The following is a 57671-nucleotide window of genomic DNA, read 5'->3' as shown; positions in this document are numbered from 1 at the left end:
TCGACGTGAACGACCGCAAGACGCTGAACATCATGGTGCAGAAAAATGGTCAACCGGCCGCCAACACCACACTCTGGATTGTGGAATACGGCAACCCTTACAACGTGACCACCAGCGACTACTACCTGACGTTCCTGAATAACCCCGACTTCACGCTGTTTTACGACAACGCAGACCGCAACAAAAACACCGCCAACCTGCCACAGTTCAAGGGCACGGCGCCGGTAGCGAATTACCTGGCCACCGGCAGCGGTCGTCGACTGGTCAATCTGGAAGCCAAAGAAAAACCGGTGGGCGTTGAGGTCAGTTATCAGTCATTCATGAATGGCTCAAGTAAGCCGATCACGGTCCCCCTGACCCCTTGCCTGCAATTCGATGCCGGCGTGTACGTCAGCGGAACGCTGGATAACGATCAGACGGTGGATTACTCCTACGTCGCCACCACCACCGACGCCAACGGCATCGCCCAGGTGAGTTTCAAGGCTGTGGCCCCGGGTTTCCCTACGCTGCGTTTCATCGTCAAGGAAGACACCAGCGACCCGGTCATCCCTTTCAGCTTCGCGCTCACGGACGCCCAGACCGACTTCCTCGCCCCGCTGCGCGTCCTGCCTCTGGACATGCAGCTGCAACAGGACTTCGTCAATTACTGGAACGAGATCTACAAGGACAAGAATGCGCCCGAAGCGATCTGGGATGACTTCATCTACCCAAGGGTCCTGAAGACCTTCTACTACCTGTACCCGATCATGAACAAGTTCATGCCGCTCAATTCCCGGACGCGAGTGGAAGGCGCGGTCGACCAGTTGATCCGGCTGATCAGCAAGGAGTACCAGGAAGAAAGCACCCTCGCGATGCCCATCACCCGCGACCTGTCGCAAAGCCGGCGCGCGGTGCTGGAGTTGTGGGCGCAGAAACTGGTCAAGCGCAACTTCCCGCCCATGAAACTGAATATGAGTGATTACGACAACCTCTGATCCACACGCTGCTCAATCAGGAAAGATGAGCCATTGCGGGCGTTCGCGCCCGCAGTGCGCCTGCCAAGGAGTGACCCATGAAAGTCAGCCTCTTGAACCGTCTGTTGCTGTTGATCCTGCTGTTCAGTCCGCCTGCTTTCGCCCAGGACGACAGCGGCGCCGTCTACTTCACCAATGGCGTACACAACACGCTGGGGTGCAATGAACAGAACGGCAACTGCATCGCCAAACGCCTGCCGGGCGAACCTTCCGACCCGTTCTTCCCGGCGTTCTGGATCAGCAACTGGACCATGTACCGGGTGATGCACAACTACGAAAACAACCCGCCGCCCTACAGCAACCCGCCCTCTACCCTGAAGCCTTCGGACTACACCGTCTCTCGCGGAACCAGCTACTACGACACCACCTACATCCCGCCGGATGGCGACGGTTTCGGCGCGATGATGGAGCACTACGAGAAATACTGTCTGCCGATCTTCCCGATCAAGAACAACAACTACACCTGCTCGTTCGTATCGCTGGGCAACAAGGCGTACTTCCTGACCTACCCGCAGGACCGCCCGAAAGACATGCCGGCCTGCTGCATGTTTTCCCCGATGAATCATCCGCCACGGCAGGATTTCATCGAGCACCTGCCTTACAGCGTCGAGCGCAGCAAAAACCTCGATGGCAGCGTGCAGGCCTACGCCCTGGATCTCGACTCGCCGCAAGGCCCGATCCTGTTCGGCTATGCCTTCTACAAAAAAATGTCGGGAAAACCGCCCTACCGGCCGCCGCAATCGTTCTTCTTTTCCGGCGATACGAGCGTCGCCAACGCGCCGATCGTCAGTCAGAACTACACCAATTTCCGCATCGCCAAGCCGAACCCGAAACAGACCTGGGCGCAGGTCGCCGCCATGTGCCCGTCGAATCCGCCGCCTTGCCAATTGTTCGAGCCACCAGAGTCGCAGAGCAACGGCCACAAGGCGCAGTGGAACAAGCTCATGCAGCGTAAACCGTGATCAACGACGAAGGATCGCCATGAAAACCACACTCCGTTATTCCGTGATGTTGCTGGGTCTGGCCAGCCTGTCGGCGCTGGCCAGGGAACAGGCCCTGCCATCGATGCAGGCCAGCCAGTTGAACTGCCAGCCGCCCAGTACCGCACCGGCCGCCACAGCCGGTCAGGATCAGTTCGATCAATACAGCTGGCAGATGTTCATCGCCCTGAGCTGGCCGGCAAAGAGCGGGCAGCGCGGCAATCCCGACTGCACCAAACAGCCCGGCGCCGCCGGCTACACCGTCTGGCAGACCTACAAGACCGTCGGCGAAATCTTTCTGCCGAACGCCGCCAATCCCGGGCCGTGGAATTCTCCGCAGATCGCAAAAAGCTTCAACATCATCAACATCGCTTCTTTGAAAAACAGCGCTCAGGTGAACGCCGTCGATCAGGCGGTCGGCGGCTGGTTGATCGATCAGGCGAAAAACCCGACCTACTACGACATTTCGGCCAACGAGACTTCATACAACTACATCGTCAACAACAACTTCTATAACGCCGACGTCGTCTCCAAAGCCAACAACATCACGTTTCCGTGGGGCGTCATCGAGATCAAGTCGAGCTGGCGGATCCTCACCGCCCATGACAACGCCAGCCGTTACCTGACCATGCTCGCCCGGGTGGCAACCTTCAATGATCAGGGCCAGAAGAACGGTGTCACCGAGGCGTTTCTGGGATTGGTCGGCCTGCACATCATCACCAAGGCCAACGGCTATCCTCAGTGGATCTGGTCGACGTTCGAACAGGTCGACAACGTTCCGCCCAAAGCGATGGTGAACGGCCAGTGGGTCGATCAGCCGGTGGCGGGCACGGCCTATTCCTACTTCAACGCCGCCGCACCCGCCGCGTCCCTCAACCAGTCGCCGTGCGACTGGCAGACTCAGGGCCCGCATCAGGTCTGCGTGCCCAAACCCGGCACCACGTTCCAGACCCCGAACCCGCTGAACCGGGTCACCCCGATCGCCGATATCACTAACCAGATCAACGCCAGTTACCAGGCCGACCCGGGGCTGCAAAACAGCGTGTTGAAGTACTACCAGCTCATCACCACCCAGCGCCCGCTGATGCCGGATAACCCCGGCAACCCGCTGGGCCAGCCGACACCCGCACTCTCGGCCAACGTGACCATGGAGAGCTACATCCAGCCCAACAGCAGCTGCATGAACTGCCATTCCATGGCGACGCCGGTCAAGAGCCCGTACAAGTCCGATTACTCCTACCTGTTCAAATTCGCCAATTCGCCGCTCGGCAAAACCATCAAGGACGGGAAATAAATCATGAGCATCCTCAACGGCCCGCGACTGAATTTCTGGGGAGGCATCCGCACGGACGTCAGCCTGCCGAACAATTCACCCACCATTCCTTATGACGGCGATGACAACTGGCCGATCTTTGACCTGACCACTTCGACCCTGGCATCGGGGGCCCAGTCTTATACCGACGATCAGTTGAACAGCATGATCAATGCGCCTACGGGCGACTACTACACCGCCGGCGGCTGGAATCATTACGGGCAACATGTCGTCGACATGCAGAATGCGCTGATCAGTTCTCAGGGTAGCCCGGGCAGCATCAGTACCACCGGGGATATGGTGGGCCAGCCGGTCTATCTGCTGGGTTCCGTGGACCCGGTGACCGGACAAGGGCCGGTATCGGGCCCGATGATGGTGGACCTCGACCCCACCTCGACCACCACCACCCAGATATTTGTCGGTGGCCTGCAAATTGGTGGCAGTAACAACATCCAATTGCTGATTCACGACAATGCAGTTTGCAGCAGCCAGGATCTCGGCAAGCGGGTGCTGCAGCCAACGCCGAAGGAGCTGGATGCACCCGGTTCCTGCCGTATAAGCGGCACCTTCCAGCTGACCTTCCCGCTGAGCAGCATTGTCAGCTGGAACCAGAACAGCAGCGGTTTGCGATCGATCATCCAGGCACCGGGTGCCACCGGTATCGTCCTGCGCTTCGTGATGTTCGAAATGTGCCCGACAATGACCACGCCCCAGTTGCAAGCCGATTATGCCGCGGGCAGAGACACCCCGAACCCGAGCATTGGCCGGGTCATCGGTACATTGGCGCCGGCGTTCGCCAATGAGCCGCTGGACTGTCAGGCGGGCCGTCAGATCGTCAATCAGGGCACGGGCGGCACCGGCTATGCCGACCTGAGCAGCGCGGCAATGCTGAGCGTCGACATGGTGAACATCATTCCGAAAGAGACGTTCAGGGTCGTCCGGGATGACATCACCAGCCCTATCGGACCTAACGGCAATTACGGCACTGTCACCGTGGCAGCCGGCGAGACCACCCTGGGCACACTCGATCCGACCAGCAGTCCCCTGCTCGACTATTACGTGTATGGCGGCATTGTCGATCTGCCTCTCAATACAGCCCAACAGTCGGCGGTCAGATCCTCGGCACTGGCCATCAGCGCCCCCGGCAAGGTCGCCGGGACTACCTTGCAGGCAACAGAGTCGGTCTATCGGGTCTACGCCGATCAACGCAGTGTCTATACCGAGGACTACCCGCAGGGCCTGTCGATTACGCTACAGGTCCGGTATCTGGGTGCTGCGGTGACCAGCACAACCGAAATCGATCTCACCGCCGCGCCTTCGGGACCGTATTACACGCAACAGCGCTACTGCGACTTCCTTTATTTCCCCCCGGCCCTGACGGTGAGCCCCGGTCAGTTGTCCGTCACGTTCTCCGTCAACGTAAAACCCGCAGCGGCGCCTCTCGCAGGGTTCGTCGCCCTGACCTACACCGTCAACGGTCAGGATAGCGGCACGTATTTCACCAACTTCCGTAAATACGCCCAGACCGACTTCGGTATCCCCAGAGGCACCACCATCACCTGGGAACAGATGTATCCGAACGTCCTGCGTTTTCACTATCTGGCCTTCCCCGCCATGTCTCGCTACATCCCGCTGAACCAGCCCGACGCGATCATGGGCGCGAAGAACCCGATCCTCGCCCGAACCTCGGACGCCTACAAAGGCACCACGCTGTTCATGCCCGTGGTGAGGTCGATGTCGCCCTGTCAGCGGGCGTTGCTGCGGGCCTATCTCACGGGCGAACCGTGGCAACCACCGCAGTAATCGCACCCCTCAGCCCATGGAGAGAAACCTATGACTGTTCATATTCCTGCGCGCCCCCGCGAGACCCTGCGCCCCAGCACCATCATCGCCGAAGGCCTGCTGAACCCACGCGGCGTCTGTGTGCAGGCCGATGGCAGCCTGTTGCTGGCCGAAGCCGGCTCAGGCCTGCCAGACCAGACATTCAGCGGCCGCATCAGCCAACTTCGACCGGACCCGCTCAAGCCCGGCGCGTATCTTGCCCCTGAAATACTGGCGCAAGGGTTCCGCGCGATGAACATGCAGGCCCGCATGCTGCGCGATGAAATCATGGGCCTGTCGGACATCGCCTGCGGTGACGGGCACTGCCTGGTCAGCCAGACCGATTATGTCGCGGGCTCGAAACTGCTGGACCTGCAATACACCCCGCCCGAGCCGGTTTTCCACAGTCGGGGCAATCTGAATGCGCTGTGTTATCACCCGACCCGCCGTAGTTGGCTGGCCGTTAAACCCGATACCAATCAACTGGTGGAGTTCAGCACCGGCGAGGAAGAACAGGTACTGGTTCAGTTGCCGGATCTGGATATGGGACAGGAAGCGGTGCCCGTCACGCTGGTGCACGAACCGGCGACGGACGCTGTGCTGATCAGCCTGTTCTCCGGGGAGCTGCAAAGCGACCCGAGTCGCAAAGGCATCGACTTTGATGATCAGGCCGGTCAGGTGATTCGGGTCTGGCCTGACACCGGCCGGATCGAAGTGCTGATTCGCGGCCTGCAACTGCCCACCGGACTGGAGTTGTGTCCGCAGGGAGACGTGCTGGTGCTGGAGCTCTGCAGCCGTCTGCAACAACCATTGCCGCCTGACTGGAAAGGCGAAACCCTGCATGGCGGTTTCACCCGGTTCAGCGGGCGACTGTTGAGCTGCAATCTGCAAACCAGCGAAGTGACCGTGCTCGCCCGCGACCTGGATACCCCGTCCAATCTGTGTCTGGTGCAGGATGCGGTACTGGTAAGCGAAGGCATGGGTTTGACGGGGCGACCGTTGCCCACGCCGGATAACAAAGTGGCTGCGTTGAGTGGAAGGCTGCGCCGGGTACTGCTCTGAGAACAGATGGAAAAAAGGCGCGGCCCTGTGAGAGCCGCGCCTTCTGTTTATTGAGTCACCACAATCTTGCCGATCATCTGCGGATGCAGCACGCAGAAATACTCGAACTCGCCCGGCGTATTGAACACCCAGGAAAAACTGTCATTGGTGTCCAGCGCCCCGGAGCGAAACACCTTGTGGGTTTCGGCCACCGTGTGCGGGATCTGGTCGTCATTGACCCACGTCACCTTGGTGCCCACGGCCACGGTCAGGTCCTTGGGGCCGAACATGAACTCCTTGATGTCGACCTTTACTTCCTGTGCCCAGACCGGCATCGACAAAAAAAGGCACAGAACTGCCAACAGTCGCGCTTTCATTGATTCGCCCTCCCCTAGACCAGTGTCGAATCGATCAACGCCAGCGGATGATCGCCCTGTGTCGCCCGCACTTCGGTGATCCCCAGATAGTTGCGCAACTGATCGGCCGCCACGGTCATCGGCCCCGGAGACGGCGCCGCGCCCGGTGCGGGTTGCGGATACGCCGTGCCACGGGCGGTATGGAAGGTGATGTTGCCTTCGACCTTCTGGATGACCTGATGAATATGCCCGTTCAACACCGTGACCGAGCCGTATTTGCGCAGCATCGCAATCGCCTGATCGCCGTCCTCGGTGCCCCAGCCCCAGGGCTGATAGACCGTCCACAACGGAATGTGGGTGAACACCACGATGGGCGTGCTGGTCGACACCGCGCGCAGATCATCGGCCAGCCAGGCCAGTTGATCGGCACCGAGGTTGGCTTCATGGCCGGCCTGGAAGTTGAAGACATTGACCAGCGCGATGAAATGCACGCCGTGATCATCGAAGCTGTACCAGCCGTTGCCTTTGGTGCCTTTGCCGTAACGTTCCAGATAGAGCTTGCCGCCGCCCTCGTCGAGGGTGTCGTGTTCACCGGGGATGTAATGCACGGTGGACGGCAGGCCTTTGAGCAGCTGCGCCGCGGTGTCGAATTCTTCGGCCTTGGACAGGTGGGTGATGTCGCCGGTGTGCAGGATCAGCGACGGCCGTTTCGGCAGTGCGATGACCTTGTCGATCGCCACTTGCAGGGTTTTCACCGGTTCCGGATTGGCCTCCTTGTTGAAGCCGATGTGCGAGTCGCTGATCTGCACGAAATGAAAGGTGCTGGCCAACGCCTTGGGATCAGTGACGTTACCCGCCTCATCCATCGCAAACGCTCTGGGAATGCCGCCGCTCAGGGCCCAGAGAACCCCGGCCCCGGCCCACGCCGAGCATTTGAGCAGCGTTCGCCGGTCAGGGTTGTGCAGCAAGCCGTCGGTGCGCAGTGGATGTTTTGCTTGATTGTCCATGGGGATGTCCTCGCTGGCGGACTACAGTGATGTAGCTGACACCAGGTAGAACCTTGCGAGGCGAACCTTTATTCCATGCCGAAAAACAAATTCTTTTCAGGGAATAAAACACGGCGCATCACGGTTATAGGGGTGTGACGGTGCGGAAACCACTATGAATCGATTTGAGGAACTGATTGCGCCGCACCTGGACGCGGCTTACAACCTCGCGCGCTGGATCACCGGCAACGACAGTGCCGCACGGGATGTCGTGCAGGAAAGCGCCTTGCGCGCCTTCAGGTTTTTGCAGCGCTTTGCCGATGGCAACGCCAAGGCCTGGTTCCTGACCATCGTGCGCAACGAAAGCTACACCTGGCTCAAGGCATCGGCCGGGCGGCATTGGGTGCCCATGGGTGACGACATCGGCGATAACGAAGAAGCCCTGAGCCATGGCCAGAGCCCGGAACTGCTGGCCATTCACACGGAAAACGCGGCGTTGCTCCAGCAGGCGCTGAGTGTCTTGCCGCCAGCGTTTCGCGAGGTCATTGTGCTCAAGGAGCTCGAAGACATGCCCTACAAGGACATCGCCCTGGTGGTCGACATCCCCATCGGCACCGTCATGTCCAGGCTCGCCCGGGCGCGTGCCATGCTCAAGCTCGAATTACTGAAGTTGCACGATCATGAATGAACTTCACTGCACGGTTTGCCAGACACAACTGCATGGCTATCTGGACCAGGAACTTGATCCGGCGATGGCTGCGGATGTCGCTGCGCACCTGGCCACATGCGCTGACTGTGCGCGGCTGCATGATGAGGCGAAGCTGCTGAAGGTCAGCGTGAAACGCCATGCACCCTATTACTCGGCGCCGGTGTCGTTGACTGCCAGCGTGCTTGCCGCCGTTGCTCCCGCATCGCCGAGCCCTTTTGAGCGCTGGCGAAAATGGTTCGCCCCGGCATTCTCCGCAGCCGCTCTGGCCCTGGCGATGGTGCTTTACGTGGCAACACCGGGCAGCGAACAACCGTTGATGGACGAAGCTGTCTCCAGCCACGTGCGCTCGCTGATGGGCCAGCACTTGAACGATGTGGTGTCCTCTGACCGGCACACCGTGAAACCCTGGTTCACCGGCAAACTCGACTTCTCGCCACCAGTAGTCGACTACGCGGCGCAGGGTTTTCCATTGCTCGGCGGGCGACTCGATTACCTGCAACACCAGACCACGGCAGCCCTGAGCTACGGCCGGGCCAAACACATCATCAATGTGTTTATTCTGCCGACACCAGACGCCGACAAGCCGTCGCAGAGCCAGACGATTCGCGGCTTCAACGTGGTTTCCTGGCAGGCAAACCATATGCGCTTCGTGCTGGTTTCCGATGTGGAGAAAGGTGAGCTGGAGGCGCTCGGCCAGTTGCTCAGGAACGGCGCTTGAGAGGACCTATCCCCGCCATTAGCGGCACGATCGCTTCAACGTCTCGCTCGGCAACTCATCGAACAGCGCCCGATAGCTATTGGAAAACCGCCCCAGGTGCCAGAACGACCAGTTCATCGCCACCTCGGCCACCGTGGTGCCTGAAGCGGCGCCTCTGAGCAACTCCCGACGAGCCCCATTGAGCCGGCGCAGACGAAGCCATTGGGTCGGTGACATCCCCGTGTAGGCCTTGAAGGTCTGCTGCAATTGCCGCAGGGAAACCCCGGCGACCTGGGACAATTCCAGCAGGTTGAGAGTTTCTTCCGGCGAGTCTGCCGCCCATTCCCCCACCCGTTTCATGGTCGTGCGCTCTTCGGCGCGGCGCTGCAAACCTCCGCTGTCCAGGCACACGCAAGCGTTGTCGAGGATGAACAGGCAGTCCTCCAGCAACTGTTGGGTCAACGCTTCTTTGCTTGGCTGATCAAGGGTTTGCGACAACTTGGTGAGAGTCGAGCTTAACCAGCGACTGAACAGCGCGTTCTGCGCGCCGTTGAGCGGCGCCATGAACAGACCTTCCAGACGGGCCACGTCCAGGCCGTTGCGGCGCACGAACTCGGGGCCGAACACCACGGCGATTTCCTGGTAGTTCTCCGGGGTGATCCAGATATTGCGGCTCTCTTCGTTCAGCAGATACAGCGCGTTGTCACTGCGATCGAAACAGAACGCCAGAGCACCCGCCGGCGCACTGAAATTCTGCTCGACCCGGGTGTTCATCTGTTCTTCGTAGACCTCCACCCCCTGCAAGTCCAGATAGCGGATTCGCCCGGCGAAATGCCCCGGCGACATCTGTTGGTAATGCTGGACCCAGCCCGGTGTTGCGCGAACCTGTTCGGCGACATCGGCGGTGTTGAAAGCTTGAACCTGTAGCGGATTACACGTTGTCATGGGAGACCTTGCGCACTCTTTTGGTGCGCTTTGGTGCTGCTGAAAGTGGATAGATGGAACGGCAAGGCCCGCCCAAGATAGTCGTCAACGCGCTACAGGGGAAGCCTGCGAAAGATGAAATCGTACTTCCCCCGCGTCAATAAAACCAACGACGAGGTCTTTATGAATGCCCCTTTCGATCAGCTGTTCACATGGCTGAAAGATCACAAGATTACCGAAGTGGAATGCGTGGTCAGCGACCTGACCGGCATCGCCCGCGGCAAAATTGCACCGACCAACAAGTTCCTGCATGAGCGAGGCATGCGCCTGCCGGAAAGTGTGCTGCTGCAAACGGTAACCGGGGATTTTGTCGACGACGACATCTACTACGACCTGCTCGACCCGGCCGATATCGACATGGTCTGCAAACCGGTGAGCGATGCGGTGTACGTGGTGCCATGGGCGATCGAGCCGACCGCCATCGTGATCCACGACACCTTCGACAAGTTCGGCAACCCGATCGAACTGTCGCCGCGCAACGTACTGAAGAAAGTCTTGCAGCTATACACCGACAAGGGCTGGAAGCCGATCGTCGCGCCGGAAATGGAGTTCTACCTGACCCAACGCTGCGAAGACCCGGACTTACCGTTGAAGGCACCGCTGGGCCGTTCCGGTCGTGCCGAAAGCGGTCGTCAGTCGTTCTCCATCGATGCGGCCAACGAATTCGACCCGCTGTTCGAAGACGTCTACGACTGGTGCGAACTGCAAGGCCTGGATCTGGACACGCTGATCCACGAAGACGGCCCGGCGCAGATGGAAATCAACTTTCGTCACGGCGACGCCCTGGATCTGGCCGACCAGATCACCGTGTTCAAGCGCACCCTGCGCGAAGCCGCGCTCAAGCACAACGTCACCGCAACGTTTATGGCCAAGCCGATTGGCGATGAGCCTGGCAGCGCCATGCACTTGCACCAGAGCGTGGTGGAAATCGCCACCGGCAAACCAATCTTCGCCAACGCCGACGGCAGCATGAGCGATCTGTTCCGCCATCACATCGGCGGCCTGCAGAAGTTCATCCCGAAAGTGCTGCCGATGTTCGCGCCCAACGTGAACTCGTTCCGTCGCTTCCTGCCGGACACTTCGGCGCCGGTCAACGTTGAATGGGGCGAGGAAAACCGCACCGTCGGCCTGCGAGTTCCGACGTCCGGGCCTGAGGCGATGCGCGTGGAAAACCGTTTGCCGGGTGCCGACGCCAACCCGTATCTGGCGATTGCCGCGAGCCTGCTGTGCGGCTACATCGGCATGGTCGAGGGCATCGAGCCAAGTGCCGCGGTCGAAGGCCGTGCCTATGAACGCCGCAACCTGCGCCTGCCGATCACCATCGAAGAGGCGCTGACCCAGATGGAAGAGTGCGACACCGTCGCCGAATACCTGGGCAGCAAGTTCGTGCGTGGCTACGTGGCGGTGAAGCGTGCCGAGCATGAAAACTTCAAGCGCGTGATCAGCTCCTGGGAGCGTGAGTTCCTGTTGTTGAGCGTTTAACCAACACACACGAACCCTGTGGGAGCTGGCTTGCCAGCGATGACGTGGGTACGGTCAGCCTATCTGTCGACTGACCCACCGCTATCGCTGGCAAGCCAGCTCCCACAAAGGCCGTGCCACCTGAAAAATCCAATAATTCGAAGAGGTGTCGATATGCGTCTGTTGAAATCCCTGATCCCCGCCGCTCTGGCATTGGCGTGCAGTGCAGGTGCCCAGGCCCAACCCCAGGTCAGCGTCTACAACTGGACCGATTACATCGGTCCGACCACCCTCGCCGACTTTCAGGCCGGCAGCGGAATCAAGGTGATCTACGACGTCTTCGACTCCAATGAAACCCTCGAAGGCAAGCTGCTCGCCGGTCGCACCGGCTACGACGTGGTGGTGCCGTCCAACCACTTCCTGGCCCGTCAGGTGAAGGCCGGGGCGTTCCTCAAGCTGGATCGTTCGCAATTGCCGAACTGGAAAAACCTCGATCCGAAACTGCTGGCCCTGCTCGAGAAAAACGATCCGGGCAACGAGCATTCGGTGCCGTACCTGTGGGGCACCAACGGCATCGGCTACAACGTCGACAAGGTCAAACAGGTGCTGGGCATCGACCACATCGATTCCTGGGCCGTGCTGTTCGAGCCGGAGAACCTGAAAAAACTCACCCAGTGCGGCGTGTCGATGATGGACTCGGCCGACGAAGTATTCCCGGCAGTTCTCAACTACATGGGCATGGACCCGCGCAGCGAAAACCCGGAGGACTTCAAGAAAGCTGAAGCCAAGCTGCTGAGCATCCGCCCGTACATCACCTATTTCCACTCTTCGAAATACGTGTCGGACCTGGCCAACGGCGACATCTGCGTGGCCTTCGGTTACTCCGGCGACGTGTTCCAGGCCGCCAACCGCGCCAAGGAAGCAAACAACGGCGTGAACATCGCCTATGCGATTCCCAAGGAAGGCGCGAACCTGTGGTTCGACCTGCTGGCGATTCCCGCCGATGCCGGCAACACCAAAGAAGCTCACGCCTTCATCAATTACCTGCTCGATCCGCAAGTGATCGCCAAGGTCAGCGCCTCGGTCGGCTACGCCAACCCGAACCCGCCCGCCAAGCAATACATGGATGTCGCACTGGTCAGCAATCCTGAGGTTTATCCGCCTCAGGAGGTGCTCGACAAACTCTACATTTCCACCACCCCGCCCCAGTCGATCATGCGTCTGATGACCCGTTCCTGGAGCAAAGTGAAGTCGAACAAATGAATCAGTACACCCAGGAACACGCCCGCTCCTACTACGCCGCTTCGGCCCGGTCGAGCACGCCCTACCCTGAACTTGAAGCCGACCTGATCGCCGATGTCTGCGTGATCGGCGGCGGCTTCACCGGCGTCAACACCGCCATCGAGCTGGCCCAGCGTGGCCTCTCGGTGGTGCTGCTTGAAGGCCGGCGCATCGGTTGGGGCGCCAGCGGGCGCAACGGCGGCCAGTTGATCCGTGGCATCGGCCATGAAGTCGAGGGCTTCGCCCGCCATGTCGGCGCCGAAGGCGTGCGCTATCTGCAGCAGGCCGGTGTCGATTCGGTGGAGCTGGTGCGCCGGCGCATCGAAGACAACGCCATCGAGTGCGATCTGCGCTGGGGCTTCTGCGAACTGGCCAACACCCCGGCACAGTTCGAAGCGTTCAAGGCTGAACAGGAGAGTCTTGCGGCCTCGGGTTATGCCCACGAAACGCGCCTGGTCGGCCCCGAAGACATGCGTCGGCAAGTGGTCAATTCGGGTGTCTATAAAGGCGGTCTGATCGACATGGGTTCGGGTCATCTGCACCCGCTCGATCTGGTTCAGGGCGAAGCACGGCTGGCAGCATCGCTCGGGGTGCGGATCTTCGAGCAAAGCCCGGTGCTGGAAATCGTCCACGGTGCGACGGTACAAGTGCGCTGCGCCTCGGGCACGGTGCGCGCCGGCAGTCTGGTGCTCGGTTGCAACGCGCACCTGGAGGAGCTTGAGCAACAGCTCAGCGGTAAAGTCCTGCCCGCCGGCAGCTACATCATCGCCACCGAGCCCTTGTCCAAAGAGCGCGCTGCCGAGTTGATTCCGCAGAACCTGGCGCTTTGCGACCAGAAGGTCGGCCTCGATTACTACCGGCTCTCGGCGGATCGGCGTCTGCTGTTCGGCGGTGCCTGCCACTACTCCGGGAAGGATCCGGCCGACATCGCCGCGTACATGCGACCGAAGATGCTCAAGGTCTTCCCGCAACTGGCGGATGTGCGCATCGACTATCAATGGGGCGGCAAGATCGGCATCACCGCCAACCGCTTCCCGCAAGTCGGTCGCCTCAAGCAGCACCCGAACGTGTTCTACGCCCAGGGCTATTCCGGCCATGGCCTGAACGTCACCCACTGGTGCGCAAAACTGTTGGGCGAAGCGATTCACGCAGGCCACAGCCAGGGTATGGATGTGTTCAGCGGTGTGCCGCACATGACCTTCCCCGGCGGCCCGGCGCTGCGCTCGCCGTTGTTGGCACTGGGCATGTTCTGGTATCGCCTGCGGGAAATGCTGGGCTGAGGCTCGCCGATTTGCTCTATCGCAAAGCACTTCTATATTGATGAAGTGCTTTTGCGTTCCTGACGCTCAGTGCCCAACACACTCTGGAGGTCATGGATGGAGTCGTCAGCCGCCGATCAACCGCGAGCACCCGGCCAGGCACCGATCAAGACCCGCCGCTTCAGCATTTCGCTGGTGTGGATCGTGCCGATTGTCGCCGTGCTGGTGGGCATTTCGCTGGTGGTGCACAACCTGATGCAGGAAGGCCCGACGATCGTCGTCACCTTCAAGACCGGCAGCGGTCTGACCGCCAACAAGACCGAAGTCAAATACCGCAACGTGGTGGTCGGCCAGGTCTCGGACGTCGAGCTGGCCGACGACCAGAAGAGCGTCAACGCCACGATCAAACTGGCCAAGCAGGCCGAAACCTTTACCCGCGAGGACTCGAAGTTCTGGGTGGTGCGGCCACGTATCGGCGCTGGCGGCGTATCGGGCATCGATACGCTGCTTTCCGGCGACTACATCGGTGCCGATATCGGCCAGTCCGACAGTCGCGCCAAACACTTCAAAGGGCTGGAAAACCCGCCACCGATCACCTATGGCGAACCGGGCAGACGCTTCAATCTGCATTCCTCGGATCTTGGCTCGCTGGACATCGGCTCCCCGGTCTATTACCGCAAGATTCCGGTCGGCCAGGTCGTGGCCTACGCGCTTGATCCCGATGGCAAAGGGGTAAATATCGAAGTGTTCATTCACGCGCCGAACGATGCCTTCGTCACCGAGAACACCCGGTTCTGGAACGCTAGCGGTATAGACGTAAACGTCGGCGCCAATGGTTTTGCGGTGAAGACCGAATCGCTGTCGACGTTGCTGGTCGGTGGTATCGCCTTCCGCGCGCCGGATTACAGCCCCAACGATGTTGCGGCAGCGGATGAGAAGTCCTTCGACCTGTTCGAAGACCAGCAGACAGCCCTCGCGCCGCCCGCCGGCAAACCGCAGTATCTGAGCCTGCGTTTCGATCAGGCCATGCGCGGCCTCAAGGTCGATGCGCCGGTCGAATTCCTCGGCATGGAAATCGGCCGGGTGGTGAGCGTCAACCTGGACTTCGACGAGAAAAAGCGCAGCTTCCCGGTCAACGTCGGCATCGTGATCTACCCGCAGCGACTCGGCCGGGCCCATGAAAAAATGCTCAAGGTGCTCAACCACAATCCGGACGACGAAGGCGCCGCAGTGCGCCTGATCGGCACCTTCATCGACAACGGACTGCGCGCCCAGGCCCGCAGCGGCAACCTTCTGACCGGACAGCTGTACATCGCTCTGGACTTCTTCCCCAAGGCCGAGAAAGTCGCGTTTGACCCGACGGCGCGTCCGATCGTCATTCCGACCATTCCCGGCAGCCTCGAACAGTTGCAGGAAAAACTCGAAGCCATGGTCGACAAGCTCAATAAACTGCCGGTGGAACGCATCGCCGGCAATCTCGACAGCAATCTGGTGGAACTGCGCAAAGGCCTGACCCAGTTCAACGCCAAGACCTTGCCCGGAGTTCAGAGCACGCTGGCGGACGTGAGCAAGACCCTGCAATCGGCCAGTTCGACCCTGGCCGAAGACTCGCCGCAACGCGAACAACTGACCCAGACCCTCGACGAACTCGGGCGCATGTCGCGTTCGTTGCGTGAACTGTCGGATTACCTCGGTCGTCATCCGGAATCGCTGATTCGCGGTCGCCCCGACAACGCTGCGCCGCTGGATCTCAAAGGACCGCCGCGCAATTGAGCACAGGAGCTGTCCCATGGCTTTACCGCTGAAGTACACCGTGCTCGCTGCGTGCCTGTTGCTGGCGGCCTGTCGCAGCGACCCGATCAGCTTTCATACCCTGACCCCGGCACAAGCGGCGGCCGGCAGATCGGGCTCGGACATCGCGATCGAAGGCATCAGCGTGCCGCCGCAAGTTGACCGGCCGCAGATCGTCATCCGCCAGGGCAACAGTGGCCTGGCGATTCTCGAAACCGAATGGTGGGGCGCCAGCCTGGCCGATGAATTGCACAGTGCGCTGGTGGATCAACTGAGCAATGCTGGCGGGTCGCGCAAAGTCTCGGTGCGCATCGTTGTGCAGCGATTTGATTCGATTCCCGGGCAATACGGATTGATCGACGCCAAATGGCGGCTGCGCTCGGGTGGTGAGTCCGACAATGGGCTGCTTACCTGCCGTTCAGTCCTGCAAACCCCATCCGGACCGGGCATCGACGAACTGGTGATTGCACAGCAGAACAACGTCAAGCGCCTGGCTGCTCAGATCAGTCAAGCGGCGGGCAATGGGCGGGGCTGCCCGCCGGCGTCCTGAGTGGCAGGATTCAACACCACGCTGAAGCGGCAACCGTTGGCTTCGCCCGTCGTCAGGTTCACCTGCCATCGCTGTCGCTTGCAAATGCGCTGTACCAGCGACAGCCCCAGCCCAAGGCCCTCTCCCCGGCCTTCGTCACCACGCACAAAGGGCTGAAACACCGCCTTGCGCTGTTCTTCCGGAATGCCGATGCCACTGTCTTCCACGACAAAACCGTTTGCCGTCACGGTCAATCGGACAAAGCCCCGATCGGTGTAATGCCAAGCGTTGCGCAACAGGTTGCCCATCACCGATTGCAGAAACGTCAGGTTGAAACGCTCCATGCAGGGCTGGTCCACGTCGTAGAAAAACTCCAGTCCCTTTTCGCGAATCAGTCGACCCCAGATCTCGCACTGAGCGTCCGCGACTTCCTTGAGGGTGACGCAAATATCATTGCCGGCATCATCCTCTGCGCGAGCCAGCATCAGGAAGGTATCGACCAGTTGGCGCATCTCATGGCTGGCCCGGGCGATGCGATTGACCTGTGCGCTCGAACGAGGATCCAGCGACGGATTGGCGAGCAACAACTCACAAGAGCCGCCCAGCACCATCAACGGCGTGCGCAATTCATGGCTGACATCGCTGGTGAACAGTTTTTCGCGGCTCAGGGTTTCGCGCAAACGTCCCAGCGTCTGATCGAACGACAGCGCCAGCTCCCCCACTTCATCCGCCGCATAGTCCGGATGCAGCGGTGGCGCCAGCACCAGCAGCTGATCGCGGTGGCGAACCTGGCGTGCCAGACGAATGACCGGCGCCATGACCCGCCGCGCCAGCAACCGGCCGAGCACGATCGCCAGCAGGATGCTCAGGAGAAAACCGACCATGACCACGATGAACAGCAACCGCTCGCGTTGTTCGAGGCTTTCCTGATCACGCAGCAGCACGTATTTACGTCCGCCGACCACCTCGACCATCGCGAAGAAATCGTCACCGTTGAACATGATTTCCTGGAATCCGGGTGACAGCGCGGCCAGTGACGGAATCAGTGCCATGGGCCCGGGCCCGCCTTCAAAGAAAAACAATTCACTCTTTTCCGGCTGATGGCTCCAGCGATTGATGTCATCCATCGCCAGCAATCGATGCAGACCGCCACTCAGCGTGCTGGTGGCCAGCTTGTGTTCGACCACATGCACGGCGGCAACGATACCCAGTGCAAACACCCCGGCGACCAGGGCGCTCATCAAAGCGAACACGATGACGATCCGTTTCGTCAGGCTTTGCTTGAGATCCATTCGGGTCGATGACTCCACTGCTGATTTCAGACTTCACGGTCAAAAACAGGCGAGCACCGCGACATTGACCGAACCTGCGCAGCTTCACCGCAAACATAAACATTTGTTAAGCCAGGCCGGTAAAAAAAGGGTATTTGAGTCTGGTTATCAATCACCCGATTAATTGCGCATTTCCAACTCTCGCAAATTTTTCACATGTTCTTCACTGCCCCCCAACGAGCAGAAACGTAATGTTCAGCCATTATTCAAGTTCATAACTATAAAAGTTGGTTAAATCGCCGGCCAATCTCGCCTGCGACGTCAAGGGGCATGCCGTGGAGCGACAGATGCAATTAACAGCGACATATAAACAACGCCGGACGCTGCGACTTGGAAGACTGCTGACCATCATCGGTTCGTTGCTGGTCATTGCGCTGGTCAGCGGCTTCGTCTGGATGACCCGTTCGCCCATCGATCTGGGTCAGGCCGGTCATGCGGCCAAGGCCGATTTGACCCACGCCTGGCAGGCTGGCGAGGTCGTTGCACTGGTGCGTCATGCCGAACGTTGCGACCGCTCCGACAATCTTTGCCTGGGCCCCGCCGATGGCATCACCCAGGCTGGCAACGACTCTGCAACGCTGGTGGGCAAAGGCTTCGTGGCGCTGGGCATGCAGCAGGCTCAGGTATTCACCAGCCCGCTGACCCGTACCGTGCAGACGGCGCGCGCCATGTTCGGGCAGGACGCCACCGCCCAGATCTGGCTTGAGTCCTGTGGTTCTTCACTGCGCAACGACGTGGTGGCGCACAAAGTGGCGCAACACAATCTGGTACTGGTCACCCACAGCGGCTGCATCAGCGACTTTGAAAAACAGACCGGTTTCCCCCACGCAATCGCCGCCGAGTACGGCAGCACCCTGTTCGTACGCATCGATGACAAGGGGCAACTTAAAGTGCTGGGCATCCTGAATGCCGACGCCTGGTCCCAACTCAATAGTCATTAATGCTTTAGTTGGATCGGGCCGGCGCGGCTGAACTTTTTTCAACTAGCCAAGAGCGGATTTCATTAATTTGTAATGAGAGATGTATCTGCCCCCGATTTACTGGACAACTGTTTTTTTTAAGCTTGGCTTTATCGCGAGAACTTCAGCCTGGAGGTATGGCAGTTCTCTGGATACAGGAAACGCCCGACACCTGCATTCATTCAACACGATGACCTGCCCGCCCAGGAACGCGCCGGGCAGGTCGTCGACACTAGAACTTCGTTCGGTACCAAGGCTTTGTCATGACGTCTGAAAACAATCCGCTGCGACACGCTACCCGTCATTTCCCCCCCTCCACGACTTTCGAACGTCTGGCCATCCCCGGCCTGATTCTGGCTTTCGTGGTGTTTTACCTGCTGCCGCTGATGACCCATGGCCTGTGGATCCCCGATGAAACCCGCTACGGCCAGATCAGCCAGGAAATGCTGCTCAGCGGCAACTGGGTCGCCCCGCATTTCATGGGCATCCGTTATTTCGAGAAGCCGATCGCCGGTTACTGGATGATTGCGATCGGTCAGGCGATCTTCGGTGACAACCTGTTCGGCGTGCGTATCGCTTCGGCACTGAGTACCGGCGCCAGCGTCTGGCTGACCTACCTGATGGCCCGCCGGCTCTGGAACAACCCGCGCATCAGCGCCGCCAGCGCCCTGCTTTATATGAGTTTCGGGCTGATTGCCGGTCAGGCCGGCTATGCCAACCTCGATCCGCAGTTCACCTTGTGGGTCAACCTGAGCATGGTCGCCGTTTGGTTTGCCATCGACAGTCGTACGCCCCGCGCCCGCCTGGGTGGCTGGGCACTCTTGGGTGTGGCGTGTGGCATGGGGCTGATGACCAAGGGTTTCCTGGCCTTGCTGCTGCCGGTACTGATCGCCCTGCCCTACATGATCTGGCAGCGCCGCTTCGGCGAGCTGGTGCGCTACGGGCTGGTCGCGGTGGTGGTTTGCTTACTGATCAGCCTGCCGTGGGTGTTGGCTGTTCATTACCGGGAGCCTGACTTCTGGCGGTTCTTCTTCTGGCACGAACACATCCGTCGTTTTGCCGCCGGCGATGCCGCGCAACATGCCCGTCCGTGGTGGTTCTACCTGCCGTTGCTGTTTGCTTCCACCCTGCCGTGGGCCGTGCTGCTGCCTTCGACGCTCCTGCGCACCTGGCGTGAGAAGCGTGAGGCAAAAACCGCTTACCTTGCGCTGTGGTTCCTGCTGCCGCTGGCCTTTTTCAGCCTGAGCAGCGGCAAACTGCCGACCTACATCATGCCGTGCCTGCTTCCAGTCGCGCTGCTGATGGGACAGACCGTGGTCAACTGGCTGGATCAGCACAGTGGTCGCGTCCTGCGCCTGAACGGCGTGATCAACACCGTCATCGCCAGCGCTGCGCTGGTGGCGCTGCTTTATCTGCAAGCGACCAAGGAAATCTACGAAAACACCGAGATGTTCAGCCTGTCGCTGGTCTACATCGTGCTGTTGGGCTGGATCATCGCCAACGCCTTGCAGGTGTTGCGCCCCCTGACGTTGTGGGCGATGCCGGCACTGGGGATCGGTCTGCTGGTGGCGCTACTGCCTGCGGCCATGCCGGCGCAGATCGTCAACAGCAAGATGCCCGACCAGTTCATTGCCGAGCATCAACAGGAACTGAGTGAAACCGCGTCCCTGCTGAGTAACGACCTGGGCGCGGCCTCGGCGCTGGCGTGGCGCTTGAAACGCCCGCAAGTGGATCTGTTCAACACCATCGGTGAACTGAAGTACGGCCTCGAAGACCCGGCCATGGCGGCGCGTAAAGTCACCATGGAAGGCGTCGGCCAATGGATGACAGAGGCGCGGAAGAAAGGCGCGGTCGGTGTGGTCTTGCGCGTCAACAGTACGCAGGAAGAGCAGGAAGTCGAATTGCTGCCGGTGGATGGCAAGCATTACCGACGCGGCAATCTGCAGATCTTCATCTTCCCGCAGCGCCTGCCATGACTTTGCGCAATAACGACCGGGGCGCCCTGCTGCTCCTGTTGGCGGCCAGCGCCCTGATGTTGCTGCTGGGACTCGGCAGTCGCGAACTCTGGGGCGCGGAAACCCGCTGGGCCAACATCGCGTTGCAGATGCTGCAAAGCGGCGATTACTTCGACCCGTACCTCAAGGGCGATCCCTACTACGACAAGCCACTGTTGTCGTATTGGCTGATCACCGCGACCGCCTGGCTGACCGGCAGTCTCGATCACTGGTCGCTGCGCCTGTCCTCGGTGGTGTCGGCATGGCTCAGCGTCTGGCTGGTGTATCTGCTGGGCGAACGCCTGTTTCGCAAAGGCACGGGGCTGATCGCCGGCTGGATGCTGGCGACCACCTTCTATTTCGTGTTCTGGGCGCGGGTCGCCACCGCCGACATCCTGACAGTTTGCGGTGTATTGGCAGCGGTCTGGTGGTATTGGCGCGGGCCGGATGACACCCGGTTTTCGCGCTACGTCGTGTTCTGTTGCTTGTTGGCCCTGACCTCGCTGTTCAAAGGCCTGATCGGCTTTATCCTGCCCGGACTGGTGTTGTTGCCGCACTTGCTGAATGAAGGTCGCTGGAAGCGTCATCTCAACCTGCGGCTGCTCGCGGCGCTGGCAGTTGCCGGGGCGTTCTATATGACGCCGTTCCTGCTGTCCCATCTCTACGGCGCGCCGAACTACGGGGAAAGCGGCCTGGGGCTGGTCCTGCGGGAAAACGTCGTGCGGTTTTTCCAGCCGTTCGACAACATCGGCCCGATCTACACCTATTTGTTGTACCTGCCGGTCTACACCCTGCCCTGGGCGCCGTGCTGGATCATCGCCCTGTGGGTTGCGGCGCGGAACTGGAAACACATCGAGCCGGACACCCGCTGGCTGATTCAGGGCCTGGGGTTGTTGATGCTGTTCTTCACCGCCAGCGGCAGTCGACGCAGTTACTACGTGCTGCCGCTGGTGCCGTTCGCGCAGTTGCTGGGCGCCTGGTGGATCACCCGGCGCATGGCCGCGCGCAATGCTGAGAGCCCGTTCGGCGGGCGCGGCCTGAAAATCGGTTTCGGCGTGGCCACCGTCCTGCTGGCCGGGATCCTCGGCGTGCTTTACCCGTGGACCAACAGCGGTGGCGGCGCGATCCGTTTCGGCGAGACCGTGCGCCTGCAAGCCAGCCAGCGTGCGCCGTTGAGCCAATGGCACTTCGTCATGGTCGAGGTGGACAACAAGGTTCCGATGTACCTGCAGACCGGCGGCGAGCCGTTCTACTACGTGCCGGAAACCCGTGATTTCCCTCGCGATGGCGATGCTGCAGCGATGTTCGAATGGCTGGAACGCACTAGCGGCAAGCACTGGGATCCGAAGCGTACGATCTTCGTCGCCCAGTACCGCACCGGCGAACCCGTGCCGCTCTCCAGGCTCGGTCAAGACCATCAAGTCATCACCACCACCCCGACCCGCGGCGAACAAGTGTTCCATGGCCGTGAGGATCAAAGCGTCGCCTATCTCCCCCAAGGCTCCTGAAAGACAACGCCGGGTTCGCCCGGCGTCCCCGCCAAGTGACTGCTAACCTGAATGACAATGACATGTATTAACGGTTTGTTTGACGTTTTTTTCTCATTTGCCTCTCTACATTGCCAGCCAGCCAACATATGCAAATCATTCGCATTGAAATTCCCCCGCGAACGATTGCCCATAACGTCAAAAAAACAGGAGCTGCCCCGTCATGAGTCCATCCATTCCGTCCTTTCTCAAGCACGCTGCTCTGGCGACGGCGTTGCTCGCTGCCGGCCAGGTGTATGCCGCCGACTCGGTTGGCATCGTGGTCTACAACGCCCAGCACGAAACCCTGACCAAGGCGTGGGTCGCGGGCTTCACCGAGGAAACCGGAATCCCGGTCACGATCCGCAACGGCGACGACACGGAAATGGGCAACCAGCTCGTGCAGGAAGGCGCGTCCTCTCCGGCAGACGTGTTCCTGACGGAAAACTCCCCGGCCATGGTGCTGGTGGACAACGCCAAGCTGTTCGCTCCGGTCGCCCCGGCCACTCTTGAACAAGTGGGCGCGGCCTATCGTCCGGCGCACGGCCAGTGGGTCGGTATCGCTGCTCGCTCGACAGTCTTTGTCTACAACCCGGCCAAACTGGCGGAAAAAGACCTGCCAAAATCCCTGATGGATCTGGCGACCCCGGCATGGAAAGGTCGCTGGGCTGCATCCCCTGCCGGTGCCGACTTCCAGGCCATCGTCGCCGCCGTACTGGAACAGAAAGGCGAAGCCGCCACCCTGGAATGGCTCAAGGGCATGAAAGCCAACTTCACCGCTTACCGTGGCAACAGCTCCGTACTCAAAGCGGTGAACGCCGGCCAGGTGGACAGCGGCGTGATCTATCACTATTACGCTTTTGTCGATCAGTCCAAGACCGGTGAAAACAGCAAAAACACAGCTCTGCACTACTTCAAACATCAGGACCCGGGCGCGTTCGTGAGCATTTCCGGCGGTGGCGTGCTGGCGTCCAGCAAACACAAGGACGAGGCTCAGAAATTCCTCCAGTACATCACTGGCAAGCAAGGTCAGGAAGTCCTGCGCACCGGCAACTCCTTTGAATACGCCGTGGGCAAGGACGCAGCATCCAACGCCAAACTGGTGCCATTGAAGGATTTGGACGCGCCAAAAGTCGACGCATCGAAGCTCGACAGCAAGAAAGCCGTCGAGCTGATGACCCAGGCAGGACTCCTGTAATTGATGCCTGAAACTCTACCGGCGGGGATCGCTGCGGCGCCCCCCGCCAACCTTTCACGCAGGACCCGCGCCCTCAACGGACGCGGTAGTCCCTGGGTGGTCGCGCTGGCGATTGGCGTATCACTGCTGTCATTACTGCCGATCGGTTTTGTGATCGGCGTATCGTGGTACACCGGTTGGGCGACCATCGAAGCCTTGATCTTCCGCCCTCGGGTTGCCGAATTGCTGATCAACACCGTATTGCTGGTGTTGATCACCCTGCCGATCTGCATTGTGCTGGGCACGACTCTGGCCTGGCTGACCGAACGCACCGATCTGCCGGGTCGGCGATTGTGGTCGCTGCTGGCGGTCGCGCCATTGGCGGTGCCGGCGTTCGTGCACAGTTACGCGTGGGTCAGCCTGATTCCGTCTATCAATGGACTGCCGGCCGGTGTGCTGGTGTCGGTGATCGCCTATTTTCCGTTCCTGTATTTGCCGATTGCGGCGACGTTGCGTCGCCTCGACCCGGCAATTGAAGACGTTGCCGAATCCCTCGGTCTCAAGCCGTGGGCGGTGTTCTTCCGGGTGGTCTTGCCGCAATTGCGCCTGGCGATCTGTGGCGGTGCGCTGTTAGTGGGTCTGCACTTGCTGGCCGAGTACGGCCTGTACGCGATGATCCGCTTCGATACGTTCACCACGGCCATTTTCGATCAATTCAAATCCACCTTTAACGGTCCGGCCGCCAACATGCTCGCCAGTGTGTTGGCGCTGTGCTGTCTGGCGATGCTGACCGTTGAGTCCAGCGCCCGAGGCCAGGCGCGTTATGCCCGGGTCGGGGCCGGCAGCGCCCGCGAACAGCGGACCGTGCGCCTCAAACGTGGCACCGCTGCGCTGGGCCTGTGCCTGCAAGCCCTGACCTGCCTGCTGGCCCTCGGCGTCCCGATGCTGACACTGGGTAAATGGCTGATCGCCGGCGGCGCCGAGGTCTGGCAAGGTGAAGAGTTGTTGCCGGCGCTGCTTCAGACCCTGTCGTTCGGCGTGGCCGGTGCGTTGTTGACCAGCCTTGCAGCGATTCCGATTGCCTGGCTGTCGATCCGTGCGCCCGGCAAGCTGCAGCGTCTGCTTGAAGGCTGCAACTACATCACCAGCTCTCTGCCGGGGATTGTCGTGGCACTGGCGCTGGTCACCGTGACGATCCACTTCGCCCGGCCGATCTACCAGACCACCATCACCGTGCTGTTGGCGTACCTGCTGATGTTCCTGCCGCGAGCGCTGGTCAGCCTGCGGGCCGGTTTCGCCCAGGCGCCGGTGGAGCTGGAAAACATCGCGCAAAGCCTCGGCCGCTCGCCCCTGAGCGCCTTGTGGCTGATCACCCTGCGCCTGGCCGCGCCCGGTGCGGCAGCAGGTGCTGCGCTGGTGTTCCTGGCGATCACCAATGAACTGACCGCAACCCTGTTGCTCGCGCCCAACGGCACGCGCACCCTGGCCACCGGTTTCTGGGCCATGACCAGCGAAATCGACTACGCCGCCGCAGCGCCTTACGCCCTGCTGATGGTGGTGCTTTCGCTGCCGCTCACAGCCATCCTCTATCACCAATCCAGGCGCAGTGCCGGCCGATGAACGCCCTCGAAATCATCAATCTCAGTAAATCCTTTGGCGCACAAACGGCGCTGGACACCATCAACCTGTCCGTCCCGACGGGCAGCCGCACCGTGATCGTCGGCCCGTCAGGCTCCGGCAAGACCACGCTGTTGCGGATGATCGCCGGGTTCGAGTTTCCCGACGCAGGCAGCCTGAAGCTCAACGGTCAGACGCTGGTCGACAGCACCCACGCCGTGCCCGCCTACCAGCGGCAGATCGGCTATGTGCCGCAGGATGGCGCGCTGTTTCCGCACATGACCGTGGCGGACAACATCGGTTTCGGGCTCACCGAGACCGGCAGCGTCAGAACCGATCGTATTCAGGCGCTGATGGACAGCGTGGCCCTGAACGCCAACATGGCCACGCGCTGGCCCCACGAGCTGTCCGGCGGCCAACAGCAGCGGGTGTCACTGGCTCGGGCACTGGCCCAGCAGCCGCGCCTGATGCTGCTGGATGAGCCCTTTTCCGCTCTCGACACGGGCCTGCGTGGCGCCATGCGCAAAATGGTCGCGCGCCTGCTCGAAGAGGCCGGGGTAACGACGATTCTGGTCACCCACGACCAAAGCGAAGCGTTGTCGTTCGCCGATCAGTTGGCCGTCATGCGTGACGGGCGACTGGTGCAATCGGGGCATCCGATGGACCTCTACCGCTATCCGGACGACGAGCAGACCGCACGTTTTCTCGGCGAAGCGGTGGTCATGCCGGCGCAGATCGAGGCCGGCTGGGCTCATTGCGATCTTGGGCGAGTGGCGGTGAACAGCAATGGTTTTGCCGGTCCGGCGCAGATCATGTTGCGCCCGGAACAGTTGCTACTGTCAGACCACCCCGCCGATCCGGAGGGCTGTAACGCCGTCGTGACCGAGCGCGACTTCGGCGGTAACACCTGCACTTTGACGGTCGAGTTGCGTGCCACGGCCAGCGAAGCGTCCGGCCGCTCGCTGCTGGTGCGCAGCACCGGGATGCACGCGCCACCGGCCGGCAGCGCCGTGCAACTGTCGATACTCGGGGCCGCCCACGTCTTCGGAACGTCCTGACGTTCAGCTACAGATCGAAACGATCCACGGCGCGGCGCCGCTCGTTGTCGTCGCGCACGTCGTAGTTGGCGGTCGTCTGGATATTGCTGTGGTGCGCCAGTTTCTGGGCAATCGACAGATCATGCTCCTCGATCACCCGTGTGATGAACGATCGCCGGAAATCGTGGGGCATGATTTTCACCCCGACCTGAGTGCCGCGCTGGCGAGCGATGTAATAGATCGCGTGCTTGGTGATGCGCTCGCGGGTAATGTGGCTGCCGCGGCGGATGCGGTTGAACAGAAACGCATCGTCGCTTTCACCTTCCTTCAGCTCTGAGCGGCGAAACTCCAGCCAGGCATTGAGTTTGGCGAACGCCCAGGCCGGCGCGTACTTGATCAGTTGCTTGTTGCCCTTGGCATTGACGCACAGGCTGCGTTCAGTGAAGTCCACCTGGCTCAAATCCAGATCCACCGATTCCGACTTGCGCATCCCCGTGCCGTACAACAGTGCAATCACGGCGGCGTCTCGTAGGCCCTGCGGGCGCGGATCCGCGGCGCAGACTTCCATCAGCTCGTGAATCAGCGTGCGCTTCAGGTTGCGCCCCTGAGACAGTCGCGTGCCGGCGATACCCTTGACCGAACGCATCTTCAGAAGGTGATCCTGGGAGATCAGGCTCATGCGCCAGGCTTCGTTCATCACGCCGCGAATGGCATTTACATAAAGTGAAGAGGTGTTGGGGGCATAGTTGTCTGCACGCAATGCCGCGACTAACGCCACAACATCTTCCGGTTGTAAGGCGTGCCACGGAATGTCCTCGACATTCATGTCTTCAAAACCGAGACGGTCGGCGGCATCCTGCAAAACGTAACGCATGGTGAGTTGGCTGGAAGGTGCCAAACGCGCCAGATACAAGGACAAAGGATTACTTGGGGTGGATTCTGAAGGGGTAACGGATAAGCTGCTCAAACGAAAGGCCTTGAGTAAAAACAGTCCAGCACAACAACTAACAACTGCAATGAACTTGATGTAAAGAAGAGTCTTGTAGTAGGACTTTTCCGATAAAGCCGCAGAAGTCTGAACAGCGGCTGTATGAATTTCAGATAAACGATTCACCGACCGGTTTTTCATATTCCTTTCACAAAATCGGGAATAACCTTAGCTAGATAGGTCCTCAGTCGGTACCGCCCAACCTGCCGGGCAACGCCTGAAAAGTCAACCAAACCCCGACGTCATGCTGGTCAAGCAACTCGTTGATGCAAAACCCGTTTTTTGCGTCTACGCTGGGATTGGATCCGATGAACAGATGGATCTGTCCATTTTTTTCGCAATGAGGTGTCCATGAGTCAGGCGTTTCTCCCCTTCTCCCGCCCGAGTATCGGCGATGAGGAAATTGCGGCCGTCGAACAGGTACTGCGTTCAGGCTGGATCACCACCGGGCCGAAAAACCAGGCACTTGAAGAACAGTTCGCGCAGTACGTAGGTTGCAAGCACGCCGTTGCACTGTCGTCTGCCACTGGCGGGATGCACATCACCCTGCTGGCCCTGGGCATCGGCCCCGGCGATGAAGTCATCACGCCGTCGCAGACCTGGGTCTCCACCGCCAACATGATTTCGCTGCTCGGCGCCACGCCGGTGTTCGTCGACGTCGACCGCGACACCCTGATGACCGACGCGGCCCGCATCGAAGCCGCCATCACGCCTCGCACCAAAGCCATCATTCCCGTGCATTACGCCGGCGCCGCGTTCGATCTCGATCCGCTGTATGCCCTCGCCGACAAGCACGGCATCGCGGTCATCGAAGACGCCGCCCACGCCGCTGGCACCTACTACAAGGGCCGCCACGTCGGTTCCCACGGCACGGCGATCTTCTCGTTCCACGCGATCAAGAACATGACCTGCGCCGAAGGCGCGATGTTCGTCACCGACGACGAAGCCCTGGCCAGCCGCGTACGCATGCTCAAGTTCCACGGTCTGGGCGTCGATGCCTACGACCGCCTGACCGGTGGCCGCAAGCCGCAGGCCCAGGTCATGGAGCCTGGCTTCAAGTACAACCTGTCTGACATCAACGCCGCGATTGCCCTGGTGCAACTGCAACGTCTGGACGCCATCAACGCCCGCCGTACTGAACTTGCCACTCAATACCTGCAACAACTCGAAGGTCTGCCCGTGCAACCGCTGGCGGTGCCGCAGTACGCCCAACAGCACGCCTGGCACCTGTTCATCCTGCGCATCGACAGCGAGCGCTGCGGGATGGATCGCGAAGCCTTCATGAAGGGCCTGCAGGAGCAAGGCATCGGCACCGGTATCCACTTCATTGCCACCCACCTGCACACCTGGTATCGCCAGCGTGACCCTGATTTGTATCTGCCCAACACCGAATGGAACTCGGCGCGGCTGTGCTCGATTCCGCTGTTCCCCGACATGACCGATCAGGATCTGGATCGTGTTGTCGGTGCCATCGCCACCCTTATGGACAAACGCTCGTGAGACCTTACCCGATTAATTGCGTGTCGATCGTCATCCCGGTCTACAACGAACAGGACAGTCTGCCTGAGCTGCTTCGCCGCACAGAGGCAGCCTGTGCCCAACTCAAACATCCCTACGAAATCGTGCTGGTGGACGACGGCAGCCGCGATGAATCCGCCAACATGCTGGAAGAAGCCGCCGGGCGTGAAAACAGCCCGTTCGTAGCGGTCATCCTCAACCGCAACTACGGTCAGCACGCGGCGATCATGGCCGGGTTCGAACAGTGCAAGGGCGACGTGGTGATCACCCTCGACGCCGACCTGCAAAACCCGCCGGAAGAAATCCCGCGCCTGGTGGCCGAGGCCGAGAAGGGTTACGACGTGGTCGGCACCGTACGCGGCCACCGCCAGGATTCGGCGCTGCGCCGTTATCCGTCGAAGCTGATCAACCTCGCCGTGCAACGCTCCACCGGTGTTGCCATGAGCGACTACGGCTGCATGCTGCGCGCCTATCGCCGCACCATCATCGACGCGATGCTCGCCTGCCGCGAACGCAGCACGTTCATTCCGATCCTGGCCAACAGCTTCGCCCGTCACACCACCGAAATCGTCGTGGCCCACGCCGAGCGTGAACACGGTGATTCGAAATACAGCCCGATGCGCCTGATCAACCTGATGTTCGATCTGGTCACCTGCATGACCACCACGCCTTTGCGCTTGTTGAGCATCGTTGGCTTCGCCATGGCGGGTCTGGGTGCACTGTTCGCCGTTGCGCTGATCGTCCTGCGTCTGGCGTTCGGCGCGGGTTGGGCCGGTGACGGCACCTTCGTACTGTTTGCGGTGCTGTTCGTGTTTACCGGTGGCCAGTTCATCGGCATGGGCCTGCTGGGTGAATACCTGGGGCGCATGTACAGCGACGTGCGAGCCCGCCCGCGTTTCTTCATTGAAAAGGTGTTGCGCAGTCAGCCGGCCTCCCCGGCACCTGCGGTCACCGTTGATGGTCTCTCTTCTACTTCCACTTCTTCCGATCAGGTTCTCTCATGAGTGCAAAAACCGTTGTCTTCGCTTACCACGATATTGGCTGCGCCGGCATTGAAGCCCTGCTGAACAGCGGCTACGACATTGCAGCCGTGTTCACTCACGCCGATGATCCGAAGGAAAACGCCTTCTACGCCTCGGTTGCGCAACTGTGCGCCAACAAAGGTATTCCGGTGCACGCGCCGGAAGACGCCAACCACCCACTGTGGATCGAGCGCATCGCCAAGCTCGACCCTGAGTACATCTTCTCGTTCTACTACCGCAACCTGCTGAGCGAGCCGCTGCTGGCCCTGGCCAAAAAAGGCGCGTTCAACCTGCACGGCTCGTTGCTGCCTCGCTACCGTGGCCGCGCACCGGCAAACTGGGTGCTGGTCAACGGCGAAACCGAAACCGGCGTCACCCTGCACCGTATGGTCAAGCGCGCGGATGCCGGCGCCATCGTCGCCCAGCAACGCGTTGCCATCGAGCGCAGCGACACCGGTCTGACCCTGCACGCCAAACTGCGCACTGCCGCCAGCGACCTGCTGCGCGACACTCTGCCGAACATGCTGCAAGGCAAGATCACCGAAACCCCGCAAGACGAATCCAAGGCCACCGTGTTTGGTCGTCGTACCCCGGCTGACGGCAAACTGGTCTGGGCAAAACCGGCCGAGGAGCTGTTCAACCTGGTTCGCGCCGTGACCCGTCCTTATCCAGGCGCCTTCTGCGCTGTGGGCGAGCACAAGCTGATCGTGTGGAGCGCCGAAGTCGTCAAGGGCAACGAAGGCCAGGCCCCCGGCCGCGTGATCAGCGTCGATCCGCTGCGTATCGCCTGCGGTGAAGACTCGCTGGTAATCAACGCCGGTCAGCGCAACGACAACGGCCTGTACCTGAGCGGCCCGCAACTGGCCAACGAACTGGGTCTGGTAGACGGTTCGCTGCTGCGCGGCGCCGAATCCGGCCGGGCACCACGTCGCACTCGCGTGCTGATCCTGGGCGTCAACGGCTTCATCGGTAACCACTTGTCCGAGCGCCTGCTGCGTGACGACCGCTACGAAGTCTACGGCCTGGACATCGGCTCCGATGCCATCGAGCGTCTGCGTAGCCACCCGAACTTCCACTTCGTCGAAGGCGATATCAGCATTCACTCCGAGTGGATCGAGTACCACATCAAGAAGTGCGACGTGGTCCTGCCGCTGGTAGCCATCGCCACCCCGATCGAGTACACCCGCAACCCGCTGCGCGTATTCGAACTGGACTTCGAAGAGAACCTGAAACTGGTTCGCTACTGCGTCAAGTACAACAAGCGCGTGATCTTCCCGTCGACCTCGGAAGTCTATGGCATGTGCCAGGACAAGAACTTCGATGAAGACAGCTCCAACCTGATCGTCGGCCCGATCAACAAGCAGCGCTGGATCTACTCGGTTTCCAAGCAACTGCTGGACCGCGTGATCTGGGCTTACGGCGCCAAAGGCCTGAACTTCACCCTGTTCCGTCCGTTCAACTGGATGGGCCCGCGCCTTGACCGTCTGGACTCGGCCCGTATCGGCAGCTCCCGCGCCATCACCCAGCTGATCCTCAACCTGGTGGAAGGCACCCCGATCCGTCTGTTCGACGGCGGCGAGCAGAAACGCTGCTTCACCGACATCGCTGACGGCGTCGAAGCGCTGGCACGCATCATCGATAACGACAACGATGTCTGCAACGGCCAGATCATCAACATCGGCAACCCGGAAAACGAAGCGAGCATCCGTCAACTGGGCGAAGAACTGCTGCGTCAGTTCGAAGCTCACCCGCTGCGCTCCAACTTCCCTCCGTTCGCCGGTTTCCGCGACGTGGAAAGCAAGGCGTTCTACGGTGCCGGTTACCAGGACGTGGAACACCGCAAGCCAAGCATCGCCAACGCCAAGCGCCTGTTGAACTGGGAGCCGACCGTGGAAATGCGCGAGACCATCGGCAACACCCTGGACTTCTTCCTGCGTGAAGCCATGCTCGAAATCGCGGACAAGCGTTGATGCAGGCAGGTCTTCGTATCGATGTCGACACCTACCGAGGCACCCGTGAAGGGGTGCCCCGGTTGCTGGAAATCCTCGACGAAGCGCAGGTCAAGGCAACGTTTTTCTTCAGTGTCGGCCCGGACAACATGGGCCGACATCTGTGGCGCCTGATCCGTCCGCAATTCCTCTGGAAAATGCTCCGTTCCAATGCCGCCGGCCTGTATGGCTGGGACATTCTGCTGGCCGGCACCGCCTGGCCGGGCAAGCCGATCGGTCGCGATCTCGGGCACCTGATGCGTCAGGCCCGGGACGCCGGTCATGAAGTCGGCCTGCACGCCTGGGATCACCATGGCTGGCAGGCCAATGCCGGCACCTGGAGCGACGCGCAACTGATCGAACAGATCCGTCGCGGCGTCGACACCCTGAGCGACATCATCGGCGAGAAGATCCAGTGCTCGGCCGCCGCCGGTTGGCGTGCGGACGAACGCGTGATCGAAGCCAAGGAAACCTTCGGCTTTCGCTACAACAGCGATTGCCGCGGGCAACAACTGTTTCGACCGCTGCTGGCCGACGGTTCGGTGGGTGCGCCGCAGATTCCGGTGGACATGCCGACCTTCGACGAGGTGGTCGGCCCGACCGTGGCGGCCAAGGACTTCAACGCCTTCATCCTTGACCGGTTCCGTCCGGACAACCTCAACAACTACACCATTCATGCCGAAGTAGAAGGGATTCTGATGGCCGAAGAGTTTCGTCGATTGCTGGCCGATGCACGCCAGCGACATATCGAGTTCAAGCCTTTGGGCGATCTGTTGCCCGAGTTTCTCAACACATTGCCTGTCGGCCGTGTGCAACGTGGCGCCCTCGAAGGCCGTGAAGGCTGGCTGGGAGTGCAAGGCGCATGAGCAAACGCTGGGCATTGCCGCTGCTGATCGGACTTATCCTGCTGGCTTACCTGCTGCCGCTCGGCACGCATGGCTTGTGGATTCCCGATGAAACCCGTTACGCACAGATCAGCCAGGACATGCTGCTGAGCGGCAACTGGGTGTCCCCGCATTTCATGGGCCTGCGCTATTTCGAGAAACCGATTGCCGGTTACTGGATGATCGCGCTGGGCCAGGAACTGTTCGGGCAGAACCTGTTCGGCGTGCGTTTCGCCTCGGCCCTCAGCACCGGATTGAGTGTGCTGTTGTGCTTCCTGGTTGCCCGTCGCCTGTGGAACGAGCCGAGCAAAAGCTTCATCTGCGCCCTCCTCTACATGAGCTTCACGGTGGTTGCCGGTCAGGCTGGTTATGCCAACCTCGATCCGCAATTCACCTTCTGGGTCAACCTGAGCCTCGTAGCCCTGTGGTTTGCCGTCGACAGCCGCAGCACCGGGCAGCGTCTGGCAAGTTGGGCGGTGTTGGGGCTGGCCTGTGGCATGGGGTTCATGACCAAGGGTTTTCTCGCCTGGCTGCTGCCGGTGCTGATCGCCCTGCCGTGGATGCTCTGGCAGAAGCGCTGGCGTGAACTGCTGATCTACGGTCCGGTGGCGATTGCCGTGGCAATCATCGTCAGCTTGCCGTGGGTGCTGGCCGTGCACAGTCAGGAACCGGATTACTGGCGGTTCTTCTTCTGGCACGAACACATCCGCCGCTTTGCCGGTGACGACGCTCAGCATGATGCGCCGTGGTGGTTCTACCTGCCGTTGCTGGTCGCGTTCAGCCTGCCATGGGTCGGCATGCTGCCGCCGGCCTTCAAGCAGGCCTGGCAGACCCGTGCTCAACCGGGCATTGCCTTCCTGCTGCTGTGGCTGGTAATGCCGCTGGCGTTTTTCAGCCTGGCCAACGGCAAGCTGCCGACCTACATCCTGCCGTGCCTGCTGCCGCTGGCACTGTTGCTGGGTCATGCGCTAGCCGACCGCTTGCGTCTGGAACAGGGCCGGGCCTTGACTATCAATGGCGTGCTGAACCTGGTGCTGGGCGTCGTCACGCTGATCGCACTGGTTTACCTGCAATTGAAAAAACCGGTGTACGACCATGAGCTGCACAGCATGGTGCTGGTGTTCATTGCCCTGATCGGCTGGATCATCGCCAACCTGGCACAGGCGTTTCTGCCGCTGCAATGCTGGGCCGCTCCGGCGCTCGGCAGCCTGCTGCTGATCGGTGTACTGCCGGCCGCGTTGCCGAAGTCCGTGGTGGCCAACAAGACCCCGGATCAGTTCATCCTCCATCACCTGGACGAGCTGTCCGGCACCACTCACCTGCTGAGTAACGATCTGGGTGCCGCTTCGGCACTGGCCTGGCGCCTGAAGCAACCCAAGGTGGCGTTGTACAACACCGTGGGCGAGCTGAAGTACGGCCTGAGCTATCCAGAAGGCGCTGAACAGCGGATCACCACCGACGAAGTCCAGCAGTGGGTACGCGATGCCCGCCGCACCGGCTCGGTCGGCGTGGTCATGCGAGTCAAGGGCGACGACGAACTGCACGAAGTGGACCTGCTGCCCAAGGACGGCACCCGTTATGAGCAAGGCAACCTGGTGATCATCGTCCTGCCCAAGGATCCGTCATGAGTTGGTTGCTGTTGCTGACGGCGTGTCTGCTGACGTGCCTGGGCCAGGTCGCGCAAAAGTATGCGGTGGAAAGCTGGCGCGGGGTCGACTCGTCCTGGGCCGACAAACTGCGCTCGCCGTGGCTGTGGCTGGCCCTGTTCGCACTGGGCTCGGGGCTGCTGGTCTGGTTGCTGGTGCTGCAACGCCTTGAAGTGGGTATCGCTTACCCGATGCTCAGCCTCAACTTTGTGCTGATCACGCTGATCGCGCGTTTCGTGTTTCGCGAACCGATCGATCGCCAACACTGGATCGGTGTGGCGCTGGTGATCGGCGGCGTGGCACTGCTGGGGCAACAGTCATGAGCCAGGGACGCGGAATCGGCTTCGCCCTTGGCAGCGTGTTTCTGGTCAGCGGCGCCCAACTGGGCATGCGCTGGAGCATGACGCGCCTGCCGCAGCCGGAACAATGGTTGTCCGCGCTGACCACCGGCAACGTCGATCTGACGGCGCTGGCGGTGGTGTTCACAGCCATTCTCGCTTATGCGCTGTCGATGCTCTGCTGGCTCGCCGCCCTGCGCGACCTGCCGCTGGGCCGGGCCTATTCACTGCTGAGCATCAGCTATGCGCTGGTGTACCTGTTGGCGGCCAGCCTGCCGCTGTTCAACGAATCCTTCAGTTTCACCAAATCACTGGGCGTGGCACTGGTCATGCTCGGGGTCATCACTATCAACACTCGTCCGGCAAAAGTGCCCGATTTGAGGAGTGCTCCATGAAAATCACAGTATTTGGAAGCGGTTACGTCGGCCTGGTGCAAGCCGCGGTTCTGGCCGAGGTCGGCCACGATGTCGTGTGCATGGATATCGATCAGAAGAAGGTCGAACTGCTCAGCCAGGGTCACGTCAGCATCTTCGAACCGGGCCTGTCGAGTCTGGTTCGTGAAGGCCTGGATTCCGGTCGTCTGCACTTCACTTCCGATGAGAAAACCGCCGTGCTTCACGGTCGCGTAGCCTTCATTGCGGTGGGCACACCGTCCAGCGAGGATGGCTCGGCCGACCTGAAATACGTACTGTCGGTGGGCGATGCCGTTGCCCGTCATCGTGAACAGCCGCTGATCCTGGTGGAAAAGTCCACCGTACCGGTCGGCACCGGCGACACCTTGCGTGCGCACATCCAGGCCGCACTGGACAAGGCCGGGCGCGCCTTGCAGTTCGATATCGTCTCCAACCCGGAATTTCTCAAGGAAGGTTCGGCGGTCTCCGACTGCCGTCGTCCGGACCGCATCGTCATCGGCTGCGAAGGCGATGAAGTGCGCGACGTGATGCGCGACCTGTACTCGCCGTTCAACCGCAACCATGACCGCATCATGTTCATGGACCTGCGCAGCGCCGAACTGACCAAATACGCCGCCAACTGCATGCTGGCGACCAAGATCAGCTTCATCAACCAGATCGCCGAACTGGCCGAACACCTGGGGGCGGACATCGAATCGGTTCGCCAGGGCATCGGCGCCGACACGCGCATCGGTTACCACTTCATCTACCCGGGTTGCGGTTACGGTGGCTCGTGCTTCCCCAAAGACATGCGCGCGCTGATCCACAGTGCCGAACAGGCGCATTGCTCCAGCGACCTGCTACAAGCGGTCGAAGCGATCAACGAACGTCAGAAGCACAAGCTGTTCGACCGCATCAATGCGTTCTACAAAGGTGATCTGCGCGGCAAGACCTTCGCCCTGTGGGGCCTGGCGTTCAAACCGAACACCGACGACATGCGCGACGCGCCTAGCCGCGTCCTGCTCGACTCGCTGTTTGCCGCCGGCGCCAGCGTTCGCGCCTTCGACCCGGAAGCGATGCAGGAAACCCAGCATCTGTACCCGAACGAAGAAAAACTGATGCTGATGGGCACCCCGGAATCGGTACTGTCCGGTTCCGACGCGCTGATCATCTGCACCGAATGGCAGCAGTTCAAGGCCCCGGACTTCGACCTGATCCAGCAACGCCTCAAGGACCCGGTGATTTTCGACGGCCGTAACCTGTACGACGCCGATCGCCTGGCACGCAATGGCTTCAAATACTTCCCGATCGGCCGTGGGGATTCGCGCAAATTGCCGATCCCGCTGCAACAATGGCCTAACACCGCGGACGTCGCTTGATCTCGTTGTCGCCTGCCATCCGCCGGCAGTCCCTGATCGCAGGGCTGCTGGCACTGTTGTTGTTTATCGCCGGGGTTTACGGACAGGCACCCATTGGCTTCGATTCACGTTTTGTACTGTTTGCCCAGGAGATGCTGAGACACGGGCCGACGGTATTCCCCACCACTTATGGCCAGCCGTACGCCGATTATTCGGCCGTATCGACGCTGTTCATCTGGCTGTTGTCCCTGCCCTTCGGTGCGATCAATACGCTGACGGCGTGGCTTCCCAGCGCCATCGCCGGCGGGGTGATCGTGACGTTGATGTACCGCTTGCTGGCGGTACATTCGCAACGCTGGGCATTGATCAGCATTGCGCTGCTGATGCTCACCAGCACCTTCATCACGGAAGTCCGGGCGGTGTCGCAAGACCTGATGCTGGCTGCCGTGGCGCTGTCGGTGTTCTACCTGGGCTACGCACACGACCATTTCGGCTCCGGCCGGCGCTGGCCGCTGATCTTCGTCCTGTTGTTGCTGGGTTTCGGTATCCGCGGGCCGATCGGCCTTGTGGTGCCAACCGGCATGCTCTGCAGCTATTACCTGCTCAACCGCCAATGGGCACGGCTGTTCGTGTTCGGTGTGCTGGCGTCGATCCTGCTCGCGGTGTGTGTCGGCCTGTTGTTGTGGCTGGCCAAGCTCAGCGGTGGCGAGGCCTTTCTGCAAGACGTGATCCGCATGCAGTTCATGGGGCGCATGGATGGCAGTGAAGGTGTCAGCGGCTCGCTGTACTACTTCACCAGTTCGCTGGGCAACTACGCGCTGGCTTATCCGCTGGCCATTGTGGTGCTGGCGGCGGCATGGCTGAGCAAACCGCATCAGCGTGGGCCGGCGTTGCGGCTGGTGCAATATTGCGCGGCGGCCGGGTTGATCGTCATGGTCGGCCTGTCGATTCCACAGGCGAAGAAGGCGCGTTACCTGCTGCCGATGTTGCCGATGGCAGCGATCATCGCGGCGTACCCGTTCCAGGTGGCTCACGGTCGGGTGTTCGCGTGGTTGCGCGGTGTCATTCAGGCCTTGTGGCTGCTGACACCATTGTTGCTGATCGTTGCCCTGCTGGTTGCGCGACGCAAGTTCCCGGAGCTGTTGACCGGTGTCATGCCGGTGCTGATCGTGCTGGGTGTGCTGCAACTGCTGGCGTTGTCCCGACTGTGGAAGCCGCGCTGGCGTGCCGAAGTGCTGGCCCTGAGCGCGGTGCTGGCGTTGTGGACGGTCTATGCGGCGGTGTTCGAACCGGTAGAACGGGATCTCTACGACACCCGTTCCTTCAGTCGTGCGGCGTTCGCCCAGGTTCAACAGAACCCGGCCCCACTGGTGCTGCATGGCATGGGCAAGGACGCCAAGGCGATCAAGTTCATGGTCAACGTCGAACAGGACCTGCAACCGCAGTTCACCGAAACCGTTCAGCAACTCGAAGCCCTCAAGGCCCCGGCCTGGCTGATCATGGACAGCAAGGACCTGCAATCGCTGCAAGGCACGCCGCTGGCCAGCCTGCAACCGGTACTGAGCGGTCGCTTCGACAAGAACGATTACGTGCTGTTGTATCTGAAACCCTTGTAGTGCCCGGCGAAGGCTGCGATCTTGCGCAAGATCACAGCCTTCGGCCGCTACAGCATGACCTTCACTATTCGCCTCGCCCGGCCCGCCGACGCGGCCACCCTCCCCGCCATCGAACGCTCGGCCGCCGAGCTGTTCCGCCTCGACCCGACACTGGCCTGGCTGGCCGACGCCGACGTAGCGGATGCAGCGCTGCATTTGCAGGCCATCGAGCACGCAAATGTATGGGTTGCAGAAAACTCCGACGGACAACTTGCAGGTTTTTTAAGAGCCGTTGAAATCGACAACCAGTTGCACGTTGAGGAACTGTCCGTCAGCCAACACTTTCAGGGCCGGGGCATCGGTCGCAAGTTACTGTTGGGCGTGATTGAACACGCGCGACAGCGGCAACTTGAGGCGATCACACTGACCACTTTTCGCGACCTGCCGTGGAATGCGCCGTTTTATCAACGAATGGGTTTTACCCTGTTGAGCGCTCACGAAACCGCTGCCTATCTGGTCGAGTTCCTGAACAGTGAAATTGCCCACGGATTACCCGGTGAACGCCGTTGCGCAATGCGGCTGACGCTGCGCTGAGTTATAGCGGTGCCTTCAGATCAACGCCCAACGCCTGAGCGAACGCCTTCACCAACGGACTGCGCACGGTGTTGTGACGCAGGATCAGATTGAACGGCGTGGCGATGTTGATTCGCTCCGGCAACACCGCACGAAACTGCCCCGCCGCCACCAGCGTGGCCGCGTAATGCCGGGGCAGGAAGCCTACGAAGCGCCCGGTCTTGATCAGCAGCGCCACGGCTTCGACCTGGGTCGCCGAGGCGGAAAAGCTGTCGTAGCGGGCAAAATTCAGTTTGTCGCGATGGATCGCGTAGCGGTGGTTGATGCACTCGTAATCCTGCAGCACGTTGCTGCTCATCTGTGACTCGGGCATGTCGAACAACGGATGGCCGACAGCGCAGTAAACTTCCGAACGTTCTTCATATAACGGGTAATAATCGAACTCTTCGCGCTTTTGATAGACCGGCACAATTCCCGCCACCAGGCGCCCCTCTACTACGCCTCTTTCTACCTCATCCAGCTGAGTGGCCTGAAGTTGAAACCTTACTTTCGGCGACTCTTCATTTATTCTTTTAAGCGCCGCAACTAACGGTGAATTAAGGTCGCTGATCGTATTGTCGATAACGCCCACACCAAGATCACCGATAAGTTCGTTCTGCGCTGAACTAAGCCGATCCCGAAAGTTGTCGACCGACGCGAAAAGATCAATCGACGCCTGATACACCAGACGTCCTTCTTCGGTCAGGTGAAACCCCTCGCGCCCCCGGGTACACAGGCGCATGCCGATGCGGATTTCCAGGTCGGAGATCTGCTTGCTGATGGCCGCAAGGCCCACGTTCAGCTCGTTTTGCGCGGCGCTGAAGCCTCCCGCCTCGACCACGGCCTTGAACACCTTGAGCAGTTTGAAATCCAGTCCGCTGAGGGCCAGTGGCGCTCGGTGAGCCGTTTTCAGCGGCGGGTTTCCGGAATTGGAAAGTGGGGTTTCCATAATGCTGATTTACCTCTGGCGCAATGTTCAACAATCTGTGTCCAACAACAAAAACATCGCCGGCTAATAATAATGATCACAGAAAACAAGCCTTGGCAACCGCCAAAAAATTCCGAACATCAGTGCCAATTCACTGATCGCCAAACATTAAAAGCTGACACTTCGATCAGCTCTTGTCTCTTTGCAACTGCCCTCTTGAAAACTGCTTTGGCCTGATTCCGTCTGCTGATTGTTCGGCGCGTTTTTTCAAGGCCATGCACACCGATTTCAGTTCGCGTTACCGACGAGGAAAACAACAAATGTCTCAAACCACCGACCGTCTCTGGGGTGCCCGTTTCAAAAGCGGCCCTTCCGCAGCCCTGGCGGCCCTGTCCCGTTGCCCCGAGCGCTATTTCCGCCTGACGCCGTACGATCTGGCCGGCTCCAAGGCCCATGCCGGGGAACTGCAACGTGCCGGCCTGCTGGACGAGCAGGAAACCCGCACGATGATCGAAGCCCTGGACGGCATCGGTGCCGATTTCGCTGCCGGGCGCATCGCCCCGACGCTGGACGACGAAGACGTTCACACCTTCATCGAGCGCCTGCTGACCGAGCGCCTCGGCGCACTGGGCGGCAAGCTGCGTGCCGGCCGTTCGCGCAACGACCAGACCGCCAACGATCTGCGCCTGTTCCTGCGTGATCACGTCCGCACCCTGGCGGTGGAAGTGCTGGCCCTGCAAACGGCACTGGTGGATCAGGCCGAGCAGCACGTCGAAAGCATCTGCCCGGGCTTCACCCACTTGCAGCAGGCACAGCCGATCGTGTTTGCCCATCACTTGCTGGCCCACGCGCAATCGATGCTGCGTGACGTGCAACGGCTGGTGGACTGGGACGCGCGCACTTCGCTGTCGCCCCTCGGTGCCGCGGCCATGGCCGGCTCCGCGATTGCTCGCCAGCCGCAGCAGTCAGCCAAGGAAATGGGCTACGCCGGGGTCTGCGAAAACTCCATCGACGCTGTGGCCAGCCGCGATCACGTTGCCGAATTCCTGTTCATCGCCAGCATGCTCGGGATCAACATCTCGCGGCTGGCCGAGGAGTTCTGCCTGTGGTCGTCGCGCCAGTTCCGCTGGGTCGATCTGGACGACGCCTACGCCACCGGCAGTTCGATCATGCCGCAGAAGAAAAACCCCGACATCGCCGAACTGGCCCGGGGCAAGGCTGGCCGCCTGATCGGCAACCTGACCGGCCTGCTCTCGACGCTCAAATCCCTGCCACTGTCGTACAACCGCGACTTGAGCGAAGACAAGAACGGCGTGCTCGACAGCGTCGACACCCTGTTGCTGGTGCTGCCGGCGATGGCCGGAATGGTCGCGACCATGACCGTCAACGTCGAAGAATTGCGACGTCAGGCGCCACTGGGTTTCACCCTCGCCACCGAAGTCGCCGACTGGCTGGCGGTGCGCGGCGTGCCGTTCAAGGAAGCCCACGAAATCACCGGAGCACTGGTGCAGGCCTGCGAAAAACACAGCCTCGAATTGTGGGAAGCCTCACCGGCGCTGCTGGCCGAGATCGACCCGCGCCTCACGGCAGACGTGCGTGACAGCCTGACCCTGGAAGCCGCCATCGCTGCCCGCAGCGGCTGGGGCGGCACCGCACCGCAACAGGTGCGCGAGCAGATCGGCCGTTTGAAAACCGCCCTCGCCGCGCAGCAGCAGTGGACCGAAAACTACCAGGGCTTCCGCCTCTAACGGCCAATACGCAAACCCTGTAGGAGCGAGCCTGCTCGCGATGGCGATGGGTCAGCCAGCAGAGATGTCGAGAGTGCTACCGCAATCGCGAGCAGGCTCGCTCCCACAGTGGAATGCGGTGGATTTGAAAGTACAGTTCGGAGAAACACCATGAGCCAGACTCAGGCAGAACGACTCCAGGCGGAGCGCAAACTGGCGGAAAACCAGTTCGATATCACCCAGTACCAGCATGTGCCACGGCGCTATTACGGGCGGATCTTCTTCGCCACGCTGATTGTGATCGCGATCATCGGTCTGGTGCGGGCCTTCGCCGAAGGCAAGATCGAATGGTCGTACATCGGCCAGTTCCTCACCTCCGAAGCGATCATGTGGGGCCTGTTCAACACGATCATCATGGCCGTGCTGGCCATGGCACTGGGCATCGTGTTCGGGGTGATCACCGCGATCATGCGCATGTCGGCCAACCCGATCCTGCGTTACGTGGCGCTGACCTACACCTGGCTGTTTCGCGGTACGCCGCTGATTCTGCAACTGCTGTTGTGGTTCAACCTGGCACTGATCTTCCCCACCATCGGCATACCCGGTCTGTTCCAGCTCGACACCGTAAGCCTGATGACACCCTTCGTGGCCGCCCTGCTCGGTTTGAGCATCAATCAGGGCGCCTACACCGCTGAAGTGGTGCGTGCCGGTCTGCTGTCGGTGGACACCGGCCAGTACGAAGCGGCCAAGTCGATCGGCATGCCACGCCTGCAAGCGCTGCGCCGGATCATCCTGCCCCAGGCCATGCGCATCATCATTCCGCCGGTCGGCAACGAATTCATCGGCATGGTGAAAATGACCTCGCTGGCGAGCGTGATCCAGTACTCGGAACTGCTCTACAACGCCCAGAACATTTACTACGCCAACGCCCGGGTCATGGAGCTGCTGATCGTCGCCGGTATCTGGTACCTGGCCACCGTCACCGTCCTGTCCTTTGGTCAAAGCCGTCTGGAGCGTCGTTTCGCTCGCGGCGCCGGCAAGCGTTCTTGAGGAATCCGTCATGAGAAACATCGTCAAGGCCGTGAGCCTGAACAAATATTACGACCAGTACCACGCGCTCAAGGACATCAACATTGAGGTCGAGCAAGGCGAAGTACTGTGCATCATCGGCCCGTCCGGCTCGGGCAAGAGCACCCTGCTGCGTTGCGTCAACCAGCTGGAAAAGATCGACAAGGGCGGCCTGTGGGTCGATGGCGAACTGGTGGGCTACCGCGTCGTCGGGCACAAACTGCACGAACTCAACGAATCGCAGATCGCCCGCCAGCGCCTGGCCACCGGCATGGTGTTCCAGCGTTTCAACCTGTTCCCGCACATGACTGTGCTGCAAAACATCATCGAGGGCCCGTGCCAGGTGCTCAAGCGTTCGCCCAAGGAGGCGCACGAAGAAGCCCTGGAACTGCTGGCCCGGGTCGGCCTGGCCGACAAACGCGACAGCTACCCGATCGAACTGTCGGGCGGTCAGCAGCAACGGGTGGCGATTGCCCGCGCCCTGGCCATGCGACCGAAGCTGATGCTGTTCGATGAACCCACTTCGGCACTCGACCCGGAACTGGTCGGTGAGGTGCTGTCGGTGATGCGCGATCTGGCGCAGACCGGCATGACCATGATCGTCGTCACCCATGAACTGGGCTTCGCCCGGGAAGTTTCCAACCGCATGGTGTTCATGGACGGCGGACAGATCGTGGAGGCTGGAAGCCCCGAAGAAATACTAATAAGTCCGCAAAACCCGCGCACCCAAAGCTTCATTTCTGCCGTTCGAACCTGAGGCCCTTTTGGCCTTCACAACACTCATAAGAGAACGTCCATGAAGAATTTCGTTATCCCAGCAGTACTCGCAGGCCTGATGGCTTCCAGCGTCAGCTTCGCCGCCGAATTGCCGGCCGGCATCAAGGAAAAAGGCGAGATCGTCGTCGCGATCATGCCCAACTATCCGCCGATGGATTTCAAGGACCCGGCCACCAACACGCTCACCGGTCTGGACTACGACCTGGGCAACGCCTTGGCCGAGCGCCTCGAGGTGAAGATCAAGTGGCAGGAAACCGGCTTCGAGCAAATGATCAACGCCCTGACCACAGACCGCGTGGACATGGTCCTGTCGGGCATGACCGACACCGCCGAGCGTCAGGCCAGCGTGACCTTCGTCGACTACTTCACCAGCGGCCCGCAGTTCTACACCTTGCAGAAGAACACCGCGACCAACGAAATCACCGACCTGTGCGGCAAGAAAGTCGGCACTAGCCGCCGCACCACGTTCCCGGCTGAAATCGCCGCATGGAGCAAGGAACACTGTGAAGCCGCAGGCAAACCTGCGATCAACGTGATCGGCACCGAAGGCTCGGCCGACGCCCGCGCCCAACTGCGCCAGAGCCGCATCGACGCGGCAATGCAGGGCAGCGAAACCCTGTCGTACCTCAAGACCCAGGAAAAGGACATGTACAAAACGGTCGGCCAGCCGATCTCCGTACAGTTCACCGGGTTGGGTGTGAGCAAGAAGAAGCCTGAGCTGAGTGAAGCGGTGAAGGTGGCGCTGCAGAGCATGGTGGATGACGGGAGTTATGGCGCGATTTTGAAGAAGTGGGATCTGGAGCTGGGTGCGATCAAGGACGTGACCATTAACGCGGGCAAGTAACGTTCAAGATCGCTCCCCCTCATCGGAACGCCGCCCGCCCATCCCTCTCCCCCAGGGGGGCGAGGGGGAAAGGGAGCCGATTTGTGTGCTGTTCAAAATCTAAGTTCGACTTGTTTTTTTTGAGCCTGAGTTCGACTCGACTTTTCAGGTCGATGTAACCCTCCAGAACACCTCAATCGGCTCCCTCTCCCTCCGGGAGAGGGCTGGGGTGAGGGAAAGCTTGTCAATACCATCGGAGCGCCACACCCATGTCCGCCCCTCAACAACCCACCTGGCCCGACCAGCACAAAGCCTGTCTCGCTCTGGCCTTCGACCTCGACGGCCCGACCGGCGATGCCATGCTCAACGGTTCGATCTGGCACAAACCGGAATACTTCGGTTTCGGCGGCTACGGCCCCTACCGCGCACTGCCGCGCCTGCTGGATCTGCTCGACGCCTTCAAGATCCCGACCACCTTCTTCGTCCCCGCCTGGGTCGTGGAAAACTGGCCGAAACAGTGCCAGGCCATCGTCGAGCGCGGCCATGAAGTCGCCTACCACGGCTACAAACACGAATCCTTCTACGCCCTGACGCTGGACCAGCAGCAGGCCGTGATGAACAAATCCCGCGATATTTTCTGGCAATACCTGCACATCCGCGCCGAGGGTTTCCGCACCCCGTCCGGCGACTGGCGCGCCGAGACGCCGGCGATGCTGGCCGACAACGGCGTCATTTATTCAAGCAGCATGCGCGGCGATGATCGCCCGTATTTGGTCAACGTTCCCGGCCACGACACGCCGTTGGTGGAGATCCCCGGGCGCTGGGAAATGGACGACTACGCCTCCCTCGCCTACACCCGCGCACCGAACTTCCCGTCCGGGCTCGACCGCACCGCCAGCTACGAACTGACCCTCGACAACTGGCAACGCGAGTACGACGGCGCGATGGACGAGGGTCTGTGCCTGACCACCCTGTTCCACCCGAAAATCACCGGCAAACCGGGGCGCATCCTGTTGCTGGAGAAACTCTTCGAACACATGCGCCAGCGCGATGACGTGTGGTTCGCCACTTGCCGCGACGTCGCCCGCTGGTGGCTGAAGGAGCATCACCATGGCTGACTCCAGCAAACTCTGGCCCGCCGGCAAACGCTGCGCGGTGGTGCTGACCGTCGATTACAACGACATCCACGGCATTCTCACTCAGGCCCCGGAAGTCGCCGGGCGTGACAAGACGCTGTCGGTGTGGCGCTACGGCACGCAACGGGGCGTCGACCGTTTGCTCGGTCTGTTCAGGGAACTCGGGGTGCGCAGCAGTTGGTTCGTGCCCGGCATCGTCGCCGAGGAAAATCCGCAGCACATCGCCGCGATTCAGGCTGACGGGCATGAGATCGCCTGCGCCGGCTACCGCCATCAGGATTACGACACGCTGGATCTGGCGGCACAAAGCGCGGAAGTCGCCAAGGGTTGTGCAGCGCTGAAAGCGTTGACCGGCGTGCGTCCAGGCGGCTTCCGGATTCCTGCCGGTAACGGTGCCCCGGGGTTCATCGAAGCCTTGAAAGATCACGGCATTCACTGGTCTTCATCATGGCGTGGCGATGATCTGCCGTTCTTGCACCCGACCGCGCCCGAAGTGGTCGAGTTGCCGCTGCATTACGAACTTGAAGACGAACCCTACTTCGCCTTCAACCTGAGCCCGGCCGTGCCGCCGGCGCAATCGCGGATCGCCTCCTACAGCCACACCCTGGGCAACCTGCAAATGGACTTCGCCGGGTTCCACCGTTTCGGCCTGTGCTACGTGCTGCGCCTGCACCCGGAAATCATCGCCACGCCGGGGCGCATCGGCGTGCTGCGTGAGTTGCTGCAAAACATTCAACAGCATGACGACGTGTGGATCGCCACCGGTGCCGAAGTCGCGCAATGGTGGGCGCAATCGGCGGCGCCGGTCGCGCAGGATCATCCGGCCTCAGTGTATGAACGCCATTATCGGGACTACCTCGTATGACTGAACGCATGCAGCGGCTGGCGCAGTTTTGCGTCGAAACCCGGTTTGAAGACTTGCCCCCGGCGTTAGTGGCACAGGCCCAACGGCACATTCTGGACACCTTCGGTGCAGCACTGGCCGGTGCCGACAGCGCGGTAGCGCTACAGGCGCGGCAGGTGTTCGGCGCCGAACCGGGAACTGCATTGGTCTGGGGTTCGTCCCTGCGCGTCAGTGCGGGGCACGCGGCATTGCTCAACGGCATCGCCGCCCATGCGCTGGAACTGGACGACACCGGCGGTTGTGACCATTCCGGCGCGGTGGTGCTGCCAGCGGTGATGGCGGCGCTGTCACTGGTGGATCGGCCGGTGGACGGTCGCGAGTTCATCACCGCCGTGGTGATCGGTTACGAAATCGGCCGGCGAGTGCTGGAAGCCTGTGGCAGTTATTCGGCGCACAACGGCGCCGGTTGGCATTCCACCGCCACCTGCGGCGTGTTCGGCGCGGCGGCGGCCTGTGCGCGGATCTTTGCCCTGGATACCGGGCAAATCGTGTCGGCGCTGGGCATCGCCGGCAGTTTCAGCGGCGGATTGTGGGCGTTCATCCATGACGGCTCGCAAAGCAAAAAACTGCATAGCGGTCGTGCGGCCGAGGGCGGTTTGCTCGCAGCGCGTTTTGCTCGCGAAGGCGTCAGTGGGCCGTCGGTATTGTTCGATGATGTGTGGGGTGGGTTTCTCAAGACCCTGGCGCCGGGCAGCGCGCAACCGGATGCACTGGATGCCGACCTGGGACAGGTCTGGAAACTCGCGCGCTGTTCGATCAAGCCCTATGCCGCGTGTCGTGGCACCCATTCGGCGATTGATGCGCTCGGGCTGTTGCTGGAGCAATTGCAGGTCAGCGCGGATCAGGTTGAAGACGTGCAGGTGAATCTGTGCGGGTTCCTGCTCGACATGTGCGGCGGCCGCGACATTCGCAGTCTGGCCGCTGCGCAGATGAGCCTGCCCTACGCCCTCGCCGCGCGACTGGTGCACAACCATTGCCGGCTCGAGGCTTACGATGAACAGCCGCGCAACGATCCGCGCATTGCGCATTGGCTGACGCGCATTCGCCTTGAAGTGGATGAGCGTCTGTCGGAGGATGGCGAGCCGGTAGTCGTTGTCCGAACCCGCGACGGGCGCGAGGCGAGCCTGTGTGTCGAGGTGCCGCTGGGGGCGCCGGGCAATCCGCTGAGCGAGGCGGCGCTGGAGGAGAAATTTTTCAGTCTGGCGTTGCGGGTCATTTCACCGGTCAAGGCCGAGCCATTATTGGCGCAGTTGCGGCAACTGCAAACGCTGGCTTCCGTGCGCGATCTCGAGCACCTGTTAACCGAATAAGGACATTTGATTTTCCGTGGCCACCTACTCGCTCGTTATCCGCCGCCTGATGATCGTTTCGCTGACCATCGTTGTCAGCCGCGCCATCACCAGTCCTTTGCTCACCCTGTTTTTGAGCAAAAAGCTCGGCCTCAACCAACAGGACGTCGGGTTGTTACTGGGCATCGCGGTGTTCATCGCCACCCTGCTTGCGCTGTACGGCGGCTACATCATCGACCGGCTGGAAAAGCGTCGGTTGCTGATCCTCGCCATGCTTTCCAGCTCTATCGGTTTCGTGTTGCTGACGTTCGCCAAAGACCTGTACCTGACGACCGCCACCCTGGTCATCACCGAAACCGCTTCGGCACTGTTCCTGATCGGCTCCAAGGCGATCCTCAGCGAAAATCTGCCCATGGGGCAGCGGGCCAGGGCGTTTTCCCTGCGCTACACGCTGACCAACATCGGCTACGCCACCGGACCGATGCTCGGTGTGGTGATCGCCGGGGTGTACCCGATTGCGCCGTTCCTGATTGCCGCTGGCATCGCCTTCGGCAGCATCTTCCTGATGATCGGGATTCCCAAGGACACCAGCCCGGTCGCCGCCATCGGCCAACCGCAAAGCTTCCTGAAAACCCTGATCACCCTGAAAAACGACCGCACACTGATCATGTTCACCTGCGGTTGCCTGCTCAGCACTGTGGTTCACGGCCGATTTACTCTGTACCTGTCGCAATACCTGCTGGTGGTCGACGACTCGCAACGCGCCCTGCAAACCATGGCCGCCCTGCTCGCCTGCAACGCCATCGCGGTGATCCTGTTGCAATACCAGATCGGTCGCTTCCTCAACCGGGAAAAACTGCGCTACTGGATTGCCGCCGGCACCAGTCTGTTCATCCTCGGCCTGATCGGTTTCAGCCTCGCCGACAGTCTGGTGAGCTGGTGCATCGCGATGTTCATCTTCACCCTCGGCGAGATGATCATTTATCCGTCGGAGTTTCTGTTCGTCGACACCCTGGCCCCGGAAGAACTGCGCGGCAGCTACTACGGCGCGCAGAACCTCGCGGCGTTGGGCGGCGCGTTGAGCCCGGTGATCTGCGGCTTCCTGTTGATGCACACGCCGGCGCTGACCATGTTCTACGCCCTCAGCGCACTGACCGCGATGGGCGGGTTCCTTTGCTTCATGAGCGGACGACGAGTGGCTTTACTTCATAAATAATGCATTGAAGATGCATTTATATGAATTTGTCAGCATCGATATTGCTTGGCACACTGTGCGCGTTCCTCCCCCAATAGTTGGAACACTTAGAAGGACTTTCCGGATTGACGGACAAGTCCTTTTTTTTGCCTTCAGTTTTCCCAAGAGGATCGCGCCTTCATGCTCGCTCGCTGGTTGCCCGCCGCCATCAACACCCGCCCCACCGAATGGAGCCGCGCCGCCATCGGCATGGCACTGGGCACGTTGTTCAGCGTATGGGCGTGCAGTCAGGTATTCGGCATTGAAGTGGCTTACCACTTGATCGGCCCGCTGGGCGCCTCGGCGGTGTTGCTGTTCGCTGTGTCCTCCGGCGCCCTCGCCCAGCCGTGGTCGATCATCGGCGGCTACCTGTGCGCCGGCGTCGTCGCGTTGCTGGTGGCCCACGTCCTCGGCCGAACCCTCGGCAGCGCCTGCCTCGCTGCGGGCATGGCGCTGATCCTGATGTGCTGGCTGCGCTGCCTGCACCCGCCGGCCGGCGCGGTGGCGTTGACGATGGTGCTGGCCGACCCGACGACCATCGCCATGGACTGGAAAGCTTTGGAGCCGGTGATGCTCAGCGCCGCCTGCCTGCTGCTCGCCGCCCTGGCCTACAACAACCTGACCCGCATTCGCTACCCCAAACGCCCCGCCGAACCTGCGCCTGCCGTGGCACCCGTAGACACTCAGGCCATTACTGCCGAGGATCTGAAACGGGCGCTGGCGGACATGGAGGCGTTTATCGATGTCACGCCGGAGGATCTTGAACAGTTGATTCATGCCAGTGAATTGCATGCCAAGCGGCGGAGCATTGGCCAGGTGTTCCGCTGAGTCCAGAGTCTGTCCCTGTAACCATTGTCGATTGAAAAGAAGCCACGATCCCGTGCATTTTGCCTAAGGTAAAAATGCAGATACCCCATGCACATATCCCCGTTGTACACGGCAAATTTGCACTGTTACGATCCGCTAACGCCCGCGCGCGGGCTTCTCGAATAAAGACAATAAAAGCAGGGAGTTAGTGATGACTGCTCAGGCTTCATCCCCGCGGACTTCGTCCATGGATGCCACGCAAAACGAAGTGCTGGCCGAGGTTTGCAATCACATCGGTCACCTGACCCTCAACCGCCCCGCCGGCCTCAATGCCCTGACCCTCGACATGGTTCGCCAGCTCCAGCAACACCTGGATGCCTGGGCCGCCGATGCCGATATCCACGCCGTCGTGCTGCGCGGTGCCGGCGAGAAGGCCTTCTGTGCCGGTGGCGACATTCGCTCCCTGTACGACAGCCATAAAAGCGGCGACACGCTGCACGAAGACTTCTTCGTCGAGGAATACGCCCTCGACCTGACAATTCACCACTACCGCAAACCGGTGCTGGCGCTGATGGACGGGTTTGTTCTCGGCGGCGGCATGGGCCTGGTGCAAGGTGCCGATCTGCGGGTGGTCACCGAGAAGAGCCGTCTGGCTATGCCGGAAGTGGCGATCGGGTATTTCCCGGATGTCGGCGGCAGTTATTTCCTGCCGCGCATTCCCGGCGAACTGGGGATTTATCTGGGCGTCAGCGGCGTGCAGATCCGTGCGGCGGATGCGCTGTATTGCGGCCTCGCCGACTGGTATCTGGACAGCAGCAAACTCGGCATTCTCGATGAGCAACTCGATCAGTTGCAATGGCACGACACCCCGCTGAAAGACCTGCAAAACCTGCTGGCCCGCCACGCGGTGCAAACCCTGCCGGACGCTCCGCTGGAAGCCTTGCGCCCGGCCATCGACCATTTCTTTGCGTTGCCTGACGTGCCGAGCATCGTCGAGCAATTGCGCGCGGTGACCGTCGCCGACAGCCACGAATGGGCAACCACGACCGCCGATTTGCTGGAAACCCGCTCTCCGCTGGCCATGGGCGTGACCCTGGAGATGCTGCGTCGCGGCCGGCACCTGAGCCTGGAACACTGCTTCGCCCTCGAACTGCATCTGGATCGCCAGTGGTTCGAACGCGGCGACCTGATCGAAGGCGTGCGCGCCTTGCTGATCGACAAAGACAAATCGCCACGCTGGAACCCGCCCACCTTGCAGGCGCTGCACGCCGAACAGGTCGCGAGTTTCTTCCACGGTTTCGCTGAGAGCGGGAGCTGAGCCATGCACGATCTCGAATTGACTGAAGACCAGGTAATGATCCGCGACATGGCCCGGGACTTTGCCCGTGGCGAAATCGCCCCCCACGCCCAAGCCTGGGAAAAGGCTGGCTGGATCGATGACGGTCTGGTGGCGAAGATGGGCGAACTCGGCCTGCTGGGCATGGTGGTGCCGGAAGAATGGGGCGGCACTTACGTCGACTACGTGGCCTATGCGCTGGCGGTGGAAGAGATTTCCGCCGGCGACGGCGCCACCGGCGCTTTCATGAGCATCCACAACTCGGTGGGCTGCGGGCCGGTGCTCAACTACGGCAGCGAAGAACAGAAACAGACCTGGCTGGCGGATCTGGCCAGCGGCGCGGTGATCGGCTGCTTCTGCCTGACCGAACCCCAGGCCGGCTCCGAAGCACACAACCTGCGCACCCGCGCCGAACTGCGCGACGGGCAATGGGTGATCAACGGCGCCAAGCAATTTGTCAGCAACGGCAAGCGGGCGAAACTGGCGATCGTGTTTGCGGTGACTGATCCGGATCTGGGCAAGCGCGGTATCTCGGCGTTCCTGGTGCCGACCGATACCCCGGGCTTCATCGTCGACCGTACCGAACACAAGATGGGCATCCGTGCTTCCGACACCTGCGCGGTGACGCTGAACAATTGCAGTATTCCCGAGGCGAATCTGCTGGGTGAACGCGGCAAAGGCCTGGCCATTGCCCTGTCCAACCTGGAAGGCGGACGCATCGGCATTGCCGCGCAGGCATTGGGCATCGCCCGTGCGGCGTTCGAAGCGGCGCTGGGTTATGCCCGTGACCGGGTGCAGTTCGGCAAGGCCATCGTCGAGCACCAGAGCATCGCCAACCTGCTGGCGGACATGCAGATGCAGATCAACGCGGCGCGCTTGATGATCCTGCATGCGGCGCGGCTGCGTACCGCGGGCAAACCGTGTCTGTCGGAGGCTTCACAGGCCAAGCTGTTTGCTTCGGAAATGGCTGAAAAGGTCTGTTCGTCAGCGATTCAGATTCATGGCGGGTATGGGTATCTGGAGGATTACCCGGTGGAGAAGTACTACCGGGATGCGCGGATTACCCAGATTTATGAGGGGTCGAGCGAGATACAGCGGATGGTGATTGCTCGGGAGTTGAAGAACTATCAGTTGTAACTGTGTTGGCCCCTTTCCCCTCACCCCAGCCCTCTCCCGGAGGGAGAGGGAGCCGACCGAAGTGTCTCAGGCTTTACATCGACCTGAAAGATCGAGTCGATTATGGATTCACAAGCGATCTTTCAAGTCGGCGTATCTCCTCAATATCCCCCAATCAGTCCCCTCTCCCTCAGGGAGTGGGTTAGGGTGAGGGAGCTGGCGTCATACATCGACCTGAAAGATCGAGTCGATTATGGATAGCGGACTACATGTTTTTTACAGCCTGAGTTCGACTCGGTAGTTCAGGTCGGCGTAACTCCCGAATACAACCCGGTCAGTCCCCTCTCCCTCCGGGAGAGGGTTAGGGTGAGGGGGCTCTTGAGGGCGCAGCGTTATTTACCCTGGAACTCGGCAGGCCGCTTGGCCACAAACGCCGCCATCCCTTCCTTCTGATCCTGCGTCGCAAACGCCGCATGGAACACCCGGCGCTCGAAACGCACGCCTTCGGTCAGGTTCACTTCGAACGCGCGATTCACGCTTTCCTTGACCATCATCGCAATCGGCAGGGACTTGCTGGCAATCACCGCCGCGACTTTCAGCGCTTCATCCAGCAACTCGTCGCTCGGCACGATCCGCGCAACGATGCCGCAACGCTCGGCTTCCACCGCGTCGATCAAACGTCCGCTCAGGCACATTTCCATTGCCTTGGCCTTGCCCACGGCGCGGGTCAGGCGCTGGGTGCCGCCCATGCCCGGCAGCACGCCGAGGTTGATTTCCGGCTGGCCGAATTTGGCATTGTCACCGGCCAGGATGAAATCGCACATCAGCGCCAGTTCACAGCCGCCACCCAGGGCAAAACCGTTGACCGCGGCGATGATCGGCTTGCGGCGGTTGGCCACGCGGTCGCTGTCGCTGAACAGGTCGTCCATGTAGATCTGCGGATAGGTCAGATCGGCCATTTCCTTGATGTCGGCGCCGGCGGCGAAGGCTTTCTTCGAACCGGTGATGACGATGCAGCCAATGTTCGCATCGGCCTCCAGGCCATCAAGGGCGCGGTTCACTTCGCTGACCAGTTGTGCGTTCAGGGCATTGAGCGCCTGCGGGCGGTTCAGGGTGATGACGCCGACACGGCCATGGGTTTCCAGCAAAATCGTTTCGTAACTCATGTACAGATTCCTTCTCAAAGATTGCGCGAAATGACCATGCGCTGAATGTCGCTGGTGCCTTCGTAGATCTGGCAGACCCGCACGTCGCGGTAGATGCGCTCCAGCGGGAAGTCGTTGAGGTAACCGTAACCGCCGAGGGTTTGCAAGGCCATGGAGCAGACCTTCTCGGCCATTTCCGAAGCGAACAGTTTGGCCATCGACGCCTCGACCAGCGCCGGCTGACCGCTGTCGCGCAGAGCGGCGGCGTAATGCACCATCTGCCGCGCCACGGCGATCTGGGTGGCCATGTCCGCCAAGCGGAACGCCACAGCCTGATGTTCGATGATCGGCTTGCCGAAGGTATCGCGTTCACGGGCGTAATCGCGTGCGGCTTCGAACGCTGCGCGAGCCATGCCCACCGATTGCGAAGCGATGCCGACACGGCCGCCTTCGAGGTTGGCCAGGGCGATCTTGTAGCCCTCGCCCTCCTCGCCCAGCCGGTTGGCCACCGGCACTTTCACGTCTTCGAACAGAATCTGGCAGGTGTCCGAGGCGTGCTGGCCGAGCTTGTCTTCGACCCGGGCGACTTTGTAGCCCGGCGAATCGGTCGGCACGATGAACGCCGTGATACCGCGCTTGCCGGCGCTCGGGTCGGTGACCGCAAACACGATCACGATTCCGGCGTTCTGCCCGGAGGTGATGAACTGTTTGCAGCCGTTGAGCACGTAGTGATCGCCTTCCAGTCGTGCGCGGGTTTTCAGGCTGCTGGCGTCGGAGCCGGCCTGGGGTTCGGTCAACGCGAAAGCACCCAGCATCTCGCCGCTGGCCAGCGGTTTGAGGAAGCGTTCGCGCTGGTCGTCGTTGCCGAATTTGAGGATCGGCACGCAACCCACCGAGTTGTGCACGCTCAAGATCGTCGAGCAGGCGCCGTCGCCGGCGGCGATTTCCTCCAGGGCCATGGCGTAGGCCAGGTAACCGGTTTCGCAACCGCCCCACTGCTCCGGCACCAGCATGCCGAAGAAGCCCAGTTCGGCCATTTCGCCGATGGCTTCTTTCGGGAAGCGGTGCTCGCGATCCCACTCGGCGGCGAACGGTTTGAGCCGTTCCTCGGCAAACTGCCGGGCCATGTCGCGGATTTGTTGTTGGTCGTCATTGGGAATCATGGCAAATCCTTAAAATCCGGTGACAACACAAAACCCTGTGGGAGCTGGCTTGCCAGCGATGGGGCCGTGTCAGTGAACATATTGACTGTCTGACCCAACGCCATCGCGGGCAAGCCCGCTTCCACAAGGTCCATTGTCAACGTTAGTAAACGCACTCGACAGCCATCGCCGTGGCTTCGCCGCCGCCGATGCAGATCGCCGCGACGCCGCGTTTCAGGCCTTTCTGGCGCAGGGCCGAGAGCAAGGTCACGAGAATCCGCGCGCCGGAGGCACCGATCGGGTGACCGAGGGCGCAGGCGCCGCCGTGGATGTTGAGCTTGTCGTGAGGGATTTCCAGGTGGGTCATCGCCGCCATGCCGACCACGGCAAAGGCTTCGTTGACTTCGAACAGATCAACCTGATCCAGCGACCAGCCGGTTTTCTTCATCAGTTTCTTGATCGCGCCAATCGGCGCCACCGGGAACAGGCCTGGGGTGTCGGCGAATGCTGCGTGGCCGTGTATCACCGCCAGCGGTTTCAGACCTTGTTTCTGAGCTTGCGACTGACGCATCAGCACCAGCGCGGCGGCGCCGTCGGAGATCGAGCTGGAGTTGGCCGCCGTCACGGTGCCGCCCTCGCGGAACGCAGGCTTCAGCGAAGCGATCTTGTCCAGTTTGGCTTTCGGTGGTTGTTCGTCGTTGCTGATGACCACTTGTTCCTTGCCGACGGTCACGGTCAACGGAACGATCTCGGCCTTGAAGCTGCCGTCCTTGATTGCCTGCTGGGCGCGGGTGGTCGAGGCGATGGCAAAGGCGTCCTGAGCCTCGCGGCTGAAGTCGTTGGTTTCCGCGCAATCCTCAGCGAAGGTGCCCATCAGGCGGCCCTTGTCGTAGGCGTCTTCGAGGCCGTCGAGGAACATCGAGTCCAGCACCCGGCCGTGGCCCATGCGATAACCGGCGCGGGCGCGGTCCAGCAGGTACGGCGCATTGGACATGCTTTCCATGCCGCCGGCGATGACCACATCGGCGCTGCCGGCCAACAGCATGTCGTGGGCCAGAATGGTGGTTTCCATGCCCGAGCCGCACATCTTGTTGACGGTGGTGCAGCGGGTGGATTTATCCAGCCCGGCGCCCAGCGCAGCCTGACGCGCAGGCGCCTGGCCGAGGCCGGCCGGCAGCACGCAGCCGAACAACACTTCATCGACCGCATCGGCGGCCACACCGGCGCGTTCAACCGCAGCCTTGATTGCAGCTGCGCCGAGTTGCGGCGCGGTCAGGCTTTTCAGTTCGCCCTGAAAACCGCCCATCGGGGTGCGGACGGCGCTGACGATGACAATCGGATCGTTGGAGATGGTCATGAGAAATCCTCCTTATTTGGCGGCCATGCGCAAGGCACCGTCGAGACGGATCACCTCGCCGTTGAGCATGCTGTTTTCAATGATATGCCGCACCAGCGCGGCGTACTCGGCAGGTTTGCCCAGGCGCGGCGGGAACGGTACGCCGGCGGCCAGCGAGTCGCGCACTTCCGGGGTCATGCCGGCCATCATCGGGGTTTCGAAAATGCCCGGGGCGATGGTCATCACGCGGATGCCGAAACGCGCCAGTTCACGGGCGGCAGGCAAGGTCAGGCTGGCGATGGCGCCTTTGGACGCGGAATACGCAGCCTGACCGATCTGGCCGTCGAACGCGGCGACCGACGCGGTGTTGATGATCACGCCACGCTCGCCATCGGCGTTGGCTTCGCTTTCGGCAATCGCCGCTGCCGCCAGACGCAGCATGTTGAAGCTGCCGATCAGGTTGACGTTGATCACCTGGGCAAAGCTCGACAAGGCGTGCGGGCCATTCTTGCCGAGGATCTTCTCGCCGCGAACGATGCCGGCGCAGTTCACCAGTCCGTTGAGGCTGCCGAAGGCTTTTACCGTGGCCTGCACAGCGGCTTCGGCAGCGGCTTCGTTGCTGATATCGGCCACGACACTTTGCGCGCCGAGGCGCTGAGCCTGGGCGGCGACGGCGTCGGCGTTCATGTCCACCAGCATCACTTTGGCGCCGGCGGCAACCAACAGCTCAGCGGTGGCTGCACCCAGCCCGGACGCGCCGCCGGTGACGATAAAAACCTTGTTCTCGATCTGCATGACTGTTTCCTTGGATTCAAGCTGAAACGTTGTGCGCCGCAGCCTCTTGAGCCTTGGCGATTTCCTGGTTGCGCAAGATAAAGCGCTGCAATTTGCCGCTCGGGGTTTTCGGCAACTCGCTGACAAATTCGATTTCGCGGGGGTACGAATGCGCGGCCAGGCGCTTGCGCACGTGCTGGCGCAACTCTTCGGCCAGCGCCGGTTCGGCGCGGTATTGCGGGTTGAGCACGACGAAGGCTTTCACCAGTTCGGTGCGTTCGGGATCGGGTTTACCCACCACTGCTGCTTCGACCACCGCCGGGTGTTCGATCAGCGCGCTTTCCACGTCGAACGGGCCGACCCGGTAGCCGGAAGTGGTGATCACGTCATCGCTGCGGCCAACGAAGCTGATGCTGCCGTCCGGGTTCCACTCGACGGTGTCGCCGCTCAGGTAGTAATCGCCGACGAAGGCCTTGGTCGGCGCGCCTTCGTAACCGGCGAACCAGCACATCGGCGACTGTGTGCGGTCGATGGCGAGGATGCCGGGCTGGCCGACGCCGAGTTCGTTGTTCTGCTCGTCGAGCACCACGATGCGATGGCCCGGCGAGGCAAAACCGGCAGCGCCGAGATGGATCGGGTGTTCGAGGCCGTGGTGGTTGCACAGCACCATGCCCAGTTCGGTCTGGCCGTAGTGGTCGTGAATGACCACGCCGAGGTTGTCGGCAAACCAGCGAATCACTTCCGGGTTCAACGGCTCGCCGGCGCTGCTGACGATCCGCAGCTTGCCCTTGATCGATTTGGCGAACTCATCGCCGCCGGCAATCAGCAGTCGATACGCCGTGGGCGAACCGGTGAGGTTGGTGATGCCGTACTTGTTGATGACCCGACAGGTGCTTTCGAGGGTAAACGGGCCATCGTAGAACGTGATCGGATGACCCATCGACAACGGGCCGGTCACGCCGAAATAGATGCCATAGGCCCAGCCCGGATCGGCGACGTTCCAGAACGCATCTTCCGGGCGCAGGTCCACGGCGTCACGGGTGTAGCTCTGGAACGCCACGACTGCCTTGAGCGGTACCGACAGCGCTTTCGACGGGCCGGTGGTGCCCGAGGTGAACATCAGCAGGAACGGGTCTTCACCAGTCAGCATCACCGGTTCGCAGACAGCGGAATGATTGGGCAGCTCGGCCCAGAAACTGAAATCGCCACGGACAATGCCCTGGCCTTTCGGACCGCCGACGGTGACCAGCGTCGGGCAGTCGGCGACTTCGCTGAGTTTCGGCCGGTTGACTGCATCGGTGACCACGACTTTGGCACCGGAGCTGTTCAAGCGATGTTCGAGGGCTTTCGGGCCGAACGCGGTGAACAGCGGTTGATACACAGCGCCGATGCGCCAGGTGGCGAACACGGTGATCAGCAATTCGATATTGCGTGGCAGCAGGCCGGCGACCTTGTCGCCCTTCTGCACGCCCTGGGCGAGAAGGAAATTGGCGAAACGCGCGGCTTTGTCCTGCAGATCGCTGAAAGTGTACGTCGCACTGGCGCCGTCGCGACCTTCCCAGAACAGCGCGATACGCCCCGGCAAGGCGTGACGGTCACAACATTCGACGCAGGCGTTGAGCGCCTCGAGCGAGCCGCTGAGCGCGGCGTCCACGGTGTGCTGATAATCAAACTGCTGTGTGGCAGACAAGTAATCGCGCATTGCCAGAATCCCTCTGTGTTTTTATTAGGTTGGGGAACCGTAAACAACAGAGGAATACTCGCGCCGCACGCCGGCTGCGGCAATGGTCAAAGCCCTCAAAGTGGATGACTGGTTTGGCCAAGGTTCAAAGGGTGTGTTGCCTTGACTGGCCCTATCGCCAGCAGGCTGGCTCCCACAGGAGAGCGCGTTTCAAACGTGGGAGCCAGCCTGCTGGCGATGGGGCCG

50 protein-coding genes (1 of these 50 running past the window's edge) are annotated in these 57671 nt (G+C 61.1%); 39 read left to right on the top strand and 11 right to left on the bottom strand.

The window, feature by feature from the left end; all coding sequences use genetic code 11:
- From ACW9HX_RS07370 to ACW9HX_RS07350, 5 genes are all read left to right on the top strand, one after another.
- Positions 1-974 carry the 3' end of a hypothetical protein gene (locus ACW9HX_RS07370; RefSeq protein ID WP_457380074.1) on the top strand. 1396 nt of this gene lie to the left of the window's left edge, so only the last 974 of its 2370 coding nucleotides appear in the window; its start codon lies off the left edge, out of view; it ends in the stop codon at positions 972-974.
- Between the two features lie 77 nt (positions 975-1051).
- Positions 1052-1975 carry a hypothetical protein gene (locus ACW9HX_RS07365; protein WP_457380073.1) on the top strand — a complete coding sequence of 308 codons (924 nt, stop codon included), beginning with the start codon at positions 1052-1054 and terminating at the stop codon, positions 1973-1975.
- A 19-nt stretch (positions 1976-1994) separates the two neighbouring features.
- A complete protein-coding gene (locus ACW9HX_RS07360; RefSeq protein WP_457380072.1) occupies positions 1995-3287 on the top strand; it encodes a hypothetical protein in 1293 nt (430 codons plus the stop codon).
- Between the two features lie 3 nt (positions 3288-3290).
- Positions 3291-5108: a hypothetical protein gene (locus tag ACW9HX_RS07355; RefSeq protein WP_457380071.1), complete on the top strand. Its 1818-nt coding sequence runs from the start codon at positions 3291-3293 to the stop codon at positions 5106-5108.
- Between the two features lie 30 nt (positions 5109-5138).
- Positions 5139-6188 (top strand): hypothetical protein, encoded by a 1050-nt coding sequence (locus ACW9HX_RS07350; RefSeq protein WP_457380070.1) that lies wholly within the window; start codon positions 5139-5141, stop codon positions 6186-6188.
- Positions 6189-6235: 47 nt separating this feature from the next.
- Here the strand turns inward: ACW9HX_RS07350 and ACW9HX_RS07345 are convergent, their stop codons facing one another.
- Positions 6236-6544: a cupredoxin domain-containing protein gene (locus ACW9HX_RS07345; protein ID WP_119428166.1), complete on the bottom strand. Its 309-nt coding sequence runs from the start codon at positions 6542-6544 to the stop codon at positions 6236-6238.
- 14 nt (positions 6545-6558) lie between these two features.
- Positions 6559-7530 carry a metallophosphoesterase family protein gene (locus ACW9HX_RS07340; protein ID WP_457380069.1) on the bottom strand — a complete coding sequence of 324 codons (972 nt, stop codon included), beginning with the start codon at positions 7528-7530 and terminating at the stop codon, positions 6559-6561.
- A gap of 154 nt (positions 7531-7684) precedes the next feature.
- On the opposite strand from ACW9HX_RS07340, the gene ACW9HX_RS07335 reads away from it, so the two are divergent.
- Entirely contained in the window at positions 7685-8197 is a 513-nt protein-coding gene (locus ACW9HX_RS07335; protein WP_457380068.1) for a sigma-70 family RNA polymerase sigma factor, read from the top strand.
- The gene (locus ACW9HX_RS07330; protein WP_457380067.1) at positions 8190-8936 is read left to right on the top strand and encodes an anti-sigma factor family protein; all 747 of its coding nucleotides are present in this window, start codon (positions 8190-8192) and stop codon (positions 8934-8936) included. Before ACW9HX_RS07335 ends, ACW9HX_RS07330 begins: the two co-directional genes overlap by 8 nt.
- Before the next feature lie 18 nt (positions 8937-8954).
- Here the strand turns inward: ACW9HX_RS07330 and ACW9HX_RS07325 are convergent, their stop codons facing one another.
- Positions 8955-9860 carry a helix-turn-helix domain-containing protein gene (locus ACW9HX_RS07325; RefSeq protein ID WP_457380066.1) on the bottom strand — a complete coding sequence of 302 codons (906 nt, stop codon included), beginning with the start codon at positions 9858-9860 and terminating at the stop codon, positions 8955-8957.
- 162 nt (positions 9861-10022) lie between these two features.
- Between ACW9HX_RS07325 and ACW9HX_RS07320 the strand changes: the two genes are divergently transcribed.
- The 5 genes from ACW9HX_RS07320 to ACW9HX_RS07300 all read left to right on the top strand — a co-directional run bounded on the left by ACW9HX_RS07320 (position 10023) and on the right by ACW9HX_RS07300 (position 16241).
- Positions 10023-11381, top strand: a complete 1359-nt coding sequence (locus ACW9HX_RS07320; RefSeq protein WP_457380065.1) for a glutamine synthetase family protein — start codon at positions 10023-10025, stop codon at positions 11379-11381.
- Positions 11382-11534: 153 nt separating this feature from the next.
- A complete protein-coding gene (locus ACW9HX_RS07315) occupies positions 11535-12623 on the top strand; it encodes a polyamine ABC transporter substrate-binding protein (protein WP_457380064.1) in 1089 nt (362 codons plus the stop codon).
- A complete protein-coding gene (locus tag ACW9HX_RS07310; protein WP_457380063.1) occupies positions 12620-13921 on the top strand; it encodes an NAD(P)/FAD-dependent oxidoreductase in 1302 nt (433 codons plus the stop codon). Before ACW9HX_RS07315 ends, ACW9HX_RS07310 begins: the two co-directional genes overlap by 4 nt.
- Before the next feature lie 96 nt (positions 13922-14017).
- Complete coding sequence (locus ACW9HX_RS07305; RefSeq protein ID WP_457380062.1) at positions 14018-15673, top strand: PqiB family protein; 1656 nt, start codon at positions 14018-14020, stop codon at positions 15671-15673.
- 16 nt (positions 15674-15689) lie between these two features.
- Entirely contained in the window at positions 15690-16241 is a 552-nt protein-coding gene (locus tag ACW9HX_RS07300) for a PqiC family protein (protein ID WP_457380061.1), read from the top strand.
- Here the strand turns inward: ACW9HX_RS07300 and ACW9HX_RS07295 are convergent.
- Positions 16199-17512, bottom strand: a complete 1314-nt coding sequence (locus ACW9HX_RS07295) for a sensor histidine kinase (protein ID WP_457380060.1) — start codon at positions 17510-17512, stop codon at positions 16199-16201. The genes ACW9HX_RS07300 and ACW9HX_RS07295 overlap by 43 nt on opposite strands.
- A 326-nt stretch (positions 17513-17838) precedes the next feature.
- Between ACW9HX_RS07295 and pmrG the strand changes: the two genes are divergently transcribed.
- The 6 genes from pmrG to ACW9HX_RS07265 all read left to right on the top strand — a co-directional run bounded on the left by pmrG (position 17839) and on the right by ACW9HX_RS07265 (position 25882).
- Positions 17839-18492, top strand: coding sequence for a lipopolysaccharide core heptose(II)-phosphate phosphatase PmrG (pmrG, locus tag ACW9HX_RS07290; RefSeq protein WP_457380059.1), 654 nt, complete (start codon positions 17839-17841; stop codon positions 18490-18492).
- Between the two features lie 281 nt (positions 18493-18773).
- The gene (gene arnT, locus ACW9HX_RS07285) at positions 18774-20486 is read left to right on the top strand and encodes a lipid IV(A) 4-amino-4-deoxy-L-arabinosyltransferase (protein WP_457380058.1); all 1713 of its coding nucleotides are present in this window, start codon (positions 18774-18776) and stop codon (positions 20484-20486) included.
- Positions 20483-22012, top strand: a complete 1530-nt coding sequence (locus ACW9HX_RS07280; RefSeq protein WP_457380057.1) for an ArnT family glycosyltransferase — start codon at positions 20483-20485, stop codon at positions 22010-22012. The genes arnT (ACW9HX_RS07285) and ACW9HX_RS07280 overlap by 4 nt, the downstream gene beginning before the upstream one ends.
- A 202-nt stretch (positions 22013-22214) precedes the next feature.
- On the top strand, positions 22215-23228 hold the full coding sequence (locus tag ACW9HX_RS07275) for an iron ABC transporter substrate-binding protein (protein WP_457380056.1): 1014 nt from the start codon (positions 22215-22217) through the stop codon (positions 23226-23228).
- Positions 23229-23231: 3 nt separating this feature from the next.
- The gene (locus tag ACW9HX_RS07270; protein WP_457380055.1) at positions 23232-24827 is read left to right on the top strand and encodes an ABC transporter permease; all 1596 of its coding nucleotides are present in this window, start codon (positions 23232-23234) and stop codon (positions 24825-24827) included.
- Positions 24824-25882: an ABC transporter ATP-binding protein gene (locus ACW9HX_RS07265; RefSeq protein WP_457380054.1), complete on the top strand. Its 1059-nt coding sequence runs from the start codon at positions 24824-24826 to the stop codon at positions 25880-25882. Before ACW9HX_RS07270 ends, ACW9HX_RS07265 begins: the two co-directional genes overlap by 4 nt.
- 7 nt (positions 25883-25889) lie before the next feature.
- On the opposite strand, the gene ACW9HX_RS07260 is transcribed toward ACW9HX_RS07265, so the two are convergent.
- Positions 25890-26828, bottom strand: a complete 939-nt coding sequence (locus ACW9HX_RS07260) for a site-specific integrase (protein ID WP_457380053.1) — start codon at positions 26826-26828, stop codon at positions 25890-25892.
- Between the two features lie 372 nt (positions 26829-27200).
- On the opposite strand from ACW9HX_RS07260, the gene arnB reads away from it, so the two are divergent.
- From arnB to ACW9HX_RS07210, 10 genes are read left to right on the top strand one after another with little or no spacing between them, the layout of a single operon-like run.
- Positions 27201-28349 (top strand): UDP-4-amino-4-deoxy-L-arabinose aminotransferase, encoded by a 1149-nt coding sequence (gene arnB, locus ACW9HX_RS07255; RefSeq protein WP_457380052.1) that lies wholly within the window; start codon positions 27201-27203, stop codon positions 28347-28349.
- A complete protein-coding gene (arnC, locus tag ACW9HX_RS07250; protein ID WP_457380051.1) occupies positions 28346-29371 on the top strand; it encodes an undecaprenyl-phosphate 4-deoxy-4-formamido-L-arabinose transferase in 1026 nt (341 codons plus the stop codon). Before arnB ends, arnC begins: the two co-directional genes overlap by 4 nt.
- Entirely contained in the window at positions 29368-31359 is a 1992-nt protein-coding gene (gene arnA / locus ACW9HX_RS07245; RefSeq protein ID WP_457380050.1) for a bifunctional UDP-4-amino-4-deoxy-L-arabinose formyltransferase/UDP-glucuronic acid oxidase ArnA, read from the top strand. Before arnC ends, arnA begins: the two co-directional genes overlap by 4 nt.
- Positions 31359-32243 (top strand): 4-deoxy-4-formamido-L-arabinose-phosphoundecaprenol deformylase, encoded by an 885-nt coding sequence (arnD, locus tag ACW9HX_RS07240; protein ID WP_197867802.1) that lies wholly within the window; start codon positions 31359-31361, stop codon positions 32241-32243. The genes arnA and arnD overlap by 1 nt, the downstream gene beginning before the upstream one ends.
- A complete protein-coding gene (gene arnT, locus ACW9HX_RS07235) occupies positions 32240-33889 on the top strand; it encodes a lipid IV(A) 4-amino-4-deoxy-L-arabinosyltransferase (RefSeq protein WP_457380049.1) in 1650 nt (549 codons plus the stop codon). The genes arnD and arnT (ACW9HX_RS07235) overlap by 4 nt, the downstream gene beginning before the upstream one ends.
- Positions 33886-34230, top strand: a complete 345-nt coding sequence (arnE, locus tag ACW9HX_RS07230; RefSeq protein ID WP_065257283.1) for a 4-amino-4-deoxy-L-arabinose-phosphoundecaprenol flippase subunit ArnE — start codon at positions 33886-33888, stop codon at positions 34228-34230. The genes arnT (ACW9HX_RS07235) and arnE overlap by 4 nt, the downstream gene beginning before the upstream one ends.
- Complete coding sequence (gene arnF / locus ACW9HX_RS07225; protein ID WP_457380048.1) at positions 34227-34640, top strand: 4-amino-4-deoxy-L-arabinose-phosphoundecaprenol flippase subunit ArnF; 414 nt, start codon at positions 34227-34229, stop codon at positions 34638-34640. Before arnE ends, arnF begins: the two co-directional genes overlap by 4 nt.
- On the top strand, positions 34637-36016 hold the full coding sequence (locus tag ACW9HX_RS07220) for a UDP-glucose dehydrogenase family protein (protein ID WP_457380047.1): 1380 nt from the start codon (positions 34637-34639) through the stop codon (positions 36014-36016). The genes arnF and ACW9HX_RS07220 overlap by 4 nt, the downstream gene beginning before the upstream one ends.
- Positions 36013-37611 carry an ArnT family glycosyltransferase gene (locus ACW9HX_RS07215; RefSeq protein ID WP_457380046.1) on the top strand — a complete coding sequence of 533 codons (1599 nt, stop codon included), beginning with the start codon at positions 36013-36015 and terminating at the stop codon, positions 37609-37611. The genes ACW9HX_RS07220 and ACW9HX_RS07215 overlap by 4 nt, the downstream gene beginning before the upstream one ends.
- Before the next feature lie 54 nt (positions 37612-37665).
- A complete protein-coding gene (locus ACW9HX_RS07210) occupies positions 37666-38184 on the top strand; it encodes a GNAT family N-acetyltransferase (RefSeq protein ID WP_457380122.1) in 519 nt (172 codons plus the stop codon).
- A gap of 1 nt (position 38185) precedes the next feature.
- Here the strand turns inward: ACW9HX_RS07210 and ACW9HX_RS07205 are convergent, their stop codons facing one another.
- Complete coding sequence (locus tag ACW9HX_RS07205) at positions 38186-39151, bottom strand: LysR family transcriptional regulator (protein ID WP_457380045.1); 966 nt, start codon at positions 39149-39151, stop codon at positions 38186-38188.
- A gap of 299 nt (positions 39152-39450) precedes the next feature.
- Between ACW9HX_RS07205 and argH the strand changes: the two genes are divergently transcribed.
- From argH to ACW9HX_RS07150, 11 genes are all read left to right on the top strand, one after another.
- Entirely contained in the window at positions 39451-40878 is a 1428-nt protein-coding gene (argH, locus tag ACW9HX_RS07200) for an argininosuccinate lyase (protein ID WP_457380044.1), read from the top strand.
- Between the two features lie 150 nt (positions 40879-41028).
- Positions 41029-41907, top strand: coding sequence for an amino acid ABC transporter permease (locus tag ACW9HX_RS07195; RefSeq protein WP_457380043.1), 879 nt, complete (start codon positions 41029-41031; stop codon positions 41905-41907).
- Positions 41908-41917: 10 nt separating this feature from the next.
- On the top strand, positions 41918-42682 hold the full coding sequence (locus ACW9HX_RS07190; RefSeq protein ID WP_457380042.1) for an amino acid ABC transporter ATP-binding protein: 765 nt from the start codon (positions 41918-41920) through the stop codon (positions 42680-42682).
- A 39-nt stretch (positions 42683-42721) separates the two neighbouring features.
- The gene (locus tag ACW9HX_RS07185; RefSeq protein WP_457380041.1) at positions 42722-43546 is read left to right on the top strand and encodes an ABC transporter substrate-binding protein; all 825 of its coding nucleotides are present in this window, start codon (positions 42722-42724) and stop codon (positions 43544-43546) included.
- A 248-nt stretch (positions 43547-43794) separates the two neighbouring features.
- The gene (locus tag ACW9HX_RS07180) at positions 43795-44643 is read left to right on the top strand and encodes a polysaccharide deacetylase family protein (protein WP_457380040.1); all 849 of its coding nucleotides are present in this window, start codon (positions 43795-43797) and stop codon (positions 44641-44643) included.
- The gene (locus ACW9HX_RS07175) at positions 44636-45526 is read left to right on the top strand and encodes a polysaccharide deacetylase family protein (RefSeq protein ID WP_457380039.1); all 891 of its coding nucleotides are present in this window, start codon (positions 44636-44638) and stop codon (positions 45524-45526) included. Before ACW9HX_RS07180 ends, ACW9HX_RS07175 begins: the two co-directional genes overlap by 8 nt.
- Positions 45523-46875 carry an MmgE/PrpD family protein gene (locus ACW9HX_RS07170; protein ID WP_457380038.1) on the top strand — a complete coding sequence of 451 codons (1353 nt, stop codon included), beginning with the start codon at positions 45523-45525 and terminating at the stop codon, positions 46873-46875. The genes ACW9HX_RS07175 and ACW9HX_RS07170 overlap by 4 nt, the downstream gene beginning before the upstream one ends.
- A 16-nt stretch (positions 46876-46891) precedes the next feature.
- The gene (locus tag ACW9HX_RS07165) at positions 46892-48070 is read left to right on the top strand and encodes an MFS transporter (RefSeq protein ID WP_457380037.1); all 1179 of its coding nucleotides are present in this window, start codon (positions 46892-46894) and stop codon (positions 48068-48070) included.
- A gap of 159 nt (positions 48071-48229) precedes the next feature.
- Complete coding sequence (locus tag ACW9HX_RS07160) at positions 48230-48916, top strand: HPP family protein (protein ID WP_457380036.1); 687 nt, start codon at positions 48230-48232, stop codon at positions 48914-48916.
- Positions 48917-49106: 190 nt separating this feature from the next.
- Positions 49107-50213 carry an enoyl-CoA hydratase/isomerase family protein gene (locus tag ACW9HX_RS07155; protein WP_457380035.1) on the top strand — a complete coding sequence of 369 codons (1107 nt, stop codon included), beginning with the start codon at positions 49107-49109 and terminating at the stop codon, positions 50211-50213.
- 3 nt (positions 50214-50216) lie between these two features.
- Entirely contained in the window at positions 50217-51368 is a 1152-nt protein-coding gene (locus ACW9HX_RS07150) for an acyl-CoA dehydrogenase family protein (RefSeq protein WP_039768643.1), read from the top strand.
- 371 nt (positions 51369-51739) lie between these two features.
- On the opposite strand, the gene ACW9HX_RS07145 is transcribed toward ACW9HX_RS07150, so the two are convergent.
- The 5 genes from ACW9HX_RS07145 to ACW9HX_RS07125 form a co-directional block, all read right to left on the bottom strand.
- Positions 51740-52513 (bottom strand): enoyl-CoA hydratase, encoded by a 774-nt coding sequence (locus ACW9HX_RS07145; protein WP_457380034.1) that lies wholly within the window; start codon positions 52511-52513, stop codon positions 51740-51742.
- Between the two features lie 14 nt (positions 52514-52527).
- Positions 52528-53655 carry an acyl-CoA dehydrogenase gene (locus ACW9HX_RS07140; RefSeq protein WP_457380033.1) on the bottom strand — a complete coding sequence of 376 codons (1128 nt, stop codon included), beginning with the start codon at positions 53653-53655 and terminating at the stop codon, positions 52528-52530.
- Positions 53656-53797: 142 nt separating this feature from the next.
- A complete protein-coding gene (locus ACW9HX_RS07135; protein ID WP_323151986.1) occupies positions 53798-54991 on the bottom strand; it encodes an acetyl-CoA C-acyltransferase in 1194 nt (397 codons plus the stop codon).
- Positions 54992-55003: 12 nt separating this feature from the next.
- The gene (locus tag ACW9HX_RS07130; protein ID WP_457380032.1) at positions 55004-55765 is read right to left on the bottom strand and encodes an SDR family NAD(P)-dependent oxidoreductase; all 762 of its coding nucleotides are present in this window, start codon (positions 55763-55765) and stop codon (positions 55004-55006) included.
- A 16-nt stretch (positions 55766-55781) separates the two neighbouring features.
- The gene (locus ACW9HX_RS07125) at positions 55782-57446 is read right to left on the bottom strand and encodes an AMP-binding protein (RefSeq protein WP_457380031.1); all 1665 of its coding nucleotides are present in this window, start codon (positions 57444-57446) and stop codon (positions 55782-55784) included.
- Positions 57447-57671 lie beyond the last annotated feature (225 nt).

The organism is Pseudomonas sp. SDO52101_S400, assembly GCF_054071635.1.
This window is presented reverse-complemented; position numbering and strand designations above follow the sequence as displayed.

Coding starts and splice junctions, on each gene's coding strand:
- ACW9HX_RS07365 (WP_457380073.1), top strand. CDS start 1,052: ATGAAAGTCAGCCTCTTGAACCGTCTGTTGCTGTTGATCCTGCTGTTC.
- ACW9HX_RS07360 (WP_457380072.1), top strand. CDS start 1,995: ATGAAAACCACACTCCGTTATTCCGTGATGTTGCTGGGTCTGGCCAGC.
- ACW9HX_RS07355 (WP_457380071.1), top strand. CDS start 3,291: ATGAGCATCCTCAACGGCCCGCGACTGAATTTCTGGGGAGGCATCCGC.
- ACW9HX_RS07350 (WP_457380070.1), top strand. CDS start 5,139: ATGACTGTTCATATTCCTGCGCGCCCCCGCGAGACCCTGCGCCCCAGC.
- ACW9HX_RS07345 (WP_119428166.1), bottom strand. CDS start 6,544: ATGAAAGCGCGACTGTTGGCAGTTCTGTGCCTTTTTTTGTCGATGCCG.
- ACW9HX_RS07340 (WP_457380069.1), bottom strand. CDS start 7,530: ATGGACAATCAAGCAAAACATCCACTGCGCACCGACGGCTTGCTGCAC.
- ACW9HX_RS07335 (WP_457380068.1), top strand. CDS start 7,685: ATGAATCGATTTGAGGAACTGATTGCGCCGCACCTGGACGCGGCTTAC.
- ACW9HX_RS07330 (WP_457380067.1), top strand. CDS start 8,190: ATGAATGAACTTCACTGCACGGTTTGCCAGACACAACTGCATGGCTAT.
- ACW9HX_RS07325 (WP_457380066.1), bottom strand. CDS start 9,860: ATGACAACGTGTAATCCGCTACAGGTTCAAGCTTTCAACACCGCCGAT.
- ACW9HX_RS07320 (WP_457380065.1), top strand. CDS start 10,023: ATGAATGCCCCTTTCGATCAGCTGTTCACATGGCTGAAAGATCACAAG.
- ACW9HX_RS07315 (WP_457380064.1), top strand. CDS start 11,535: ATGCGTCTGTTGAAATCCCTGATCCCCGCCGCTCTGGCATTGGCGTGC.
- ACW9HX_RS07310 (WP_457380063.1), top strand. CDS start 12,620: ATGAATCAGTACACCCAGGAACACGCCCGCTCCTACTACGCCGCTTCG.
- ACW9HX_RS07305 (WP_457380062.1), top strand. CDS start 14,018: ATGGAGTCGTCAGCCGCCGATCAACCGCGAGCACCCGGCCAGGCACCG.
- ACW9HX_RS07300 (WP_457380061.1), top strand. CDS start 15,690: ATGGCTTTACCGCTGAAGTACACCGTGCTCGCTGCGTGCCTGTTGCTG.
- ACW9HX_RS07295 (WP_457380060.1), bottom strand. CDS start 17,512: ATGGATCTCAAGCAAAGCCTGACGAAACGGATCGTCATCGTGTTCGCT.
- pmrG (WP_457380059.1), top strand. CDS start 17,839: ATGCAATTAACAGCGACATATAAACAACGCCGGACGCTGCGACTTGGA.
- arnT (WP_457380058.1), top strand. CDS start 18,774: ATGACGTCTGAAAACAATCCGCTGCGACACGCTACCCGTCATTTCCCC.
- ACW9HX_RS07280 (WP_457380057.1), top strand. CDS start 20,483: ATGACTTTGCGCAATAACGACCGGGGCGCCCTGCTGCTCCTGTTGGCG.
- ACW9HX_RS07275 (WP_457380056.1), top strand. CDS start 22,215: ATGAGTCCATCCATTCCGTCCTTTCTCAAGCACGCTGCTCTGGCGACG.
- ACW9HX_RS07270 (WP_457380055.1), top strand. CDS start 23,232: ATGCCTGAAACTCTACCGGCGGGGATCGCTGCGGCGCCCCCCGCCAAC.
- ACW9HX_RS07265 (WP_457380054.1), top strand. CDS start 24,824: ATGAACGCCCTCGAAATCATCAATCTCAGTAAATCCTTTGGCGCACAA.
- arnB (WP_457380052.1), top strand. CDS start 27,201: ATGAGTCAGGCGTTTCTCCCCTTCTCCCGCCCGAGTATCGGCGATGAG.
- arnA (WP_457380050.1), top strand. CDS start 29,368: ATGAGTGCAAAAACCGTTGTCTTCGCTTACCACGATATTGGCTGCGCC.
- arnD (WP_197867802.1), top strand. CDS start 31,359: ATGCAGGCAGGTCTTCGTATCGATGTCGACACCTACCGAGGCACCCGT.
- arnT (WP_457380049.1), top strand. CDS start 32,240: ATGAGCAAACGCTGGGCATTGCCGCTGCTGATCGGACTTATCCTGCTG.
- arnE (WP_065257283.1), top strand. CDS start 33,886: ATGAGTTGGTTGCTGTTGCTGACGGCGTGTCTGCTGACGTGCCTGGGC.
- arnF (WP_457380048.1), top strand. CDS start 34,227: ATGAGCCAGGGACGCGGAATCGGCTTCGCCCTTGGCAGCGTGTTTCTG.
- ACW9HX_RS07220 (WP_457380047.1), top strand. CDS start 34,637: ATGAAAATCACAGTATTTGGAAGCGGTTACGTCGGCCTGGTGCAAGCC.
- ACW9HX_RS07210 (WP_457380122.1), top strand. CDS start 37,666: ATGACCTTCACTATTCGCCTCGCCCGGCCCGCCGACGCGGCCACCCTC.
- ACW9HX_RS07205 (WP_457380045.1), bottom strand. CDS start 39,151: ATGGAAACCCCACTTTCCAATTCCGGAAACCCGCCGCTGAAAACGGCT.
- argH (WP_457380044.1), top strand. CDS start 39,451: ATGTCTCAAACCACCGACCGTCTCTGGGGTGCCCGTTTCAAAAGCGGC.
- ACW9HX_RS07195 (WP_457380043.1), top strand. CDS start 41,029: ATGAGCCAGACTCAGGCAGAACGACTCCAGGCGGAGCGCAAACTGGCG.
- ACW9HX_RS07190 (WP_457380042.1), top strand. CDS start 41,918: ATGAGAAACATCGTCAAGGCCGTGAGCCTGAACAAATATTACGACCAG.
- ACW9HX_RS07185 (WP_457380041.1), top strand. CDS start 42,722: ATGAAGAATTTCGTTATCCCAGCAGTACTCGCAGGCCTGATGGCTTCC.
- ACW9HX_RS07180 (WP_457380040.1), top strand. CDS start 43,795: ATGTCCGCCCCTCAACAACCCACCTGGCCCGACCAGCACAAAGCCTGT.
- ACW9HX_RS07175 (WP_457380039.1), top strand. CDS start 44,636: ATGGCTGACTCCAGCAAACTCTGGCCCGCCGGCAAACGCTGCGCGGTG.
- ACW9HX_RS07170 (WP_457380038.1), top strand. CDS start 45,523: ATGACTGAACGCATGCAGCGGCTGGCGCAGTTTTGCGTCGAAACCCGG.
- ACW9HX_RS07160 (WP_457380036.1), top strand. CDS start 48,230: ATGCTCGCTCGCTGGTTGCCCGCCGCCATCAACACCCGCCCCACCGAA.
- ACW9HX_RS07155 (WP_457380035.1), top strand. CDS start 49,107: ATGACTGCTCAGGCTTCATCCCCGCGGACTTCGTCCATGGATGCCACG.
- ACW9HX_RS07150 (WP_039768643.1), top strand. CDS start 50,217: ATGCACGATCTCGAATTGACTGAAGACCAGGTAATGATCCGCGACATG.
- ACW9HX_RS07145 (WP_457380034.1), bottom strand. CDS start 52,513: ATGAGTTACGAAACGATTTTGCTGGAAACCCATGGCCGTGTCGGCGTC.
- ACW9HX_RS07140 (WP_457380033.1), bottom strand. CDS start 53,655: ATGATTCCCAATGACGACCAACAACAAATCCGCGACATGGCCCGGCAG.
- ACW9HX_RS07135 (WP_323151986.1), bottom strand. CDS start 54,991: ATGACCATCTCCAACGATCCGATTGTCATCGTCAGCGCCGTCCGCACC.
- ACW9HX_RS07130 (WP_457380032.1), bottom strand. CDS start 55,765: ATGCAGATCGAGAACAAGGTTTTTATCGTCACCGGCGGCGCGTCCGGG.
- ACW9HX_RS07125 (WP_457380031.1), bottom strand. CDS start 57,446: ATGCGCGATTACTTGTCTGCCACACAGCAGTTTGATTATCAGCACACC.